This is a genomic window from Cryptosporangium phraense (genome assembly GCF_006912135.1).
In the GTDB taxonomy this organism is placed as follows: domain Bacteria; phylum Actinomycetota; class Actinomycetes; order Mycobacteriales; family Cryptosporangiaceae; genus Cryptosporangium; species Cryptosporangium phraense.
Map to the genome: position 1 here is coordinate 225,923 of NZ_VIRS01000008.1, position 42,283 is coordinate 268,205.

At 71.8% G+C, this 42,283-nt stretch carries 35 protein-coding genes and 1 riboswitch (1 of these 36 only partly in view); of the genes, 19 read left to right on the forward strand and 16 right to left on the reverse strand.

Annotation, left to right across the window (positions count from 1 at the left end; all coding sequences use genetic code 11):
• Both FL583_RS14145 and FL583_RS14150 read right to left on the reverse strand, forming a co-directional pair.
• Window positions 1–2,970: the 5' portion of an adenylate/guanylate cyclase domain-containing protein gene (locus tag FL583_RS14145; protein ID WP_142705070.1), read on the reverse strand. 654 nt of this gene lie to the left of the window's left edge; only the first 2,970 of its 3,624 coding nucleotides appear in the window; it begins with the start codon at window positions 2,968–2,970; its stop codon lies beyond the left edge, outside the window.
• Between the two features lie 412 nt (window positions 2,971–3,382).
• Complete coding sequence (locus tag FL583_RS14150; RefSeq protein ID WP_142705071.1) at window positions 3,383–4,075, reverse strand: Crp/Fnr family transcriptional regulator; 693 nt, start codon at window positions 4,073–4,075, stop codon at window positions 3,383–3,385.
• A gap of 187 nt (window positions 4,076–4,262) precedes the next feature.
• Between FL583_RS14150 and uvrC the strand changes: the two genes are divergently transcribed.
• The 11 genes from uvrC to FL583_RS14205 all read left to right on the forward strand — a co-directional run bounded on the left by uvrC (window position 4,263) and on the right by FL583_RS14205 (window position 16,501).
• Complete coding sequence (gene uvrC / locus FL583_RS14155; protein ID WP_142705072.1) at window positions 4,263–6,392, forward strand: excinuclease ABC subunit UvrC; 2,130 nt, start codon at window positions 4,263–4,265, stop codon at window positions 6,390–6,392.
• Window positions 6,389–7,306: an RNase adapter RapZ gene (rapZ, locus tag FL583_RS14160; protein ID WP_170323637.1), complete on the forward strand. Its 918-nt coding sequence runs from the start codon at window positions 6,389–6,391 to the stop codon at window positions 7,304–7,306. The genes uvrC and rapZ overlap by 4 nt, the downstream gene beginning before the upstream one ends.
• Before the next feature lie 67 nt (window positions 7,307–7,373).
• The gene (locus tag FL583_RS14165; RefSeq protein ID WP_205752124.1) at window positions 7,374–8,315 is read left to right on the forward strand and encodes a gluconeogenesis factor YvcK family protein; all 942 of its coding nucleotides are present in this window, start codon (window positions 7,374–7,376) and stop codon (window positions 8,313–8,315) included.
• 43 nt (window positions 8,316–8,358) lie between these two features.
• Complete coding sequence (gene whiA / locus FL583_RS14170; RefSeq protein ID WP_142705073.1) at window positions 8,359–9,339, forward strand: DNA-binding protein WhiA; 981 nt, start codon at window positions 8,359–8,361, stop codon at window positions 9,337–9,339.
• A gap of 105 nt (window positions 9,340–9,444) precedes the next feature.
• Window positions 9,445–9,945, forward strand: a complete 501-nt coding sequence (locus FL583_RS14175; protein ID WP_142705074.1) for an NAD(P)H-dependent oxidoreductase — start codon at window positions 9,445–9,447, stop codon at window positions 9,943–9,945.
• Complete coding sequence (locus FL583_RS14180) at window positions 9,942–10,430, forward strand: flavin reductase family protein (protein WP_142705075.1); 489 nt, start codon at window positions 9,942–9,944, stop codon at window positions 10,428–10,430. Before FL583_RS14175 ends, FL583_RS14180 begins: the two co-directional genes overlap by 4 nt.
• A 22-nt stretch (window positions 10,431–10,452) precedes the next feature.
• Window positions 10,453–12,744 carry an Hsp70 family protein gene (locus FL583_RS14185; RefSeq protein WP_142705076.1) on the forward strand — a complete coding sequence of 764 codons (2,292 nt, stop codon included), beginning with the start codon at window positions 10,453–10,455 and terminating at the stop codon, window positions 12,742–12,744.
• 108 nt (window positions 12,745–12,852) lie between these two features.
• Window positions 12,853–13,857, forward strand: coding sequence for a type I glyceraldehyde-3-phosphate dehydrogenase (gap, locus tag FL583_RS14190; RefSeq protein WP_142705077.1), 1,005 nt, complete (start codon window positions 12,853–12,855; stop codon window positions 13,855–13,857).
• Window positions 13,858–13,862: 5 nt separating this feature from the next.
• Window positions 13,863–15,062 (forward strand): phosphoglycerate kinase, encoded by a 1,200-nt coding sequence (locus FL583_RS14195; RefSeq protein WP_142705078.1) that lies wholly within the window; start codon window positions 13,863–13,865, stop codon window positions 15,060–15,062.
• Between the two features lie 3 nt (window positions 15,063–15,065).
• Complete coding sequence (gene tpiA / locus FL583_RS14200) at window positions 15,066–15,872, forward strand: triose-phosphate isomerase (protein WP_142705079.1); 807 nt, start codon at window positions 15,066–15,068, stop codon at window positions 15,870–15,872.
• Window positions 15,873–15,886: 14 nt separating this feature from the next.
• Complete coding sequence (locus FL583_RS14205; RefSeq protein WP_170323638.1) at window positions 15,887–16,501, forward strand: thiamine diphosphokinase; 615 nt, start codon at window positions 15,887–15,889, stop codon at window positions 16,499–16,501.
• On the opposite strand, the gene FL583_RS14210 is transcribed toward FL583_RS14205, so the two are convergent.
• The 8 genes from FL583_RS14210 to FL583_RS14245 all read right to left on the reverse strand — a co-directional run bounded on the left by FL583_RS14210 (window position 16,498) and on the right by FL583_RS14245 (window position 24,962).
• A complete protein-coding gene (locus FL583_RS14210; RefSeq protein WP_142705081.1) occupies window positions 16,498–17,214 on the reverse strand; it encodes an ABC transporter permease in 717 nt (238 codons plus the stop codon). The genes FL583_RS14205 and FL583_RS14210 overlap by 4 nt on opposite strands.
• Window positions 17,215–17,218: 4 nt before the next feature.
• Entirely contained in the window at window positions 17,219–18,169 is a 951-nt protein-coding gene (locus FL583_RS14215; protein ID WP_142705082.1) for an ABC transporter ATP-binding protein, read from the reverse strand.
• A complete protein-coding gene (locus FL583_RS14220) occupies window positions 18,166–19,032 on the reverse strand; it encodes an ABC transporter permease (protein ID WP_142705083.1) in 867 nt (288 codons plus the stop codon). The genes FL583_RS14215 and FL583_RS14220 overlap by 4 nt, the downstream gene beginning before the upstream one ends.
• On the reverse strand, window positions 19,029–19,973 hold the full coding sequence (locus tag FL583_RS14225; RefSeq protein WP_142705084.1) for an ABC transporter ATP-binding protein: 945 nt from the start codon (window positions 19,971–19,973) through the stop codon (window positions 19,029–19,031). The genes FL583_RS14220 and FL583_RS14225 overlap by 4 nt, the downstream gene beginning before the upstream one ends.
• A gap of 262 nt (window positions 19,974–20,235) precedes the next feature.
• Entirely contained in the window at window positions 20,236–20,805 is a 570-nt protein-coding gene (locus tag FL583_RS14230) for a Uma2 family endonuclease (RefSeq protein ID WP_142705085.1), read from the reverse strand.
• 69 nt (window positions 20,806–20,874) lie between these two features.
• Entirely contained in the window at window positions 20,875–21,597 is a 723-nt protein-coding gene (locus FL583_RS14235) for a Uma2 family endonuclease (protein WP_142705086.1), read from the reverse strand.
• 72 nt (window positions 21,598–21,669) lie between these two features.
• Entirely contained in the window at window positions 21,670–23,763 is a 2,094-nt protein-coding gene (locus tag FL583_RS14240; protein WP_240746681.1) for a 3-hydroxyacyl-CoA dehydrogenase NAD-binding domain-containing protein, read from the reverse strand.
• Complete coding sequence (locus FL583_RS14245; RefSeq protein WP_142705087.1) at window positions 23,760–24,962, reverse strand: thiolase family protein; 1,203 nt, start codon at window positions 24,960–24,962, stop codon at window positions 23,760–23,762. Before FL583_RS14245 ends, FL583_RS14240 begins: the two co-directional genes overlap by 4 nt.
• 232 nt (window positions 24,963–25,194) lie before the next feature.
• Window positions 25,195–25,289: riboswitch (ZMP/ZTP riboswitch) on the forward strand.
• 29 nt (window positions 25,290–25,318) lie between these two features.
• Between FL583_RS14245 and FL583_RS14250 the strand changes: the two genes are divergently transcribed.
• The gene (locus FL583_RS14250) at window positions 25,319–26,575 is read left to right on the forward strand and encodes a serine hydroxymethyltransferase (RefSeq protein WP_142705088.1); all 1,257 of its coding nucleotides are present in this window, start codon (window positions 25,319–25,321) and stop codon (window positions 26,573–26,575) included.
• Window positions 26,576–26,614: 39 nt separating this feature from the next.
• On the opposite strand, the gene FL583_RS14255 is transcribed toward FL583_RS14250, so the two are convergent.
• Window positions 26,615–27,976, reverse strand: a complete 1,362-nt coding sequence (locus tag FL583_RS14255; RefSeq protein WP_420843144.1) for a ribonuclease D — start codon at window positions 27,974–27,976, stop codon at window positions 26,615–26,617.
• Between the two features lie 147 nt (window positions 27,977–28,123).
• Here FL583_RS14255 and FL583_RS14260 point away from each other — a divergent pair, with 147 nt between their 5' ends.
• Window positions 28,124–29,194, forward strand: a complete 1,071-nt coding sequence (locus tag FL583_RS14260; protein ID WP_205752125.1) for a S1C family serine protease — start codon at window positions 28,124–28,126, stop codon at window positions 29,192–29,194.
• A gap of 45 nt (window positions 29,195–29,239) precedes the next feature.
• Window positions 29,240–30,070, forward strand: coding sequence for a hypothetical protein (locus FL583_RS14265; RefSeq protein ID WP_142705090.1), 831 nt, complete (start codon window positions 29,240–29,242; stop codon window positions 30,068–30,070).
• Here the strand turns inward: FL583_RS14265 and FL583_RS14270 are convergent, their stop codons facing one another.
• Entirely contained in the window at window positions 30,071–30,643 is a 573-nt protein-coding gene (locus FL583_RS14270; RefSeq protein WP_142705091.1) for a DUF3000 domain-containing protein, read from the reverse strand. It abuts the gene before it with no gap.
• Between the two features lie 154 nt (window positions 30,644–30,797).
• Between FL583_RS14270 and hemE the strand changes: the two genes are divergently transcribed.
• A complete protein-coding gene (gene hemE, locus FL583_RS14275) occupies window positions 30,798–31,949 on the forward strand; it encodes a uroporphyrinogen decarboxylase (RefSeq protein WP_142705092.1) in 1,152 nt (383 codons plus the stop codon).
• Here the strand turns inward: hemE and FL583_RS14280 are convergent.
• Window positions 31,933–32,880, reverse strand: a complete 948-nt coding sequence (locus tag FL583_RS14280; protein WP_142705093.1) for a DUF4349 domain-containing protein — start codon at window positions 32,878–32,880, stop codon at window positions 31,933–31,935. The two genes, hemE and FL583_RS14280, sit on opposite strands and share 17 nt — an antisense overlap.
• 149 nt (window positions 32,881–33,029) lie before the next feature.
• Here FL583_RS14280 and hemG point away from each other — a divergent pair, with 149 nt between their 5' ends.
• Window positions 33,030–34,481, forward strand: coding sequence for a protoporphyrinogen oxidase (hemG, locus tag FL583_RS14285; protein ID WP_205752126.1), 1,452 nt, complete (start codon window positions 33,030–33,032; stop codon window positions 34,479–34,481).
• Window positions 34,474–35,181, forward strand: coding sequence for a hydrogen peroxide-dependent heme synthase (gene hemQ, locus FL583_RS14290; RefSeq protein ID WP_142705094.1), 708 nt, complete (start codon window positions 34,474–34,476; stop codon window positions 35,179–35,181). Before hemG ends, hemQ begins: the two co-directional genes overlap by 8 nt.
• 35 nt (window positions 35,182–35,216) lie before the next feature.
• Here the strand turns inward: hemQ and msrB are convergent, their stop codons facing one another.
• The 3 genes from msrB to FL583_RS14305 form a co-directional block, all read right to left on the reverse strand.
• Window positions 35,217–35,636, reverse strand: coding sequence for a peptide-methionine (R)-S-oxide reductase MsrB (gene msrB, locus FL583_RS14295; RefSeq protein ID WP_142705095.1), 420 nt, complete (start codon window positions 35,634–35,636; stop codon window positions 35,217–35,219).
• Between the two features lie 27 nt (window positions 35,637–35,663).
• A complete protein-coding gene (locus FL583_RS14300) occupies window positions 35,664–38,225 on the reverse strand; it encodes a lamin tail domain-containing protein (RefSeq protein ID WP_142705096.1) in 2,562 nt (853 codons plus the stop codon).
• Between the two features lie 171 nt (window positions 38,226–38,396).
• Window positions 38,397–39,746, reverse strand: coding sequence for a class I SAM-dependent methyltransferase (locus tag FL583_RS14305; protein WP_142705097.1), 1,350 nt, complete (start codon window positions 39,744–39,746; stop codon window positions 38,397–38,399).
• Between the two features lie 240 nt (window positions 39,747–39,986).
• On the opposite strand from FL583_RS14305, the gene ligD reads away from it, so the two are divergent.
• Window positions 39,987–41,030 carry a non-homologous end-joining DNA ligase gene (ligD, locus tag FL583_RS14310; protein WP_142705098.1) on the forward strand — a complete coding sequence of 348 codons (1,044 nt, stop codon included), beginning with the start codon at window positions 39,987–39,989 and terminating at the stop codon, window positions 41,028–41,030.
• A 109-nt stretch (window positions 41,031–41,139) separates the two neighbouring features.
• Entirely contained in the window at window positions 41,140–41,877 is a 738-nt protein-coding gene (locus tag FL583_RS14315) for a dienelactone hydrolase family protein (protein WP_142705099.1), read from the forward strand.
• Window positions 41,878–42,283: the final 406 nt, after the last annotated feature.

The following is a 42,283-nucleotide window of genomic DNA, read 5'->3' on the forward strand; positions in this document are numbered from 1 at the left end:
GCCCGAGTCCTCACCCCGCAGCGCGCGCAGCCAGGCGGCCAGCGTCCGCAGGTGGGCCCACTCGGCGTCGAGCGTCTCGTCGCCGGTGAACGCGGCGTCGGCCGAGGCGAGCGTGGCGTCCCAGTCGCCGTCGAAGTACGCGCGCATCGGGGTGTGGCCGGGGTGCGGACGCCCGCGGGCCGCGAGCGTGGTCGCGGCGGCCTCGTCGAGCAGCGCGAAGCTCCGGGCGATCTCGCCCTCCTCCTGCAGCGCGCCGGCCAGGTTCTCGGACGCCCGGCGCAGCGACCGCAGGTGGTCGGTGCGGCTGCGGTCGACGGCCCGTTCGAGCAGCGTCAGGCCGGAGAGGTCGCCGGAGAGGTAGCGGGCCGCGCCCTCGGTGATCTGCGCGTTCACCTCGAGCTCGGGCAGCCCCAGCCGGCGGGCCAGGTCACCGGCGGTCTTCGCGGCCGCGGTCGCCTCGTCGACCTCGTAGCTCATCATCCGCAGGCGGGCCAGCTCGGCGTGCGCGGCCGCGCGCACCGGGCTCTCGTCACCCGCGCCGTAGGGGGCGAGCGCACGGTCGAGGTGCGCGAGCGCCGCGGTGCGGTCGCCGCGGGCCCAGGCGACCTGGCTGAGCAGGGTGCGTGCGCTCGCCGACGCATCGCGGGCGCCGAGGACCTCGAGTTGGCTGGCGCAGCGGGCGACGTCGGCCGCGCCGCTGAACCCCTCCGGGTCGGTCGTGAAGCGCAGGCGCCAGCGCAGCACCAGCGCGGTCAGCCGGGCCACCTCGTCGTCCCGGGCGGCGGGGTGTTCGAGCGCGGCCAGCTCGTCGAGCGTCAGCGTGTTCTCGTTCTCCCACAGGGCCAGCGCCTTGTCGAGCAGGTCGACCGCGGTCGGGGCCGCGTGCAGGCTGGCCGCGCGTTCGGCCGCCGCGACCAGCGCGGTGCGGGCCGGCGGCAGGAACGGGCGGACGTCCATGTGCAGGGTGCGGGCCAGCTCCAGGGCGGCGACCCGGTGGTGCGCGACCGCGTCGACAGCCTCGGTGGTGCGGCCGGTGACGTGTGACTGCAGCCAGCGCGCGGCCCGCTGGTGACGGACGACCCGCAGCGCCCGGGGCTGGCGGCGGTAGGCCAGGTCGCGCACGACCGCGTGGCTGAACGCCAGCGCGGGCTCGCCGGCCAGCACGTGGCTGGTCGCCGGGCGGATGAACGCCTTGGCCCGCAGCTCGGCCAGCAGCGCCTCGACCTCGTCGCGGGCCAGCTCGGAGACGGTCGCGACCGCGCCGGGCCAGAACACCTCGCCGATCACGGCCGCGGCCTGGAGCGCACGCTGGGAGCGCGGCCCGAGCAGGTCTACACGGCTGGCCACCACGGCCAGCACGGACTCGGGCAGCGGGAGCGCGTCCTCGGAGTCGTCGCTCTGCTGGTCGGCCAGCATCCGGACGTACTCGTGGGCGTAGAGCGGGGTACCGGCGGCGAGCACCGTGAGGTGTTCCAGCGCGTCGTCCGGGATCGGCGAGTCGCCGGAGAGCGCGCGGAAGAGCGTCAGCGTGTCGTGCGGGTCCAGCGGCGGCAGCTCGACCAGCGCGTGCCGGGGGTGGGCGGCGTCGTACCAGCCGGCCCGCCGCCCGGGGGCCAGCAGCTCGGGCCGGGCCGTGCCCAGCACCAGCAGCGGACCGTCGACGCTGTCGACGAGCTGACGCAGGAAGTCCAGCAGCGGCGGCTCGGCCAGCGCCAGGTCTTCGACCACGACGACCAGCGGGCGCCGGGCGGCCAGCCGGGCGAAGAACATCCGCCAGGCGGCCTGGGCCTCGTCGGCCTCGACCGCGGGAGCGGCGTACCCGACCAGCGGGGCCAGCGCGTCGACCACCCCGGCCCGCTCGGCCGTGGTGAGCAGGCCGTGCAGCGAGTCCATGACCTTGCGCCGGGCGGTGTCGGCCGAGTCGGACTCGAGCACCCCGGCGTAGCCGGTGACGACCTCGGCGATCGCCGCGAACGGGCCACCCTCGCCGCCGGCCAGGCACCGGCCGCCGACCCAGCGGATACCGACCGGCATCGACTGCTCGGCCTGCCGGTTCAGCTCCCGGACCAGCCGGCTCTTGCCGACACCGGCCGGGCCGACGACGGTCACCAGCCGGGGCGCGCGGTCGTCGATCGTCGCCCGGAGCAGCCCGGCCAGGTGGTCGAGGTACGGACCGCGGCCGACGAACGGGCCGTGGTCGCGGTGCCGGTCCCACCGGCGCTGCACCAGCCGCAGCGGACGCCACACCGGCACCGGCCCGGCCTTGCCCTTGACCATCACCGGCGGCATCTCGGTGTACTCGACGTACTCCCGGCTGGCCCGCCAGGTCGCCGACGACACGACGATGCCGCCGACCGGCGCGTGCGACTGCAGCCGGGACGCCAGGTTCACGACGTCACCGGCGACCAGCGCCTGACCGCCGTCCCGGATCGCGTCCAGATCGACGACGACCTCGCCGGTCGCGATTCCGACGCGGGCCCGCAGCGGGCCGGACGGCCCGATGATCCGGCCGTCGAGGTCGGCCTGCAGCTCCAGGCCCACGCGGACGGCGCGGACCGCGTCGTCCTCCTGGGTGACCGGCGCGCCGAAGACCGCCATCACCGCGTCCCCGATGTACTTCTCGACGACGCCGCCGCGGCGGCGGATCGCGCGGGCGACCGTGTCGAAGTACCGCTGCTGGAGGGCCCGCAGGTCCTCCGGGTCGAGCCGCTCGCCCAGGTTCGTGAACCCGGTGAGGTCGACGAACAGGATCGTGACGACCCGGCGCTCCTCGCGGGACGCGACGCCGGTGAGCGGCAGGCCGCGGGCCGCCGGGGCGAGGTCGGCGGCGCAGTTCGGGCACGACTCGGCGGTCAGCTCGACCCCGGTGGCGCAGCTCGGGCACTTCCGGAGCAGGGCCGAGCCACAGCGGCCGCAGAACCGGTCACCGGGGCGGCCCACGGCGGCACAGCGCGCGCAGTGCGTGTCCATGGGCGATCACCCCCGTACCTGGTCTGCAGTGCCTTCGCTACTGATTCCGTTGAACGGTCGTGTATTTGCTGTGAATCGTCTCAGCGGTATCGCCCGAGAGCCACCCATCCCGTCAATATTCACCCGGTCGGTGGCTTTGACAGTCGTCTACCGGACGCTTCTCTGACACGTCCGGATGAGGCCCGATTACGGTGTGTGGCGACTTGAGCCTGGGAGGCGGAAACTCCGCTATGCGTGGAATGTCGAGTATGGTCACCATCACCTTGAAGACGGCGTGGACCGACTCCGCCGGAATCGGTCACCCGCCGGGTTCGACCGTGCGCGTTCCGGAGTCCCAGCTCGACGAACTCGTCTGTACGGGTGTGATCGTTACAGACGCAACTGAGACATGGGTCACATGTGACTGAAGTTGTTACGTCATGCCTGCTCTGCGGCGGAGGGCGGGGATGTCGGTCACGACGATCTTGCGGCCCTCGGTGTGGAGCCAGCCTCGGGTCGCGAACGTGCCGAGGGCCTGGTTGACGCTCTGACGAGAGCCGCCGGCCATCTCGGCCAGCTGGGTCTGGTTCAGATCGATCGTGACGACCGGCGAGCGGTTGTCGCCGACCAGGCGGATCAGCGTCTTGGCCACGCGGCCGGGCAGGTCGAGGAAGATATGGTCGGACGTCTGGTCGGTGAGCCGGCGGATCAGCCCGCCGAACGACCGCATGACGCCGTCCAGGATCGGCGGCTGCGTCCGCACCAGCTCGAGGAACGCCCCGCGGGAGAGCGCGAGCACGTGTGTCTCCTCCAGCGCCTCGGCCGACGCCGACCGGCTACCGCCGTCGAGCAGTGCCAACTCACCCAGGACGCCCGGCGGCCGCACGACGTAGAGCAGCGCCCGATCACCGGTGGGGGCCGTCCGGAACACCGACACGGCACCGCGCCGGACCATGATCAGCGAGTCGCCCGGATCCTTCTCCAGGAACAACAGCTGACCGCGGCGGTAGCTGCGCGGCACGGCGGCGGCGGCCACCCGGCTGCGCACGGCGGGCGCCAGACCGGCGAACAGGTCGACGCCGGCCAGCGGGTCGTCCGCCGGTAGGTTCGGTGTCGGTACGGTCATCGCTGCATCGTCCCGGTCGCCTCGTTCCGTGTGGGTTCACCCGGCTGGGTTCACATGGTCGTCTGGCCGACCATGATGCCGTGTCCTGTCGTATGTCTGACAGCGGGACCGACCAAAAAGCGATATGGGCGTCTTCCGGCGTCGGCGAATCTCAGAACTGTCAGTCGGGACGACTAGGCTTTTCACCGTGCCCGACCCGTCCACGTACCGCCCATCTCCGGGGTCGATCCCGGAGTCTCCAGGTGTCTACCGTTTCCGGGATTCTCGGGGCACGGTCATCTATGTCGGGAAGGCGAAGAACCTCCGCAACCGCCTGAACTCGTACTTCGCCGATCCGTCCGGCCTCCACCCGCGTACCTACCAGATGGTCACGTCCGCGGCCAAGGTCGACTGGGTCGTCGTCACCACCGAGGTCGAGGCGCTGCAGCTGGAGTACTCCTGGATCAAGGAGTACGACCCGCGGTTCAACGTCCGCTACCGCGACGACAAGAGCTATCCGAGCCTCGCGGTCACGCTCTACGAGGAGTACCCGCAGCTCCGGGTCATGCGCGGCCCGAAGAAGAAGGGCGTCCGGTACTTCGGCCCGTACGCGCACGCCTGGGCCATCCGCGAGACGCTCGACCTGCTGCTCCGGGTGTTCCCGGCCCGCACGTGCTCGGCCGGGGTGTTCAAGCGCGCGGGCCAGATCGGCCGTCCCTGCCTGCTCGGGTACATAGACAAGTGCTCGGCCCCGTGCGTCGGCCGGGTGAGCGCCGACGAGCACCGGCAGATCGTCGAGGACTTCTGCGACTTCATGGCCGGCAAGACCGACCAGATGCTCCGCCGCCTCGAACGCGAGATGCAGCGGGCCAGCGAGGAGCTGGAGTTCGAGAAGGCGGCCCGCCTCCGCGACGACATCGGCGCGCTCCGCCGGGCGATGGAGAAGCAGGCCGTCGTGTTCGGCGACGGCACCGACGCCGACGTGATCGCGTTCGCCGACGACGGGCTGGAAGCGGCCGTGCAGGTGTTCCACGTCCGCGGCGGGCGGGTGCGGGGCCAGCGCGGCTGGGTCGTCGAGAAGGTCGAAGACCTGGGCGTCGGCGATCTGGTCGAGCAGTTCTGCCTGCAGATCTACGGCGGCGACGAGGTCAACGAGGCCGTGCCCCGGGAGGTGCTGGTCCCCGAGCTGCCCACCGACGCGCGCGTGCTCGAGGAGCTGCTGTCCGAGCTGCGCGGCACCCGGGTGGCCCTGCGGGTGCCCCAGCGCGGAGACAAGAAGGCGCTGATGGACACCGTCAAGCGCAACGCCGAGCAGGCGTTCACCCAGCACAAGCTCAAGCGGGCCAGCGACCTCACGGCCCGGTCGAAGGCGCTGCAGGAGATCCAGGACGCGCTGCTGCTCGACGAAGCCCCGCTGCGCATCGAGTGCTACGACATCTCGCACGTCAGCGGCACCGACGTCGTCGGCAGCATGGTCGTGTTCGAAGACGGGCTGGCCCGCAAGTCGGAGTACCGCCGGTTCGCGGTGCGCAACGGCCCCGACGGTCCGCCCGACGACACGGCCGCGCTGGCCCAGGTGCTCCGGCGCCGCTTCAACCGCTATCTCGACGCCCACGCCGAGACCGGCGACCTGCCCGACGAAGAGGGCGAAACGACGGATCGGGGTGTCCCGATCGGAATCGACCCGTCGACCGGCAAGCCCCGCAAGTTCGCCTACCCGCCGAACCTCGTCGTGGTCGACGGCGGTGCCCCCCAGGTCGCCGCGGCCGCCCGGGTCCTGGCCGAGCTGGGCATCGACGACGTGGCGCTGTGCGGGCTGGCCAAGCGTCTGGAAGAGGTCTGGCTGCCCGGCGACGACTTCCCGCTCGTCCTCCCGCGCACCAGCGAGGGGCTCTACCTGCTCCAGCGGGCCCGCGACGAGGCCCACCGGTTCGCGATCACCTATCACCGCCAGAAGCGCTCGAAGCGGATGACGGTGTCCGCGCTCGACGGCGTCGCCGGGCTGGGCGAGACGCGACGGAAGGCCCTGCTGCGTCACTTCGGGTCGCTCAAGCGGCTCCGGGAGGCGTCGGTCGACGAGATCATGACCGTGCCCGGCATCGGCCGGCGCACGGCCGAGACGATCGTCGCGGCCCTGTCCGGCGATTCGACGTCCGGCGATTCGGCGTCCGGCGATTCGACCGACGCCGTCCCGGCCGCGCGAACGCCGTCCGAAGCGTCCGGTGAGCGACACTCGCCCGAAAAGTCGGCGACGAGGGCTGCGGAATCCCGCCCGGGCGCACCAGAATCACGGGTAACAAGTGATGTGGGCGTAGTAGGGAGAAGCGAAGACCGATGACGATCGAGGAGCGGTCGCCGGACGCCGACGGCCTCGGCGACATCGCGGCGGCCCGCGCGGAGATGGACCTCGTCGTGGTCACCGGCCTGTCCGGGGCCGGCCGCAGCACGGTGGCCCGGGCGCTGGAGAACGTCGGCTACTACGTGGTCGACAACCTGCCCCAGACCCTCATGGTGACGATGGCCGAGCTCGCGTTCGCCTCCGGAGGCGCCGGCCGGCGCACCGCGATGACGCTCGACGTCCGCAGCCGGGCGTTCTCCACCGACCTGCTGGGCGCGGTGGCCGATCTGCGGGTCCGCGGCTTCCAGCCCCGCGTGCTGTTCGTCGACGCGTCCGACGACGTGCTGATCCGGCGGTTCGAGAGCGTCCGCCGCCCGCACCCGTTGCAGGGCGATGGCCGGCTGGCCGACGGCATCGCGGCCGAGCGGGTACTGCTCGCCAACGCCCGCGAAGTCGCCGATGTGATCATCGACACCAGCCTGCTCAACGGCAACCAGCTCCGCGGCCGCATCGAGGAGCTGTTCGTCAACCCCGAGCAGACGCTGCACGTCACCACGCTCTCGTTCGGCTTCAAGTACGGCCTCCCGGCCGACGCCGACCTCGTCGTCGACATGCGCTGGCTCCCGAACCCGCACTGGGTGCCGGAGCTGCGGCCGTTCTCCGGGAAAGACCAGGCGGTCAGCGACTACGTGATGGCCCAGCCCGGCGCGGTCGAGTTCCTCGACCAGTACGCGGCCGTGGTGGCGATGGCCACCGACGGCTACAAGCGCGAGGGGAAGCGCTACCTCACGATCGGCGTCGGCTGCACCGGCGGTAAGCACCGCAGCGTGGCCAGCGCGATCGCGTTGGCTTCCCGGCTCGGAGCCCGGGGTATACCCACCACCGTCAGCCATCGAGACCTAGGCCGGGAGTAATCGTCTCAGCGGGGCACGGTACCGTCCGCCTCCGCTGTGCAGAACCGGTCAAGGGAAGGCGAAGGGTGTGATCGACCTGGGTGCCGAGCGGCCTCCGCGAGTAGTGGCGTTCGGTGGTGGCCACGGGCTGTTCGCGTCGCTCAAGGCGCTCTGTCTGCTCGGCATCGAGCCGACGGCCGTGGTGACGGTCGCCGACGACGGTGGGTCCAGCGGGCGGTTGCGGCGGGAGTTCGGCGGGATCCCGCCCGGTGACCTGCGGCAGGCGCTGGTCGCGCTGGCCGACCCGGCCGACCCGGTCTCCGCGGCCCTGTTCCAGCACCGGTTCCCGGGCGGCGGCGAACTCGGCGGCCACGCGGTCGGCAACCTGGTCCTGGCCGGGCTGGCCGACATCCTCGGCGGCACGATCCCGGCGCTGGAGCACGCTGCCCGCGCGCTCGGCTGCCGCGGGCGGGTGCTGCCGATGGCGTCCCAGCCACTGGACATCGAGGCCGACGTCGCCGGCGCGCTCGGGAACGTCGTCACGATCCACGGCCAGCACGCGGTCGCGTCGACGAAGGGCCGGGTCCAGCGGGTCCGGCTGACTCCGAGTGACGCACCGGCCTGCGCCGAGGCGGTCGAAGCCGTGTCGCTCGCCGACGCCCTGGTGCTCGGCCCGGGATCGTGGTTCACCAGCGTGTTGCCGCATTTCCTGGTGCCGGAGCTGGCCGACGCGATCGTCAGCGCACCGGCCCGGCGGATCCTCGTCCTGAACCTCAGCACCGACGACGAGACGCGCGGAATGCCGTTCGAAGACCACCTCCACGCGCTCGCCGATCACGCTCCGGCGTTGAAAGTGGATGTGGTTCTGGCCGATCCACACATCGTCAGGGACCACACCGGCCTGTCGCGTGCGGCAGAATCACTGGGAGGACGTCTCGTCGTGGCGCCGGTCGCGGCATCCGACGGGACTCCGCGGCACGATCAGAAGGCACTCTCGGCAGCGCTACGGACGGTGCTCGGTACCGGCTGATCGTGTCGGTACGGGGGTAGCAGCGAAACGAGTGGAGCGCGCGATGGCGATGACGGCCGCGGTGAAAGACGAGTTGAGCCGGGTCGCGGTCACCAAACCGTGTTGCCGTAAGTCGGAGATGGCGGCGCTCCTCCGGTTCGCCGGGGGGCTGCACATCGTCGCGGGCCGGGTCGTGGTCGAAGCCGAGCTCGACACCGGCAACGCCGCCCGGCGGCTGCGCCAGAGCATCGCCGAGGTCTACGGGCACGGCAGCGAGATCCACGTGCTCACCGCGGGCGGGCTGCGCAAGACCAGCCGCTACATCGTCCGGGTGGTGCGGGAGGGTGATTCCCTGGCCCGTCAGACCGGCCTGCTGGACGTCCGGGGCCGGCCGGTTCGCGGGTTGCCCCCGCAGGTCGTCTCGGCCGCCGCGTGCTGCTCCGAGGCGGCCTGGCGCGGTGCGTTCCTGGCCCACGGCTCGCTCACCGAGCCGGGCCGGTCGGCCGCGCTGGAGATCACCTGCCCCGGCCCCGAGGCCGCGCTGGCCCTGGTCGGGGCGGCCCGCCGGATCGGCGTCACCGCGAAGGCCCGCGAGGTGCGCGGGGTCGACCGCGTCGTCGTCCGCGACGGCGACGCGATCGGCGCGCTGCTCACCCGCATCGGCGCGCACGCGAGCGTCCTGGCCTGGGAAGAGCGGCGGATGCGCCGCGAGGTGCGGGCCACCGCGAACCGGCTGGCGAACTTCGACGACGCGAACCTGCGCCGGTCGGCCCGGGCCGCGGTCGCGGCCGGCGCCCGCGTCGAGCGGGCGATGGAGATCCTCTCCGGGGACGCCCCCGAGCACCTGCTCGCGGCCGGGCGGCTGCGGCTGGCCCACGGACAGGCGTCGCTGGAGGAACTCGGCTCGCTGGCCGATCCGCCGCTGACCAAGGACGCTGTTGCCGGGCGCATAAGGCGTCTGCTGGCGCTGGCCGACAAGCGCGCCCACGACACCGGAATCCCCGACACCGAGGCGAGCGTCACACCGGAGATGCTCGCTCCCTGACGAAAGTCGATCTCCCTTAACCCACGGCCTCGATTCCTGAGGTACCGATGGAACAGGCAACCATCGCCACGGGTTGCCCTCGGGTGTGTGGGTAAGGGAGACGGCATGAAGGTCGCAGTTGTCGCGGGTAACCCGAAGCCGCAGTCGCGGACGCTCGACGCGGCCACCCGGGTGGCTCGCGAGCTCACCGGCCAGGAGCCGGACGTCGTGGTCGACGTCGTGACGCTCGGCGCCGGGCTGCTCGGCTGGGGCGACGCGGCGGTGGCGTCCGCGGTCGAGTCGGTGCGGTCGGCGGACGTGGCCGTGTTCGCCAGCCCGACGTTCAAGGCGACCTACACCGGCGTCCTCAAGCTGTTCCTCGACCAGTTCGCGACCGCGGAGGGCCTGGCCGGCGTCGTCGGGGTGCCGGTGATGCTCGGGGCCGGGCCGGGGCACGCGCTCGCCCCCGAACTGCTGCTCAAGCCGGTCCTGGTCGAGCTCGGCGCGTCCTGCCCGACGCCCGGCCTGTACCTGATCGACTCGACCTACACCGAGAGCTCGACGATCGCCGACTACGCCAAGCGCTGGTCCCGACCCGTGGCCGGCACCGCGTCGGGCCTGCGATGAAAGCCACCGCCGGGGCCGACCCCCGTGACCTCCGCGACGTCTACGGGGCGTTCCCCAGCGGCGTCGTCGGGTTGTGCGCGGTGGTCGACGGCGTCCCGGTCGGGATGGCGGCGAGCAGCTTCGTCGCCGTGTCGCTCGATCCGCCGCTGGTCGCGGTGTGCGTCCAGCACACGTCCACGACGTGGCCGCGGCTGCGTGAGCGGCCGGTCGTCGGGGTGAGCGTGCTGGGGGAGTCGCACGACCTGGCCGCCCGACGCCTCGCGGCCAAGACCGGTGACCGGTTCGAGGGCCTCACGGTCGCCACCACCGACGGCGGTGCGCTGCTCATCGACGGCGCGAGCGCCTGGCTCGAGTGCACGGTCGACCGCGAGGTGCCGGCCGGCGACCACATGATCGTGCTGCTGCGGATCGAGGCGTTCGAGCTGGAGCGCACGATCGCGCCGCTCGTCTTCCACTCGAGCGGCTTCCGACGCCTCTCGGCGTGACGACACGGCCTACGGTATCCGGGTGGAACCCTTCAGACTGGGCGTCGACTTCGGTACCTCCAGTACGGTCGCGGCCTTACTCGGGCCCGACGGACGGGTTCGTCCACTGCTGTTCGACTCGTCCCCTTTGCTGTCGTCCGCGGTCTTCCTCGGCCCCGACGCGACGGTCCTCACCGGTGCGGACGCCGAGCGGGCCGGCGTCGCGAACCCGGCCGGCCTGGAGCCGAACCCGAAGCGCCGGATCGACGACGGCACGGTCTGGCTCGGTGAGCGCGAGGTCGGCGTCGTCGATCTGATCGCCACCGTGCTGGGGCGGGTCGCGGCCGAGGCGTACCGGGTGACGGGTGCGCCGCCGGCCGGCGTCGTCCTGACCCATCCGGCCGGGTGGCGGCAGGCCCGGCTGGGAATCCTGCACGCGGCCGCCACCCGGGCCGGGCTGGGGCCGCTGGAGTTCGTCCCGGAGCCGGTGGCCGCGGCCGCGTACTTCGTCCGCGTGCTGGGGCAGACGCTCCCGCCCGACCGATGCCTGGTCGTCTACGACTTCGGCGCGGGGACGTTCGACGTCAGCGTGGTGCGGCCGGCCGGGACCGGATTCGTCGTCGTGGCGTCGGCCGGGCTGCCGGACGTCGGCGGGCTCGACGTCGACGCGGCGGTCGTCGCGCACGCGCGGTCGCTGACCGGGGGCGCGACGCAGGCGTGGTCGCGGCTCGACTGGCCGCAGTCGCCGTCCGACCTGCAGGCCCGGCACGCGCTGTGGCGCGGGGCCAAGGCGGCCAAGGAGCAGCTCTCCCGGCACCCGGCGACCGACCTGCACGTGCCGCTGGCCGGCACCGACGTGCGGCTGACCCGCGAGGAGTTCGACAAGCTGGCGGCGCCGCTGCTGGAGCGCACGTCGGGGTTGACGCTGAGCGTGCTGCGCGAGGCCGGGGTCGCGCCGGAGCAGATCGGGGGAGTGTTCCTGGTCGGTGGGTCGTCGCGGATTCCGCTGGCTGCGACGCTGCTGCACCGGACCCTGCGGATCGCGCCGACGGCGCTCGACCACCCCGAGCTGGTAGTGGCCGAAGGAAGTTTGCGCGCTGCCCCCGCCGAGCCGCCCACGATCACGTTGCCGCCCGGCGGCGGAGCCCCGACCCTCCCGATCCCGGCACCCGCGAGCGGACCACCCTCCACGGCCCCGCCCAGCGCCCCGCCCTACGCGGCCGCCCCGGCCAGCGCCCCGCCCTACGCGGCCGGGCCTGGGCGTGGGCCTCGGCGCCGGAAGGCGTTGGTGATCGGGGGCGCTGCGGCGCTGGTGGCGGTCGCCGTCATCGCGGCCGCCGTGCTGCTGATCCTCAAGCCCTGGGTACCGGGCCCGATCACCGGCGCGACAAATGTCGCTGTACTTAAAGCCCACACCGACGGCGTGAACGCGGTCGCGTTCAGCCCCGACGGCAAGCTCCTGGCCAGCGCGGGCGAGGACGACACGATCCGCTTCTGGGACGTCGACTCGCACCAGCCGACCGGCCACGACCTGACCGGCTTCACGATCGCCCCGACCGCGATCGCGTTCGCCCCGGACGGCAAGCGCCTGCTGTCGCTGGCCAGCAGCGACGTCCAGGTCTGGGAAGTCTCCAGCCGCCGATCCGCCTACGACGACCTGGAAACGCTCGACACGAAGGTCGGCGACGCCTACCCGGGCACGCTCGAGTCGATCGAGTTCACCGACGACGGCAAGCGCATCGCGGCCGCGTCCACCTACGGCAACGTGCTCAACTGGAACACCGGGAACGGCTCCCGCGCGGCCACTTACCCGACGATCGCCGGGCCGAAGAAGTCGCTCAGCGACGTCGCGCTCAGCCCCGACGGCACCACGCTGGCCGCGCTCGACAGCACGGACGGCCTGCGGCTCTACGACGTCGCCAAGAAGACGCCGGTCGGCGGACCGCTGACCGCGGAGGACGACCCCTACGGCGGGCTGACGTTCAGTCCGGACGGAAAGTTCCTGGCCGCCACCACCTCGGGCGCCGGGGTCATCGTCTTCGACCTCGGCACCGGCCGGGTGGTCGCCACCCTCGAGGGGTTCACCAGCATGGTGCGGACGATCGCGTTCAGCCCGGACGGGAAGATCCTCGCGGCCGCCGGCGACGACAGCCGGATCCTGCTCTGGGACGTTCCGAACGACCGGCAGATCGGCCCGGCGCTCACCGGCCACGCGAAGAAGGTCGACGGCTCGGCGGCCTCGATCCACGACCTGACGTTCAGCCCGGACGGGAAGTACCTCGCGAGCGCGAGCACGGACAAGACCGTGATCCTCTGGGAACTCGACCGAAATTGACGGCCTGAATCGATCAGGGCGGCCCGGTACCATGATCCGCGCGGGTCATCGATAGGCTCGACCTCGAGATATCAAATCGAAGCTCGAGTATTCGGCGAGGGAGTACGCGTGACCATCCGGGTAGGTATCAACGGGTTCGGACGTATCGGGCGCAACTTCTTCCGGGCCGCCCTGGAGTCCGGCGCCGACATCCAGGTCGTGGGCGTCAACGACCTGACCGACAACGCGACGCTGGCCCACCTGCTGAAGTACGACAGCATCCTCGGTCGCCTGCAGCAGGACGTGAAGGCCAGCGCCGACGAGATCTCGGTCGGCGGCCAGACGATCAAGGCGCTCGAGGAGCGCGACCCGTCCAAGCTGCCGTGGGGCGACCTCGGCGCGGACGTCGTCATCGAGTCGACCGGCTTCTTCACCGACGCGGTCAAGGCCAAGGCGCACATCGACGGTGGCGCGAAGAAGGTCATCATCTCGGCGCCGGCCAAGAACGAGGACTTCACGGTCGTCATGGGCGTGAACGACGCCGACTACGACCCGGCCAAGCACAACATCATCTCGAACGCGTCCTGCACCACGAACTGCCTCGGCCCGCTGGCCAAGGTGCTCAACGACGCGTTCGGCATCGAAAAGGGCCTGATGACGACGGTCCACGCCTACACGCAGGACCAGAACCTGCAGGACGGCCCGCACAAGGACCTCCGTCGCGCCCGCGCGGCCGGCATCAACGTGGTCCCGACCAGCACCGGTGCCGCCAAGGCGATCGGCCTCGTGCTCCCCGACCTGGTCGGCAAGCTCGACGGCTACGCGCTCCGGGTGCCGATCCCCACCGGCTCGGCCACCGACCTCACCGTCGACCTGGCCCGTGAGGCCTCGGTCGAGGAGATCAACGCCGCCTACCAGGCCGCCGCCGAGGGCCCGCTCAAGGGTTACCTGAAGTACAACAGCGACCCGATCGTGTCGTCGGACATCGTCACCGACCCGGCGTCCTGCATCTACGACGCCCCGCTGACCAAGGTCATCGGCAACCAGGCCAAGGTCGTCGGCTGGTACGACAACGAGTGGGGCTACTCGAACCGCCTCGTCGACCTGGTCTCCCTCGTCGGCAAGACGCTCTGACCACTATGAAGAGCCTCGACGACCTGCTCGCCGAGGGTGTGGCCGGTCGGCGCGTGCTGCTGCGCGCCGACCTGAACGTCCCCCTCGACGGCCAGAAGATCACCGACGACGGACGCATCCGCGCGGTCCTCCCGACGATCACCGCGCTCCGCGACGCGGGCGCGCGCGTGATCGTCTTCTCCCACCTCGGACGCCCGAAGGGCGCGCCGGACCCGAAGTACTCGCTCGAGCCGGTCGCGCAGCGGCTGGACGAGCTGCTCGGCGCGCCGGTGGCGTTCGCGACCGACACCGTCGGCCCGCAGGCGCAGGAAGCCGTGGCCGGCGTCGGCGACGGCGGGGTCGTGCTGCTGGAGAACCTCCGCTTCAACGCGGGCGAGACCAGCAAGGACGACGCTGCGCGGAAGGCGTTCGCGCAGGAGCTGTCGAACTTCGCCGGCCAGGACGGCGCCTACGTCGACGACGCGTTCGGCGCCGTGCACCGCAAGCACGCCAGCGTGTACGACCTGGCCCAGCTGCGCCCGGCCTACGCCGGCTACCTGGTGGCCCGTGAGCTCGACGTGCTCCGTCAGCTCACCGGCGAGCCCGAGCGGCCGTACGTCGTCGTGCTCGGCGGCAGCAAGGTCTCCGACAAGCTGGGCGTCATCGACGCGCTGCTGCCGAAGGTCGACACGCTGTTGATCGGCGGCGGCATGTGCTTCACGTTCCTCGCGGCCCAGGGCCACGGCGTCGGTGACTCGCTGCTCGAGCAGGAGATGATCGACACCTGCAAGCGGTTGCTGTCCGAGGGCGGCGACAAGATCGTGCTTCCGACCGACGTCGTCCTCGCGGACGACTTCTCGGCCGACGCCAACACGAAGGTCGTTCCGGCCGACGCTCTGGAAGACGGCTGGAAGGGCCTGGACATCGGGCCTGAGTCGGTGCGGCTGTTCTCGGACAAGCTGGCCGGCGCGAAGACCGTGTTCTGGAACGGGCCGATGGGCGTGTTCGAGCTGGCGCCGTTCGCCGAGGGCACCCGCGGGGTCGCCGAGGCGGTCGCGTCGGTGGACGGGCTCACGATCGTCGGTGGTGGCGACTCGGCCGCGGCCGTGCGTCAGCTCGGGATCGAGGAGTCGCGGTTCGGGCACATCTCGACCGGCGGCGGGGCCTCGCTGGAGTTCCTGGAGGGCAAGGAACTGCCCGGCGTCGCCGCACTCGAAGGGGCCTGATCCATGGCGAAGAAGGTCAGCTTCGAGCGTCGTCCGCTGATCGCGGGCAACTGGAAGATGAACCTCAACCACCTCGAGGCGATCTCCCTCACCCAGAAGATCGCGATCAGCCTCACCGAGGAGCAGCTCGCGCTGGTCGAGGCGGCGGTCATCCCGCCGTTCACCGACCTGCGCAGCGTCCAGACGCTGATCCAGGGCGACAAGCTCAACCTCGCCTACGGCGCGCAGGACCTGTCGCCGTACGACTCGGGCGCCTACACCGGGGACGTCTCCGGAGCGATGCTCGCGAAGCTCGACTGCACGTACGTGATCGTCGGCCACTCCGAGCGGCGCGAGTACCACCACGAGGACGACTCGGTGGTGAACGCCAAGGTGCGCGCCGCGTTCAAGCACGGCCTGACGCCGATCCTGTGCGTGGGCGAGGGCCTCTCGGTGCGTGAGGAGGCCGCGCACGTCCCGCACTGCACCGCACAGCTCGATGCGGCACTGGCCAAGGTCACGGCCGAGCAGGTCGCGAACATCGTGATCGCGTACGAGCCGGTCTGGGCGATCGGCACCGGCAAGGTCGCGACGCCGGAGGACGCGCAGGAGGTCTGCGGGGAGATCCGGAAGGCGCTGGCCGCGAAGTACTCGGAAGAGATCGCGAACGGCATCCGGGTGCTGTACGGCGGCTCGGTCAAGGCGAAGAACGTCGCCGCGATCATGGCCCAGCCCGATGTGGACGGCGCCCTGGTGGGCGGCGCGAGCATCGACGCCGACGAGTTCGCGACGATCGTCCGGTTCCCCGAACACGCGACGGCAGTCAGCTGAGCACGATCATCGTGGTGGCCGGCGGGGAACCGCCGGCCGCTGCGTTTCTGGCGGGTCTACCGCCGGACGCGTTCGTGGTGGCCGCGGACTCCGGGGTGGACGGCGCGCACGGCATCGGGCTGCGCGTCGGCCTGGCGGTCGGCGACTTCGACTCTGCGTCGGCCTCAGCCGCGGCCCGGGTCGAGGCCGAGGGCGGGCAGGTCGAGCGGTACCCGGCCGCGAAGGACGCCACCGACCTGGAGATCGCCCTCGACGCCGCCCTCGCCCGGGCGCCCTCGCGCATCGTGGTACTGGGCGGGGCGGGCGGCCGGTTCGACCACTGGCTGGCCGTGGCCTTCCTGCTGGCGTCTCCGCTGTACGCGGCCGTGGATCTCCAGGCCCGCTGGTCGGCGGCGACCGTCACCGTGGTGCGCCGCTCGGCGTCCTTGACCGGGCGCCCGGGGGAGGTCGTCACATTGCTGCCGGTACACGGCGCGGCCGTCGGTATCGCGACCGAGGGCCTGCTCTATCCGCTCCGGGACGAAGACCTACCTCCCGGCACCACCCGGGGCGTCTCCAACGTCCTCGAGGGTGCCACCGCGCACGTGACCGTGCGCGGTGGCACCCTGCTGGCGATCCAGCCCCACTAACCCGTTTCGCCGCGGACGCTGAAGGCGCTGAGGCGGTCGATCGCCAGCGTGGCGGCCGCCGTGGCCAGGACGATCGTCGCCAGCACGGCGTAGACGGCCGGCAGCCGGGACGTGACCAGATCGGTCGACGCGACCCAGTCCGACGTCGTCACCGCGAACTGGCGGATGCTCAGCCAGCGGACCCCGTCGAGCAGGTTGGCCAGCGTCGTCTCCCACAGCACCAGATAGCCGATCGCGATCAGCACCGGCCGCCGGCTGATGACGCTCAGCGCGACGAACAGCGCCGAGTAGGCCACCGACCCGACGAACGCGCCGACCGCCAGCCCGATCCCGAGCCGGACCGAGTCGACCAGGATCCCGGCGACGAACATCGGCACCGCGGTGGCCAGCGTCGTGACGCCGATGGCCACGCCCAGCTTCGTCAGGACGATCGTCCCGCGCGGTACGGGGGTGGTCAGCAGCGTCACCGCGCTGCCGTCCTCCAGTTCCGAGCCCAGGACGCCGGTGCCGACGATCATCGCGATCAGCGGCAGCACCACCCCGAACCCGATCTGGGTGAGCACCGGGTCGGCCCACTTCGCCGGGTCGGCCCCGGACGCCCGCCCGATGATCGCCGCGACGACCAGCAACACCGGCAGCGGGAAGAGGAGCAGGAACCGGCGACGGCCGAGCAGTCCCCGGAGCGTGATCTTGGCGAGAACCCGAACAACCATGACGTCAGCCCCCGATCAGGTACGAGAAAACGCTTTCGAGCGACTCGTCCGCAGGAAGAACCTGGTAGAGCCGCACGCCGGCGCCGCGCGCCGCGGAGGGGAGCGCCGCGGTGAACGCGCCGTAGTCACTGGCCCGCACCAGCACGCCGTCGTTCTCCAGCTCCACCCCCGAGACGGATTCCAGCGCGAGGAGGGCGACGCCCAACGAGCGGTCGTTGCTGGACGACAGCCGGAACTCGTGCGGACGCTGGGTCATCAGCCGCCGGATCGCCCGGTGGTCGCCGGAGGCCGCGAGCCGCCCGGCCACCATCACCTGGATCTGCTGGGAGACCTGCTCCACCTCCTCCAGGATGTGCGAGCTGAACAGGACCGTCCGGCCCTCCTCGCCCATCCGGTGGAGCAGCTCCATCAGCTCGAGCCGCTGGCGCGGGTCCATGCCGTTGAACGGCTCGTCCAGCAGCAGCACGGCCGGATCGTGCACCAGTGCGGCCGCGACCCGGGCCCGCTGGCGCATGCCCTTGGAGTAGGTGGCGATCCGGCGGTCGGCGGCCGGGCCGAGGTTCACCATCGCGATCGCCCGGTCGGCGGCCGAGCGGGGGTGATCCATCTTGTGCAGCGTCGCGGTCGCCTCGACCAGCTCGCGGGCCGAGAGGAACCCGTACGTGTCCTCCCGGTCGACGACCAGGCCGAGCGTGCGGTAGATCGCCGGGTTGCGCCAGACCGGCGCGTCCTGCACCAGGATCTCGCCCCGCGACGGCGCGAGCAGCCCGGCCATCAGATGCAGCAACGTCGTCTTGCCGGCCCCGTTCGGACCGAGCAGACCGGTGACGCCGGTACCGATCGACATCGTGATGTCGTTGACCGCGACCACGTTCCCGAACCACCGGGACACCCCGCGGACGTCGATCACCGACCTCGTGGCCGGCGGTGCCGCCTCCAGGACCTCGCTCGTCATGCCGGAACCTTCCGATAGCGGGCCACCAGCAGCGCGATGCAGGCGGCCGAGAGGACGACGAAGTAGACGGCGAGCAGCGGGCCGTGCGCGATCGGGTCGCCGCCCGTGTACCGGGTCGGGTCGTCGGCGTAGAGCCAGATGCCGAGGTAGTTCAGCGCGGCCGGCGGGTTGGTCATCGCGACCAGCTCGCTGGTGCCCTGGCTCGCGTTCAGCGCCTCGGTGAACGCCACCGCCGGCGTCGTCACCAGGAACACCGCGACGATGGCGGCGGCGGCGATCGCCCGGCGTCGGATCAGCGACGCGATCAGCACGCTGATCGACGACAGCACGATCGCGTGGGTGGCGCCGTGGGCCAGCCCGGCGGCCCAGTCGCCGGCCGCGTGCGTGATGCCGTCGGCGCCCTTCTTGGTGGAGAGCGCCGCCCCGACGAACATCAGCGTCACCGGCGCGGCCAGCACCAGGAACAGCGCGGTGACCAGGCCGCCCAGCCGGGCCAGCGCGTAGTCCGTGCGGCGCAGCGGCCGGGCGAAGTACAGCGAGAGCGCCCGGGTCTGCTGGTCGCGGGACGTGAGCTCGGGAGCGATGCCGGCCAGCAGCAGGACCGACAGGATCGTCATGTTGTCGAGGAACATCGGGCTGGTCGTCACGCTCTGGCCGGTCTGGGCGGCGATCACGGTGACGATCAGGCCGGCCAGCAGGATGAAGCTGATGATCGACCAGCTGAAGATCTTCGCCTTGATCCCCCGGCCGAGGCCGAACGCGGTGCGCAGCGAGTGCACGTACAGCGTGCGGAACGCGTAGCCGCGGCCGAGCCGCGGTCCGGTGTACCGCTGGTACCCGAGGTCATGGATGACGCTGGTCATGCCGCACCCGCTTCGGCTCGCGCGAACAGTTCGGCGACCCGGTGCCGGCGCTGGTCGAGCCGGTGCAGGGCCAGGTGGAGGTCGGCGACCGCGTCCAGGATGACGTCGTACGTGGTGTCGTCGACCAGCGGTACCAGCACGGTGCGGCCGTCCTGCCGGGCGTCCGTACCGCGGTTCTTCAGCAGCTCGACGAGAGCCTCGGCGTTCGCGTCGACCTCTATGACCAGCTCGTCCTGGCCGGTCGTCATCGCGTCGACGCGGTCGGCGCGGAGCAGCCGGCCGCCGTCGAGCGCGACCAGGTAGTCGCAGATCCGCTCGATCTCGCCGAGCAGGTGGGAGCAGATGACGACCGTGATGCCGAACTCGGTGCCGATCCGGCGGACGAGGTCGAGCATCGCGTCCCGGCCGGCCGGGTCGAGGCCGTTGGTCGGCTCGTCGAGCAGGAGCAGGTCGGGGTCGTGGACCAGGGCCTGGGCCAGCTTGACCCGCTGCTTCATGCCGGTCGAGTAGCCGCCGATCTGCCGGTAGCGCTCCTCGTACAGGCCGACGTGACGCAGCGTCTCGGACGCGCGCTCGCGGGCGGCCGCCTTGGGCAGGCCGCTCATCCGTCCGAAGTGCGTGACCAGTTCGGCCGCGCTGAGGTCGGGCGGGAGGCAGTCGAACTCGGGCATGTAGCCGACCCGGGCCCGGACGAGCTCACCGTCGACGGTGGGGTCGAGTCCGAGGACCTGGATGGTGCCGCTGGTCGGGGCCAGCAGCCCGAGGACGATCTTCAGGAACGTCGACTTCCCGGCGCCGTTCGCACCGACGAGGCCGACCACACCGCCTGCCGTGTCAGTGCCTGACACCGCCGCGGAGTCGATCGTGACGGACAGGTCGTCGAGCGCCCGTACGCCACCGTCGTACTGTTTGGCCAGGGATTGAGTCGTAATGACGGTCACGGCGGGTAACTGTAGGGATCCCTACCTCGCCCGCGCATCGGGAATCTCCCCGACCGGGACCCTTACTAAAGAGGCTTGTTCGGGAGCGGCCCGCCGTGCGGATGGCCAGGGGCCGACGTGTGACGGCGATAAATGGTGCGCTCGGTCCCGAACAAGTCTCTCAGAATGGCCCGTTGCCCACGGGGGTGTCACGTGGGCAACGGGCAGTCTCGAGACGCGGTACCGGACCGACCCCGCCGCGATCCGGGCCGGTTCCGCGCCCCTAGCGCCAGAGAGCCGGGTCGATCTGGATCTGGAACGGCTCTTCGATCGTGAACAGGTCGCGGTGCTCGGTCGGGCTCTCGTACGTCTTGTTGCCGCCGAGCCGGTAGGCGTAGACCACGACCTCGGGCTCGGTCTCCAGCCGCAGGTAGAGCGGGATGCCCCAGGCCGCATAGATCGCGACCTTCGTCGTGCGGTCGGGCGTGTACGAATGGCGGGACACGACCTCGGCCGCGACCGAGACCTCGTGCGGATGCGCCCAGCCGCGATGGGCGCCGCGCCGCGTCAGCTCGCGCGGGACCACGAGGATGTCGGGAGCCCGGAGCTCGGCGACGACCCGGCCGTCGTAAATCCGGACCTCACCTTCCTGAACCGGCCAGTACTGGCTCGGGCACTGCTCCTCGAGGACGTTGGCTAACCGGCGGCAAGCTTCCTGGTGCCAGAAGCTCGGCCGGGGGGAGACGACCAGCCGGCCGTCTTCGATCTCGTAGTGCACGCCCTCGGGTACCTGCACGAGTTCTTCGTCGGACCATCCGTCGGGTGGTTCGTAGAGTCCTACCGCGGCTGTCATGCCGGACACCGTAGAGACGCCTGTGAGTGCTCGTGATCCCTCGACGTATCAGCGCAACGCCGACACGAATCAGCCCAGCATCGACAGGTCGATTCGCAGCGGAAAGGGCACGTCCGTCGTGAACTCTGACGTGTGCTGCACTGGAGTTCGGTACTGACCGGTCTCGGGGTCGAGGCGGTATTCGTAAAGGGCGACCGTCGGCTTGCTCTCGAGCCGCAGATAGAACGGAATCTTCCACTCCGCGTAGATCGCCGACTTCGTTATCCGGTCACCGATTCGCGACGACGGCGACACGATCTCCAGCGCGAGTGCGATCTCGTGCGGGTGTACCCAGTTGCGATCCGCTTCCGGGGTGGTGATCTTGGTCGGTACCACCATCAGATCAGGTGAGCGGGACTGGGTGATCTTGCCGCTCTCGTAGATGCGGATCTCGGCTTCAGGGAGCGATGTCCACTCCTCCCGGCACTGCGCATCGAGAAGCGTTATGAGCTTCGCCTCGAATTTTTGGTGCCACAGGGCAGGGCGCGGTGACACCGTGAGAATTCCGTCCTCGATCTCATACCGGATCTCCTCCGGAATCATGTCCAGTTCCTCATCGGTCCACCCGATCTCGTCATCTTCGAGATGCGGATCGGTCAGACCCGATATTGCTGCGGTCATGAGATGGACGGTATCGAGTTCTCCGGACGGATTGAGATTCCGTACGGTATCTGTGGAAAACCTTTGGTATACGCGATCACGCATGCGCTCGATCGGCACCGGATACGGCTCGCTCGTCCAGTCGTCGTCCACAGATCCAGCGTAATCCTCGACGACAGTGGCCCGGCATCCCTCGCGGGATACCGGGCCACGGCGGCAATCGGATCAGGCCGGCAGGCTGGCTACACCAGGGGCCAGGAAACGCTGGCCGGTGACTTTTTCCGAGACACCGGACCGGTCCAGGTACGGCGTGATTCCGCCGAGGTGGAACGGCCAGCCGGCGCCGAGGATCATGCACAGGTCGATGTCCTGGGCCGCCGCGACGACGCCCTCGTCGAGCATCAAGCGGATCTCCTCGGCCAGCGCGGCCACCGCCCGCTCGCGGATCTCGTCCGCGGTCGGCCCGCCGCCCCGCGGACCGTAGAGCGCCGCCACCTCCGGGTCGACGACCGGCGCGCCGGTCGACCAGTCGAGGAACGCGGTCTTCTTCGCGTCGACGACCTTGCGCATGTTCTCGGACACGTAGAACCGCGACGGGTAGGCGCCGTGCAGCGTCTCCGAGACGTGCAGCCCGATCGCCGGCCCGACCAGCTGGAGCAGCAGGAGCGGGCTCATCGGCAGCCCGAGCGGCTCGAGCGCCCGGTCGGCCTCCAGGAAGTCGGTGCCCTCGTCGATCGCCCGCGTGACCTCACCCAGGAACCGCGTGAGCAGCCGGTTCACCACGAACGCGGGCGCGTCCTTCACCAGCACGCACGACTTGCCGAGCGTCCGGCCGACCGCGAACGCGGTGGCCAGCGAGGCGTCGTCGGTCCGGGTCGCCCGGACGATCTCCAGCAACGGCAGCACCGCGACCGGGTTGAAGAAGTGGAACCCGACCACCCGCTCCGGGTGCTGGAGCTTCGAGGCCATCTCCGAGACCGAGAGCGACGACGTGTTCGTCGCGAGCACGCACGTCGGCGAGACCACGGCCTCGACCTCGGCGAACACCTGCTGCTTGACGCCGATCTCCTCGAACACGGCCTCGATGACGAAGTCCGCGTCGGCGAACGCGTCCTTGGTCAGCGAGCCGGTCACCAGGGCCTTCAGCCGGTTGGCCTTGTCGGGCGACACCCGGCCGCGCGAGAGCAGCTTCTCGATCTCGGCGTGCACGTACCCGACGCCCTTGTCCAGCCGCGACTGATCGAGGTCGGTGAGCACCACCGGCACCTCGAGCTTGCGCGCGAACAGCAGCGCGAGCTGACCGGCCATCAGACCGGCCCCCACGACACCGACCTTGGTGACCGGCCGGGCCAGCGACCGGTCCGGCACTCCGACCGGCCGCTTCGCGCGCTTCTGCACGAGGTCGAACGAGTACAGCCCGGCCCGGAGCTCGTCGCTCATGATCAGGTCGGCCAGCGCCTCGTCCTCGTCGGCGGTGCCGTTCTCGAACGTCGAGGTCTTGGCCGCGGCGATCAGGTCGAGCGCCCGGTAGGGCGACGGCGAGGCCCCGTGCACCTTTCCGTCGGCGACGGCGCGGCCCCAAGCCACGGCGTCGTCCCAGGCCTGCCCCCGGTCGACCTCCGGACGGGTGACGACGACGTCACCCCGCAGCACACCGGCGGCCCACTCCAGCGACCGCTCGAGGAAGTCGGCCGGCTCGAACATCACGTCGCCGATGCCCAGCTCGAGGTACTGCTTCGGCTTGAGCATCTTGTTCTGGTTGAGCGCGTTCTCGACGATCACCGTCACCGCGTTGCCGGCGCCGATCAGGTTCGGCAGCAGCCAGGTGCCGCCCCAGCCCGGTACCAGCCCGAGGAACACCTCGGGCAGGGCCAGCGCGGCCGCTCCGGACGAGATCGTCCGGTAGTCGCAGTGCAGGCCGATCTCGATGCCGCCGCCCATCGCCGCGCCGTTGACGAACGCGAACGTCGGCACGGACGCGTTGCGCAGCCGGGCGAAGACCCGGTGCCCGAGCCGCCCGATCTCCAGCGCCTGGTCGCGGCCGGTGATCCGGGGCACCCCGTCCAGGTCGGCCCCGACCGCGAACACGAACGGCTTGCCGGTCACCGCGATCGCCTCGACGCCCGGAGTGTGGGCCTCGATCTCGTCGATCGCCGCGTCCAGCGACGCCAGCCCACCCGGGCCGAACGTCGACGGGCGGGTGTGGTCCTTGCCGTTGTCCAGCGTGATCAGCGCGATCTCGCCGTCCAGACCGGGCAGGTTCAGGAACCGGACGTGGGCCTCGGTGACGACCTCGTCGGCGAATTCAGGGGTGGTCACTTGGTTCCCTCCCAGTTCGGGTTCTCCCAGATGACCGCCCCGCCCATGCCGATGCCGATGCACATCGCGGTCAGGCCGTACCGCACGTCCGGACGCTCGGCGAAGTGCCGGGCGAGCTGCGTGAACAGCCGCACGCCGGAGGACGCCAGCGGGTGTCCGATCGCGATCGCGCCACCCCAGGGGTTCACGCGCTCGTCGTCGTCGGCAATGCCGAAGTGGTCGAGCAACGCGAGGACCTGCACCGCGAACGCCTCGTTGAGCTCGAACAGGCCGATGTCGTCGATCGTCAGACCGGCCTTGGCCAGCGCCTTCTCGGTCGCGGGAACCGGGCCGACGCCCATCACCTCGGGCTCGACGCCGACATAGGCGAAGCTCACCAGCCGGGCGCCGATCGGGAGCCCGAGTTCGCGGGCGACGTCCTCGGCGGCCAGGAGGCTCGCGGTCGCGCCGTCGTTGAGGCCGGCGCTGTTGCCCGCGGTGACCCGGCCGTGCGGGCGGAACGGCGTCTTCAAGCCGGCCAGGCCCTCCAGCGTCGTCTCCGGGCGCGGGGGCTCGTCGGCGGTCGCGAGGCCCCAGCCCTTCTCGGCGCTGCGGGTGGCCACCGTGACCAGGTCCCGCTGGATCTTCCCGTCGGCCAGCGCCTTCGCGTACTTCTGCTGCGAGCCCAGCGCGAAGGCGTCCGCGCGTTCCTTCGTCAGGTGCGGGAAACGGTCGTGCAGGTTCTCCGCGGTCTGGCCCATGACCAGCGCGGACGGGTCGACGATCCGCTCGGAGAGGAAGCGCGGGTTCGGGTCGACGCCCTCGCCCATCGGGTGGCGTCCCATGTGCTCGACGCCACCGGCGATCGCCAGGTCGTAGGCGCCGAACGCGATGCCGCCGGCGACGCTGGTCGCGGCGGTCATCGCGCCGGCGCACATCCGGTCGACGGCGAAGCCGGGCACCGACTTCGGCAGACCGGCCAGCAGTGCGGCGGTACGGCCGATCGTGAGGCCCTGGTCGCCGGTCTGGGTGGTGGCGGCGATGGCCACCTCGTCGATCCGCTCTCCCGGTAGCGACGGGTTACGGCGGAGCAGCTCGCGGATGGTGCGGATCACGAGGTCGTCGGCGCGCGTCTCGGCATAGATCCCCTTGGGTCCGGCCTTGCCGAACGGGGTGCGGACGCCGTCGACGAAGACCACGTCACGGCTCTGACGGGACACAGGTCCTCCACGGTTTGGCAGCGGATACCGCGAATGCTACTCGCCGGTAACACCGTCCGGTCGCGACCCGGCGGCGTGTGACGCGGCACACCGCCCACTTAACACCGCGCCGGGTGCGGTCAGGCTTCCGGCGCCTCGCTGGTGCCGACGATGACGGGCTATCCGGGACGACCTCACCGACGACGAGCGCGACGTGGTCCGCCGGATCCCCGACGTACTCCGGAAGCTAGGGTAGGGACGCCGCGACTGGCGCAGTCGAAGGTGGAAACAACCACCGGGAAGCGGCACCGACCCGTTATTTCAACACCGTGCGCCTGGGTGGGCGGGGCTGACGTCACCATCAGCGAGGAGCCCACATGGCGCTCAACCAACCGCCCACGCCCCACCTCGACGCCGAAGACCCCGAGGTCGCCCGCCTGATCGTCGACGAGGCCCAGCGCCAGCAGGACTCGATCCGGCTGATCGCCTCGGAGAACTACGTCTCGACCGCCGTGCTCGAGGCCACCGGCTCGGTCTTCACGAACAAGTACTCCGAGGGCTACGCGGGCAAGCGCTACTACGAGGGCCAGCAACTCGTCGACCCGCTCGAGGAGCTGGCCATCGCCCGCGCGAAGGCCGTCTTCGGAGTCGAGCACGCGAACGTGCAGCCGTACTCCGGCTCGCCCGCGAACCTCGCGATCTACCTGGCCACGCTCACGCCCGGCGACACCGTGATGGGCATGGGGCTCCCGAGCGGTGGCCACCTGACCCACGGCTGGAGCGTCTCGGCCACCGGCAAGTGGTTCAACGCCGTCCACTACGGCGTCCGCAAGGAGACCGGGCGCGTCGACCTGGACGAGGTGCGCGACCTGGCGCTCAAGGAGCGCCCGAAGCTGATCTTCTGCGGCGGCACCGCCGTCCCGCGGACGATCGACTTCGCCGGCTTCGCCGCCATCGCCAAGGAGGTCGGCGCGGTCCTGGCCGCGGACATCGCGCACATCGCCGGGCTGATCGCCGGTGGCGCGCACCCGTCGCCGGTCGGCTCGGCCGACATCATCTCGACGACGACGCACAAGACGCTGCGCGGACCGCGCGGCGCGATGCTGATGTCGACCGAGGAGTACGCGAAGGCGCTCGACAAGGCCGTCTTCCCGGGCCTGCAGGGCGGTCCGCACAACCACACGACCGCGGCCATCGCGGTGGCGCTCAAGGAAGCGCAGACGCCGGAGTTCTCGGCCTACGCCCACCAGGTCGTGGCGAACGCCAAGGCGCTGGCCGACGCGCTGCTGGAGCGGGGCTTCGACCTGGTCTCGGGCGGAACCGACAACCACCTGATCCTGGCCGACCTCACGCCGAAGGGCATCGGCGGCAAGCCGGCCGCGAAGGCGCTCGACCGGGCCGGCGTCGAGCTGAACTACAACACGGTGCCGTTCGACCCGCGCAAGCCGTTCGACCCGTCCGGTATCCGGATCGGCACCGCGGCCGTCACCACCCGGGGCCTCACCCCGGCGCAGATGCCGCAGATCGCCGACTTCATCGACCGCGCGATCGCGGCCGAGAACAACGACGACGCCCTCGACGCGATCGCCGCCGAGGTCCGCGAGCTCCTGAGCGCGTTCCCGGTCCCGGCCTGAGCCGGGAAGCCCCGGCCTGAGTCTCGAAGCCCTGGCCGCCTACTCGGCGGACAGGGCTTCGAGCAGTCCCGGGCCGACCAGGCCGATCTGCCACTCGCGGGCGCCGTGGGCGCGCAGCGACTGCTCGACGCCGTCGAGCGCCAGCGGCTCGGGCGGGCTCCAGCAGACCCGGCGGACGGTGTCGGGCGCGATCAGGTTCTCGGCCGGCACGTCGTACTCGCTCGACAGCCCGGCCACGACCGCCTTCGCCCTGGTCAGCCGCCCGGCCGCGGCCGGGTCGCGATCGGCCCAGCGGTGCGCGGGCGGCGGCCCGTCCCCGCCGGTGGCGGTCGTCGGCAGCCCGTTCTGGGGCAGCGCCCGGGCCTTCCCCAGCGCATCGAGCCAGGTCGACGCCAGCCGGCGCGTCGCCCGCCCGGAGTAGACCGGCAGCGACAGCAGCGCCCGCTCGTCGGCCGGGTCGGCCTGCGCGGCCGCCACGATCGCCGAGTCCGGCAGGACCCGCCCGGGCGCCAGGTCGCGACGGCGGGCGATCTCGTCCCGGGCCTCCCACAGCGCCCGCACCCGGGCCAGGCCGCGCGCGGTCCGCACCCGGTGGATGCCGGACGTCCGTCGCCACGGCTCCGCCCGGGGCGCCGGCGGCTTGCTCGCCACCAGCGCGGCGAACTCCTCCTCGGCCCAGGCCTGCTTCCCCTGCCGGGTCAGCTCCTCGGCCAGCGCGTCCCGCAGCTCCACCAGCAGTTCGACGTCGAGCGCCGCGTACGTGAGCCACTCGACGGGCAGCGGACGGGTGCTCCAGTCGGCGGCCGAGTGGCCCTTCTCCAGCGTCCGCCCGAGAACACGCTCGGTCATCGCGCCCAGGCCGACGCGCTCGAAGCCGGCCAGCCGCCCGGCCAGCTCGGTGTCGAACAGCTTGCGCGGGCGCAGGCCCAGCTCGGCCAGGCAGGGCAGGTCCTGCGAGGCCGCGTGCAGCACCCACTCGGTGTCGACGATCGCCGCGTCGATCACCGCGAGGTCGTCGAACGGCAACGGGTCGATCAGCACGGTGCCGCCGGCCTGTGCACCACCGCGCCGCAGCTGCACGAGGTACGCCCGCTGGCCGTACCGGTAACCGGAGGCCCGCTCGGCGTCGACCGCGACCGGCCCGTCGGCCGACGCGAGCATCGCGGCCGCTTCGGCCAGCGCCTCGGCGGTGTCGACGGGGTCCGGTGTGCCGTCCCGCGGTACCAGAAGAGGGACGGGAGGCGGCGTTTCCGGTTGCTGTGTCCCGCTTGCACCAGGGTTCGCCGCGTCGTTCACGCCCTCACCGTAGCGAGACGCTCGGTCGCGGTGGGTGTCGGCACGCTCTGGACGTCCTCCGGACGGCCGTCGAGGCCTCCTACGGGCGGCGGATAGGCGTCGGATGGACGTCAGAACGCCTGCTGGAAGTCGACCTGCTCGACCCTGCTCGCTACGGTGAGTTCCGTCTTTAGGCGTGAGCTGTGTGTGCACCGTGCAACCACGTGGAGCAGCCTCTAGGCACAAATGGTCGGACCTGAAGGGCAGCTCACGATGTCAGACCGCGGAGACGAGTCCTTCGCTCCACCTACCGCCCAGACCGGGCCGTTACCCGGCCCGCGGCCGCCGACGAGCGGCTGGCCCCAGGCCGGCTCCTCCTACTCCGGCCCGCCGTCCTACGGCGCCCCCACCGCGCCGATAGCGCCGCCGCCGACCCCGACTCAGACGACCGGCGCGTTCGGCTCGCCCGTGCACCACCCCACCCCCGCGGGGTACGGGCCGGGTGGCCCCGGCTCGCCGTTACCCCCACGCCGGCCCACCGAGCGGCGCTCCGCGCCCCGGCTGCTCACGATCGGGACGTTCGTCCTGACGCTGCTGCTGCTGATCGCGGTCATCGTCCAGACCGTGCTGCTGTCCGGCCTCTCCAGCGACGTCGACGACGCCCGGGCCGCCCAGAGCCGCGCCGAGACGGCTGCCTCCAAGGACCGCGAGGACGTCTCGAACCTGACCAAGCGCATCCAGGCGCTGGAGGAGCGCACCGAGGGCACGCTGAACTCGACCGCGGTCGCCAAGAAGGTGCTGCCGTCCGTGTTCAGCGTCCGGGCCGGTCAGGCCACCGGCACCGCGTTCGCGTTCGGGCAGGCCCCGAACGGCGGCACGTTCCTGGTGACGAACTACCACGTCGTCGAGTCGCTGCTCACCAGCGGCAGCAAGAACGCCACGATCCAGCGCGACTCGGAGACCTACCCGGTCACCGTCGACCGCACCGACCAGCAGCGCGACCTGGCCGTGCTGCGCACGACGGCCAAGTTCCAGCCGCTGAAGCCGGCCAAGGTCGCGGTCGAGCCGGGCGACCCGGTGATCGTCGTCGGCGCCCCCCTCGGGCTCACCGACACGGTCACCACCGGCGTCGTCAGCGCGGTCCGCAACGACGTCGAGGGCCTCAACACCCGGGTGATCCAGTTCGACGCGGCGATCAACCCGGGCAACTCCGGTGGGCCGGTGATCAACGCCAACGGCGAGGTCGTCGGCATCGCCCAGGCCAAGATCATCGCCGAAGGCGCCGACGGCCTCGGGCTCGCGATCCCCATCGACGAGGTCTGCAAGGGCCTCATCTCCTGCTGAACCCCTGAAGCACCCGCCACAGATCCGAACGACCAGGAGGCTCCCGTGTCCAACCCGGGCTACGGCAACCAGGGCGGCCCCTACCAGCCTGGTTCGCCATATCCGACCGATCCCCAGTACGGAACGCCGGCCCAGCCGGCGCCCGCCTCCGACCCGTGGGCCCAGCCGGCCGCGAGCCCGTACCCGGCGACGCCGACGTCGGGCAGCGAGTACGCGGCCCCGGTGTCCGGCGCCGAGTACTCAGTTCCCGGCTACGCACCCGCGTCGGCTCCGCCCGCGTCCGTGCCGCCCGCGTCGGCGCCGCCGGCCTCGGTTCCGCCGGCGTCGGCGCCCCCCGGCTACGGGGCCGCGCCCGGCGCCTACCCGTACCAGACCGGGCCGATCCCGGTCGGCAACCCGACCCAGGGATACCCGACCGCGCCGTTACCGGCCGGGGCCGAGGTCGGCCCGTCCGGCTACGGCCGTCCGCCGGCCGGCCGGAACCGCCTGGCGATCATCCTCGGTGCCGCCGCGGCCGTGCTGCTCGTGCTCAGCCTGGTGATGACCGGTCTGTTCATCGCCAAGAACAACAAGCAGAACGACACCCAGGCGAAGCTGACGTCGGCCGAGTCGACGATCGACGAGCGCGACAAGAAGATCACCGGGCTGGAGAAGGACCTCCAGGACACCAAGACCAAGCTGACGAACACCGAGCAGCAGCTGAACGGTACGCAGCAGTCGCTGGGTCAGACCAACTCCGACAAACAGATCATCTCCCAGTGCCTCAAGCTGGTGATCCAGGCGATCGACGCGATCAACGCCGGCAACCAGGCCCAGGTGGACACCTTGATCAAGCAGCTGGATGAACCCTGCACCAAGGCCGAGAAATTGATCTAGCTACGCGGAGTGGTGCGCCGCCAGGACCGTGACGCCTGGCGGCGGGAGGCCGGCGGTCGAGGCCAGGAGGACGCACCAGGCGTCAAGGTGGGGGGCCAGGTCGACCGACGCGTCGAGCATCGGGGTCCAGGACGCCCGCACCTCGACGTCGGAGCTGGTCGGCGGCCCGGCCAGGTCACCGAACCGGGTCGAGCTCACCTGCGTCACCGTGCCGCCGATCGCCGCGTACTTGGCGCCGGCCAGGTCCAGCGCGTCCAGCAGCCAGCTCCACCCGACCGCGGCCAGCATCGGGTCGGTGCCCATCTCGGACTCCAGCTCGGCGGTCACGTACGACACCACCCGCCAGTGCCCGTCCCACGCCTCCTGGCCGGACGGGTCGTGGAGAACGATCAACCGGCCGGTGGCGACCTCTTCGTCACCGCGGAGCACGGTGCCGGAGAGCGCGAAGCTCCGCGGGGCGAGGCGCTGAGGAGCCGGAACCTCTTCGAGCATGATCTCCGGCCGCGTGTGCACCGCGCGCAGCGACGCCACGGCGAGCTCGAACTGGTCAGGCTCGGCGCCGGTGGGGGCCATGACTCAAGAGCGTAGGGGGAGCGGCAGAGCCCGCACAGCGCGGCGCGCCGGTCCGCCCGTCCCGAGCGCCGAACGGTGGTCGGGCGGCACCGGCGCCCCTCGGGCACCACGTCGCCGTCAACCGGCCGGGCGTCACCGTGAAACCATGGCCGACATGACCGACACCGCACCGCCCCTCGGCGGCTCGCCGCGCTCCGCCGCCGAAATCGGCTCGCAGACCTCAGCGCAGCAGGTCACCGTACGTGCGCCGGGGCCGGCCGAACTCGCCGACTCACCGTTCCTGCGCGCCTGCCGACGCGAGCCGGTGCCGCACACGCCGGTCTGGTTCATGCGTCAGGCCGGTCGTTCGCTGCCCGAGTACCGCAAGGTCCGGGAGGGCATCGCGATGCTCGATTCGTGCCGTCGGCCCGACCTTGTGACTGAGATCACGCTCCAGCCGGTCCGCCGGCACCACGTCGATGCGGCGATCTTCTACTCCGACATCGTCGTCCCGTTGGTGGCGATCGGCATCGGGCTCGACATCGTCTCCGGCGTCGGTCCGGTCATCGACGAGCCGATCCGCACGGCGGCCGACGTCGAGCGTCTGCGCCCGCTCGGGCCGGACGACGTCCCGTACGTCACCGAGGCGGTCCGGTCGCTCGTCGGCGAGCTCGGCGCGGTGCCGCTGATCGGCTTCGCCGGGGCGCCGTTCACGCTCGCCAGCTACCTCGTCGAGGGTGGTCCGTCCCGGACGCACGCCCGCACCAAGGCGCTGATGTACGGCCGGCCCGACGTCTGGCACGCGCTGTGCGGGCGGCTGGCGCAGATCGCCAGCGCGTTCCTGCGGGTGCAGGTCGACGCCGGGGCGTCGGCGGTGCAGCTGTTCGACTCCTGGGCCGGCGCGCTCTCCGAGGCCGACTACCGCGAGTACGTCCAGCCGCACTCCGCGCGCGTGCTCGCCGACCTGGCCGAGACCGGCGTCCCGAAGATCCACTTCGGCGTCGGCACCGCCGAGCTGCTGCCGGCGATGGGCGAGGCCGGCGCGGACGTGGTCGGGGTCGACTGGCGCACGCCATTGTCCGTGGCCTCCGGCCGGATCGGCCCGGACAAGGCCGTGCAGGGCAACCTCGACCCGGCCGTGCTGCTCGCCGACCCGCACGTCGTCGAACAGCACGTCACGCGCGTGCTGGCCGACGGCGCCGCCGCGCCCGGGCACATCTTCAACCTCGGGCACGGCGTGCTGCCGGAGACCGACCCGGACGTCCTCACCCGGGTCGTCGAACTCGTCCACGAACGCTCGGCGCAGCCGGTCACGCGTCCGAACTGACCGGCTCCTTCGGAGCCGGCTCCGACGGAGCGGCCGGGGGAGCCGGACGGCGCACCCGGCGCACCAACAGCCAGACCGGGACGCCGATCAGCGCGACCGCGGCCAGGAACGGCGCCAGCCAGCCGAGCACCATCAGCAGCACGGCGACCGTCACGACGAACGCGTCCCAGCCGTTGCGCAGCCCCACCCACAGGCCGCGTTCCTTCTTCTTCGCGACCGCCGGGGCCGACGGCTCGCTCAGCGTCAGCGTGATCGTGCTGTACGAGACCTGGTCGTTGATCGTCCGCCGGCTGGCCTCGGACGCCGCCAGCTCGCTCTCCCGGGTGGTGAGCTCCCGCTCGATCTGGGCTAGCTGGCTGATCGAGTTCGCCCGGGCCAGCAGCGCCCGGACCCGGGTCACGCTGGCCCGCTGAGCGGCGATCCGGGAGTCCAGGTCGATCGTCGCCGTCTGCAGGTCGTCGGTGCCCAGCCGCCGCGCGGTCTCCTTCCCGAGCGCGGCCACCGCGTCGACCGTCGGACCGAACCGAGCCGACGGGACGCGCAGCGTCAGCGTGGCGTAGAGCCGCTCGTCGGAGAGGTGCCGTTCGTCGCCGGCGACGTAGCCACCGGCCGCGAGCGTGGCCCGCACGGCGCGGCTCGCCGCGTCCGAGACGTCCTGGGCGGTGACCGAGAGCGCGCCGGTGTAGACGAGCGCCCGCTTCGGGTCACCGAGCGTCGTCGGTGCGTCGGGCTGTCCAGCGGGCTGCTTCCCCGGTGAGCCGGGCGTGACGGCCGGCGCGGCCGGCGCACCGCCGGAGAGCGTCTCCGACCGCGCGGCCGTGCTGTCGGCCGCTGAACCGCTGTCGTTGCTCGAATTGTCGGAACACCCGGCCAGCACCAGCAGCGCGACGATCAACGCGGCCAGGAACGCAGCGGGCTTGCGGTTGTCCATGGTGGTCCCTCGGGGGTTCGGGCGGCTGATTGCGGATTCGACGCCGCCCGGGCCCCGGCGGTTCCCGGGATCGTGACGCTGCCCACGTCTGCCGTATTCGGGGCCGTCGGCACCGGCGATCGGCCCGGCCGGTGCGGCACGATGAGTTCGTGCTGTTTGACGACCGATTTCCCCGTCCGTTGCACGTGGTCGTGGTCGGCGGTGGCATCGCCGGACTGGCCGCCGCGCTCCGCATCCGCGACACCGCCCCGGACGGAACCGCGGTCACCGTGATCGAACAGGCCGGGAGCGTGGGCGGGAAGCTCCGCACCGGCTGGGTGGCGGACGTCCCGATCGAGGACGGGGCCGAGTCGTTCCTGCTCCGCGTGCCCGAGGCAAGCGACCTGGCCGAACGCGTCGGTCTGGGCGACGACCTGGTCAGCCCGACATCGGCCGGAGCCACGGTCTGGGTCGACGGCCGGCTGCGGGCGATCCCGGGCGGCAACGTCATGGGGATCCCGGCCGACCTGGAGGCCACCGCCGCGTCCGGCGTGCTGAGCGACGACGGTCTGACCGCGGTGCGCGCCGAGCCCGGCCGCCCGGGGACGCCGCTCGGCGACGGCGACGTCTCGGTCGGCGACCTGGTGGCCGAGCGGCTCGGGCCCGAGGTCGTCGACCGGCTGGTCGAACCGCTGCTCGGCGGCGTCTACGCCGGTCGGGCCGGCCACCTCTCGCTCCGGGCGACGATGCCCGCGCTGGCCGCGGGCCTGGCCACCCAGCCTTCGCTGATCAAGGCCGCCCGCGCCACCCGGGGCAAGCCGGGGCCGCCGAGCCCGATCTTCGGTACGGTCCGCGGCGGCCTGTCCCGGCTGGTCACGGCCGTGGCCCACGAGTCGCAGGCGGCGATCCGCACCGGGCTGCCGGTCCGCGCGCTCCGCCGCACCGCGGACGGCTGGCAGCTCACGGTCGGCTCGGCCGGTCTGGGCGGCAGCACGACCGTGCGCGCCGACGCGGTGGTGCTGGCGGTGCCCGCCGGTCCGGCGTCCAAATTGCTGACCGACGTGGACGCGGCCGCGGCCGGCACCGTCGGAGTCCTGGAGTACGCGAGCGTCGCGCTGGTCTCGTTGGTGCTGCCGGGCCGGCTGGCCCTGCCGCCGGGAACCGGCGTACTGGTCCCGGCCAGCGCCGGACGCCTGGTCAAGGCGGTCACGTACGTCTCCCAGAAGTGGGGACATACGCTGGACGACCACCGGGGCGAGCCGGTCACCGTGGTACGCGCGTCGGTCGGCAGGCACGGGGAGGAAGCCGCGCTGCAGCGGGACGACGACGCGCTCATCGCGGCCGTGCGCGACGAACTCACCACGCTGCTGCCGGCCGCGTGGCCGGAGCCGCTCGGCGCGAAGCTCAGCCGGTGGGGCGGCGCGCTGCCGCAGTACGCGCCCGGGCACCTCGGCCGGGTCGCGGCGGTGCGCGCCGCGCTGGCCGGCGAGCCGACGCTCGCGCTGGCCGGCGCCGCGTACGACGGGGTCGGCATCCCGGCCTGCATCCGATCCGGGCAGGCGGCGGCCGACCAGGTACTGTCTGCGCTCGCACTTCAGAGGAGGGAGCCCGTTCATGGCTGAGGGCAACAACCCGAACGCACAGCGGATCCGGGAGCTCAACGACTCGATCCGCTACACGATGTGGTCGGTGTTCCGGGCCGAGACCCGGCTGCCGGCCGACCGGACGGCGCTGACCGCCGAGGTCGAGGAGCTGATCGAGCAGCTGGCCCAGAAGGACGTCGTGGTGCGGGGCGTGTACGACGTCGCCGGGCTGCGCGCGGACGCGGACGTCATGGTGTGGTGGCACGCGCCGACCTCGGACGCCCTGCAGGACGCCTACGCGCTGCTGCGCCGCACCGAGCTGGGCCGGCACCTGCAGCCGGTCTGGTCGCAGCTCGCGCTGCACCGGCCGGCCGAGTTCAACCGGAGCCACATCCCGGCGTTCCTGGCCGACGAGAACGCGCGCGCCTACGTCTGCGTGTACCCGTTCGTCCGGTCCTACGAGTGGTACCTGCTCCCGGACGAGGAGCGGCGGGCGATGCTGGCCGAGCACGGGAAGATGGCCCGCGGGTACGCGGACGTGCGGGCGAACACCGTCGCGTCGTTCGCGCTCGGTGACTACGAGTGGATCCTGGCGTTCGAGGCCGACGAGCTGCACCGGATGGTCGACCTGATGCGTGATCTGCGGGCGTCGACGGCCCGTCGGCACGTGCGGGAGGAGATCCCGTTCTACACCGGCCGTCGGAAGCCGGTCACCGAGATCGTCGCGGCCCTACCGTAACGACGAAGGGCCCCGATCGGGGCCCTTCGTTGACCTCAGCCCTCGGTGGGCTCGAGCGTCAGAGAGATCGAGTTGATGCAGTAGCGGTCGTCGGTCGGCGTGCCGTAGCCCTCGCCGTGGAAGACGTGACCGAGGTGCGAGTTGCAGGTCGCGCAACGGACCTCGACCCGCCGCATGCCGAGCGTGTTGTCCTCGATCAGGACGACGTTCTGCGCGTCCGACGGAGCGTAGAAGCTCGGCCAGCCGCAGTGCGACTCGAACTTGGTGTCCGAGCGGAACAGCTCGGTGTCGCAGGCCCGACACCGGTAGACGCCGACGGTCTTGGTGTCGGTGTACTCACCGGTGAAGGCCCGCTCGGTGCCGGCCTCTCGGAGAACGTGGTACTCCTGGGGAGTGAGCTGAGCGCGCCACTCCGCGTCCGACTTGACGACAGTCGGTGGCGTGTGCTGGGTCATGCCTACAAAAGTACGTGGAGCCCGCTTTTATTTCTCGGGCGAGGGCTCCCCGGAGGGCTCCTCGCTCGGCTTCGGCTCCTCGGACTCCGAGGCTTCCGGGCCGGACGGGCTCGAGGCCGCCGGCACCGGGAGGTAGCCGACGATCGGGTCGTGGTCGGTCCAGCGGGCCGCGAACTCGCTCTGCGCGTGCACGACGTCCACCGACGACCCGCTCAGCGACCGGCTCACCAGCACGTGGTCGAGCAGCATCGCGTTGCCCTCGACGAGCGTCGTGTACCGGTCGCCCGCCCCCAGCTGCCCGGCCGGGTCGCTGAGCACGCCGCCGCCGGTCAGCAGCCCCAGCGTCGCCGAGTTCTCGACGTCGGAGATGCCGCCGACGACCGCGACGGCGGCGTCCGGATCCAGGGCCAGGATCGAGTCGACGAACGTGCGCACGGCCGCGGCCTGGCTGCCGCGCTGCTGCACCGACGGGCTGTGCGGCGGTTGCACGCGGCCGAACAGCGGGTCGTCGCCGGACGCGGTGACGAAGTGGTTCGCGAGGACGAAGACCGTCCGGCCGCGGAACTTGAACTCCCCGGCCACCGACTTGCGGGCGTCGTTGAACGCCGGGCTGGAGGTCGCGATCCGGCCGGGGGAGACCGTCAGCCCGGGCTCGCCGTCGATCAGCTCCGCGGTGGTGGCCGTGGTCGCGTCGGGCGTGCCGCGGTCGACGAACGACACCCGGGCCGGGTCGTAGAGGAAGCCCACCCGCCGGTTCTCGGGGCCGGAGCCGTCCCGGCCGGCGACCGGGTCGATCTGCCGGTAGGCGTAGCGTGGGCCGCCGGCCGCGCGGATCCCGTTCACCAGCGCGGTCCAGCCCCGGACGGCGTTCACCTGGTCCGGGTCGGTCCCGCCGTCGTCGTCCGGCATCTCCTCGACCGCCAGGACGTCGGGCGACCGCAGGTTCTTCACGATGGTGCCGGCCAGCTGCTTCACCGGCTCGGGCTCGCCGGTCAGGTTCACCGAGCCGACGTCGATGCCGGCGACGGTCAGCTCGCCGGGCTTCGGGGCCTTCGCGGTCTCCGGCTTCAACTTCGCGCTGCGGCTGCCCGGCGTCGTGAGCACGTGCAGCCGGAAGTCGCCGCCGCCGTAGTCGAGGACGCCCTCGATCGAGCCGGGCAGCTGGTCGCCGACATTGGCCACCGGCAGCGGCGTCAGGAGGTCGTCGAGCAGCACCCGCTCGCTGTTCGGGTCGGTCGGGGTGTAGCGCAGGCCGCCGCGCGCGGTGCGCGGGGAGCCGGCGCCGCTGGGCAGCACCGGGAGCTGTCCATTCAGGCTGGTCGGACCGAGCACGACCGGGTTGTCGACGCGGACCAGCATGCCCTCGAGCGACTCGTAGAAGTCCAGCGCGTTCAGCGTCGGCGCGAACAGCCGGTTGCCCTCGACGTCGCCGGGCGCGTCGGTGCGGATCGCGCTGGGCGGAGTGCGGCCACCCGGGCCGATCAGCACCGGCACCGGACGCCGGGCCGCGTTCGTGAGCACCGAGACCGTCGGGCGGATCAGCTCGGTCGTCGTCAGGTTGCCGCTGCCGCTCGACCCGCCGGGCCGGTACTCGGTGACCGTGCCGGCGACCTGGACCGTGTCTCCGCTCTGGACCCGCGGAGCGGTGCCGGTGAACACGAACAGCCCGTCGCTGGTGGCCGGGTCGTTGTCGGGGATCGGGTCCTGCATCCAGAAGCCGGTCCGCCCGATCGCCGTGACGACGCCGGGCACGCTGGTGACGAGCCGACCGGCCAGCGGCGACATGTGCGAGCGGCCCTGGATGTCGGCGATCCGGGCCGTGCGGCCCGCGGTGTCGCCCTGGCCGCCGGGCGGCGACGGGGTGGCGGCCACGAAGTCGGCCGAGTTGTCGTCGGTGTCGACGCCCCCGCCCGAGCTCAGGCCGGCGATGCCGTTCTGCGGGTTCTGGTCGTTCTCGACGCCGGCCGGGCCACCGGGGTCGTCCTCGATGCTCGACGTGCCCCGGCCGCTGGACACCTTGATGTCCCGCCGGATCGCCGCGGTGGTGGAGGACAGGGCGGGCGCCGGGCGTCCCTCGGCGTCCTCGGCGCTGCCGTACCCGACGAAGTCCCGGACGCCCTCCACGGTCGTGCAGCTGGCGACGCAGTGCAGCGGGGCGATGCTCTTCACGAGCGCGACCTTGCCGCTGGTGGAGCCCAGGTCGACCGAGCCCTTGACGTCGGCCGGGGGTAAGCGGGTGGTGCCGTTGCGTCCACCGGCCTCGGCGATCAGGTACCGGCCGCCGGCCGGGACGCGGCCGGACAGCGCGGTGACGGCCCAGGAGCGGTTGCGCGGCGGCGCGTACTGGATGCTCCAGCCGGCCAGGTCGACCGGCTCGTCGCCGCGGTTGATCAGCTCGACGTAGTCGTTGGTCCAGATCGAGCCGGGCTCGCCGCCGCCGCCGTAGACCTGGCTGATCACCAGGTCGGCCGGCGTCGACGCGGTGCCGACGGTGGACGAGGTGGCGGTCGCGGTCAGCGCGAGCGCGACGAGCAGCGCCGGGACCGCGGACGGCAGGAAGAACGACGGACGCCGGAGCGTCTTTCCCAACTCGCTACGTCGAACGTGTCGTTGTGGGCGCTTCGTTACCGCATGTCGAGTCCGGTGCGCATGCCTCCCGCTCGTACGCTCGCGTCCCACGAGCGCACACGGTACCTGTGTCCCAACGGCCACGGGGGCGGGCGGCCGAGCCGCCCACCCCCTTATGGGCCGAACGGGGAATCAGTCGACCGTTGCGTACGACCGGCGGGTCGGGGGCATGTGGCTGCGGCCCTTCCGATCCGGACGGACGGCGAGCACCTGGTGGATCGCGATCCGGTTGCGGTCGAAGGCCAGCGCCGAGCCGGCCATGTACAGGCGCCAGACCCGGGCGCGCCCGACGCTCGTCAGCTGGACGGCCTCCGACCAGCTCTGCTCCAGATTGGCCACCCAGGCCCGCAGCGTCTTCGCGTAGTGCTCACGCAGCGACTCGACGTCGCGAACCTCGAAGCCCACGCTCTCCAGCCGGTCGGAGATCCAGCCCGAGGACTGGAGCTCGCCGTCCGGGAAGACGTACGCGGTGATGAACGTCCGCTCGTGCTTGCCGCCGGCCCGGTTCGACTCGAGGTGCTCGGTGACCGTCGGCGGCTGGGTGATCTGGTGGCTGAGCAGCCGGCCACCCGGCTTGAGCAGGCCGTACAGCAGTTCGGCGTAGTGGGGCCACTGCTCGGTGCCGACGTGCTCGGCCATCCCGATGCTCGAGATCGCGTCGTACGGCCCGTCGTCGATGTCGCGGTAGTCCATCTCGCGGATCTCGACCAGGTCGGCCACCCCGGCCGCCGCGGCGCGCTTCGCCGCGCCGACCGCCTGCTCGTGCGAGTTCGTGACGCCGACGACGTGGACGCCGTACTCGCGGGCGGCGTGGATGGCCATCGTGCCCCAGCCGCAGCCGACGTCGAGCAGCCGCATCCCGGGCTTCAGCCCGAGCTTGCGCGAGATCAGCTCGACCTTGTTCGTCTGCGCCTGCTCGAGCGTCGTCGTGGCGGACGGGTCGTCGAGGTCGGGCCAGTACGCGCACGAGTACGTCATCGATTCGCCCAGCACCAGCCGGTAGAACTCGTTGCCGACGTCGTAGTGGTGGCTGATCGCGGCCGCGTCCCGGCGGGCGCTGTGCAGCAGGCCACCGACCGGACGCATCTCCTCGGCCGGCGGGGGCGGGTTGGTGCCGATCGCGCCCAGCCGCACCGCGGCGGCGAGGATCGTCCGACGGTCCTGGCTGTTCAGGTGCATGCCCTGGGTGGCGTCGAACAGGTGCAGCATCGAGTCGAGCGCTTCGATGAAGTCGCCCTCGACCGCGAGGTCGCCGGAGACGAAGGCGCGGGCCATGCCGACCTCGTTGGGGGACCAGACCAGGCGACGCAGCGCGCGCCGGTTCCGGATGACGAGGGTCGGGCCACCTTCTCGGTCGGAGGGGCCGATCGAGCTGCCGTCCCAGGCCCGGATGCGGACGGGCGGCTCGTGGCCGAAGATCGTGGTGACGACGGGGCGTAACCGGTCAGCGACAGTTTCCTGCCGGTTAGCGAGGTACGTCATTGCTTCTTGTCCTTTCGCTCACCCACCGTGGCGATTCGGTGAAGTCACGAGGTTTTGATGCAGGTCCTTCGCAGCCGCAACTATGAGGTTGCTAAAACCAACTTCTTTTGTCTGAATCATGCACCCAGACAGGGCGCTGTGGAGCCGGAAAAATACGGTGACGGCGCCCACAGCTACACGTGGTACCAGGGAACCCACAGCTTGGCATCGGATAATCGACTGCCCCGGTACGGTGCTGCTATGGCGTCCAGAGCAACGTCTCCGGCGGTCGAGGTCCCGGTGGGCGACCGCGTCGTCCGCATCAGCAACCCCGATCGGGTGTACTTCGACGACCCGCACGTGACCAAGCTCGACATCGTCAAGTACTACCTCTCGGTCGGCGAGGGCATCGTCCGGGCGCTGCGCGAGCGCCCGTGCATGCTGCATCGCTATCCCGACGGGGTGTATTCCGCCGAGGGCGTCGAGGGCGAGAAGATCTACCAGAAGCGCCTGCCGCGCGGGGCCCCCGAGTGGGTCGAGAGCGTGCAGGTGAAGTTCCCGTCCGGACGCAGCGCGGACGAGCTGTGCGTCACCGAGCTGGCCTCGGTGGCCTGGGCGGTCCAGATGTCGACGGTGGAATTCCACCCCTGGCACTCCCGCCGGGCCAACACCGAGCAGCCCGACGAGCTGCGCATCGACCTCGACCCGCAGCCCGGCACCGGCCTGGCCGAGGCCCGGACGGTCGGCGGCGTCGTCCACGAGATGCTCGACGAGCTGGGCTGGGCCGGCTGGCCCAAGACGTCCGGCAACCGCGGGATCCACATCTACGTGCGGATCCGGCCCGACTGGACGTTCACCGAGGTCCGCCGGGCCGCGCTGGCCTTCGCCCGCGAGGTCGAGCGGCGCGTCCCGCAGCTCGCGACCACCGCGTGGTGGAAGGAGGAGCGCGGCGAGAAGATCTTCGTCGACTTCAACCAGAACGCCCGCGATCGGACGATCGCCAGCGCCTACAGCCTCCGGGGCCGGTCGGGTGCACTGGTTTCCGCTCCGATCACCTGGGACGAATTGGTGGACGTCGAGAGCGAGGACTTCACGATCCGTACGGTGCCACCGCGCTTCGCCGAGCTGGGCGACCTGCACGCGGGCATCGACGACGTCGCGGTGGGCATCGAGCCGCTGCTGGAGTGGTCGGAGCGGGACGCGCGCGACCTCGACCTGGGCGACGCCCCGTATCCGCCCAACTATCCGAAGATGGAAGGCGAGCCGATGCGGGTGCAGCCGAGTAGGGCGCGCAAGCCGGGGTAGGCGGTTGCTTCTGGGCCGGAGCAGGTTGCTTTCCGGGCCGGGGTAGTGACGCGGGCCACAGTCGCAGGTCATGCTCAGTGGGTCCGCGATCCGACTCGAGGAGGCGCGCATGCCCGAACAGGGCCGAACCCAATTCTCCCGGCCGCAGCGAACCCTTTCTCCGCACAGCCACCCGCAGTCCGCGGCCCCGGCTGCCGACGTGAAGGAGCGGGTCGCCGAGGTAGTGGTGCGGGTCAGCGACGCGGAGCTGGGCGGTGCGCTCGGACGCCCGGACTCACCGCGCGGGGTGGTGCTGTTCGCGCACGGGTCGGGGAGTTCCCGGCACAGCCCGCGCAATCGTCAGGTCGCCAAGGCGCTGTACCGGGCCGGGTTCGCGGTGGTGCTCGTCGATCTGTTCACGGCCGACGAGGCGCAGGAGGATCAGCGCACCGGCCGGGTGCGGTTCGACATCGATCTGCTGGCCCGCCGGGTCGACGACGCGGTCGGCTGGCTGGCCGAGTACCCGGAGACCGAGGGGTTGCCGATCGGGCTGTTCGGGGCCAGCACCGGGGCGGCCGGCGCGCTGGCGGCCGCGGCCCAGCGCCCGGAGTCGGTGAAGGCCGTCGTGTCGCGGGGTGGCCGGCCGGATCTGGCCAGCAGTTGGCTGCCGACCGTGGCGGCGCCGACGTTGCTGGTGGTGGGGGCTCTGGATCACCCGGTGCTGGAGCTGAACCGGCAGGCGTCGGATGCTCTGGGTGGGTTGGCGCGGGTGGAGGTGGTGCCGGGTGCGACGCATTTGTTCGAGGAGCCGGGGTGCCTCGATCAGGTCGCGTCCTTGACCGCGGCGTGGTTCACGAACCACCTGTAGGCCCTGTCGGGCACGGACCTGGTTCACGCCCGCGGTGGTGATGCCGGAGCGGCCTGCCCTCGGCCCGCCGCCGCGGCCGACGCCGGCCGGCGCCTTGCCCTGCGGCGGCCGGCCCTCGGGAAGGGTCCGCGGGTCTGACCTGATTCGAAGGCGGGCCGGACGCGGCTCCACCTCGCCCGCGCCCGGCGCCGCCGTCCGCGTCAGCGGCGGAGCCGGCGATCCACAGTCCCCGACCGCGGGATCCGTGTCCGCCACCTCAGCACCCTGCCGAGCGGGCGCCGCCGTGGTCGCCCGAGGCCCGCGGCATGCGGGCCGGCCGCGCCGGGGCGCGCCGGTCTGGCCAGCCGGCCCCCGGCGTCCGACCCGAGCCCTACAGCAGCACCGCACCGTCGAGCGCCATCGCGCA

Excerpts from the sequence above, each read along its gene's own strand:
- FL583_RS14195 (WP_142705078.1), top strand. The coding sequence starts at position 13,863 with ATGAAGAGCCTCGACGACCTGCTCGCCGAGGGTGTGGCCGGTCGGCGC.
- FL583_RS14175 (WP_142705074.1), top strand. The coding sequence starts at position 9,445 with ATGAAGGTCGCAGTTGTCGCGGGTAACCCGAAGCCGCAGTCGCGGACG.
- FL583_RS14210 (WP_142705081.1), bottom strand. The coding sequence starts at position 17,214 with ATGGTTGTTCGGGTTCTCGCCAAGATCACGCTCCGGGGACTGCTCGGC.
- msrB (WP_142705095.1), bottom strand. The coding sequence starts at position 35,636 with ATGACCCAGCACACGCCACCGACTGTCGTCAAGTCGGACGCGGAGTGG.
- FL583_RS14150 (WP_142705071.1), bottom strand. The coding sequence starts at position 4,075 with ATGACCGTACCGACACCGAACCTACCGGCGGACGACCCGCTGGCCGGC.
- hemE (WP_142705092.1), top strand. The coding sequence starts at position 30,798 with ATGACCGACACCGCACCGCCCCTCGGCGGCTCGCCGCGCTCCGCCGCC.
- FL583_RS14215 (WP_142705082.1), bottom strand. The coding sequence starts at position 18,169 with ATGACGAGCGAGGTCCTGGAGGCGGCACCGCCGGCCACGAGGTCGGTG.
- hemQ (WP_142705094.1), top strand. The coding sequence starts at position 34,474 with ATGGCTGAGGGCAACAACCCGAACGCACAGCGGATCCGGGAGCTCAAC.
- FL583_RS14270 (WP_142705091.1), bottom strand. The coding sequence starts at position 30,643 with ATGGCCCCCACCGGCGCCGAGCCTGACCAGTTCGAGCTCGCCGTGGCG.
- ligD (WP_142705098.1), top strand. The coding sequence starts at position 39,987 with ATGGCGTCCAGAGCAACGTCTCCGGCGGTCGAGGTCCCGGTGGGCGAC.
- whiA (WP_142705073.1), top strand. The coding sequence starts at position 8,359 with ATGGCGATGACGGCCGCGGTGAAAGACGAGTTGAGCCGGGTCGCGGTC.
- rapZ (WP_170323637.1), top strand. The coding sequence starts at position 6,389 with ATGACGATCGAGGAGCGGTCGCCGGACGCCGACGGCCTCGGCGACATC.
- tpiA (WP_142705079.1), top strand. The coding sequence starts at position 15,066 with ATGGCGAAGAAGGTCAGCTTCGAGCGTCGTCCGCTGATCGCGGGCAAC.
- FL583_RS14305 (WP_142705097.1), bottom strand. The coding sequence starts at position 39,746 with ATGACGTACCTCGCTAACCGGCAGGAAACTGTCGCTGACCGGTTACGC.
- FL583_RS14250 (WP_142705088.1), top strand. The coding sequence starts at position 25,319 with ATGGCGCTCAACCAACCGCCCACGCCCCACCTCGACGCCGAAGACCCC.
- FL583_RS14260 (WP_205752125.1), top strand. The coding sequence starts at position 28,124 with ATGTCAGACCGCGGAGACGAGTCCTTCGCTCCACCTACCGCCCAGACC.
- FL583_RS14280 (WP_142705093.1), bottom strand. The coding sequence starts at position 32,880 with ATGGACAACCGCAAGCCCGCTGCGTTCCTGGCCGCGTTGATCGTCGCG.
- FL583_RS14315 (WP_142705099.1), top strand. The coding sequence starts at position 41,140 with ATGCCCGAACAGGGCCGAACCCAATTCTCCCGGCCGCAGCGAACCCTT.
- FL583_RS14220 (WP_142705083.1), bottom strand. The coding sequence starts at position 19,032 with ATGACCAGCGTCATCCATGACCTCGGGTACCAGCGGTACACCGGACCG.
- FL583_RS14230 (WP_142705085.1), bottom strand. The coding sequence starts at position 20,805 with ATGACAGCCGCGGTAGGACTCTACGAACCACCCGACGGATGGTCCGAC.
- FL583_RS14180 (WP_142705075.1), top strand. The coding sequence starts at position 9,942 with ATGAAAGCCACCGCCGGGGCCGACCCCCGTGACCTCCGCGACGTCTAC.